The organism is Thalassotalea ganghwensis, assembly GCF_053485795.1.
In genome coordinates this window covers 57,672-110,251 of record NZ_JBQRUM010000016.1, presented here as the reverse complement: position 1 = coordinate 110,251, position 52,580 = coordinate 57,672, and the positions used below count along the sequence as shown (strand labels likewise).

General features: G+C 38.1%; 52 protein-coding genes and 4 tRNA genes (1 of these 56 only partly in view). 25 read left to right on the top strand and 31 right to left on the bottom strand.

The window, feature by feature from the left end:
- Positions 1-185 precede the first annotated feature (185 nt).
- Entirely contained in the window at positions 186-620 is a 435-nt protein-coding gene (locus ACSLUH_RS15415) for a hypothetical protein (protein ID WP_448568589.1), read from the bottom strand.
- Between the two features lie 173 nt (positions 621-793).
- Entirely contained in the window at positions 794-1,762 is a 969-nt protein-coding gene (gene cysK / locus ACSLUH_RS15410; RefSeq protein WP_448568587.1) for a cysteine synthase A, read from the bottom strand.
- Positions 1,763-1,969: 207 nt separating this feature from the next.
- Here cysK and ACSLUH_RS15405 point away from each other — a divergent pair, with 207 nt between their 5' ends.
- Positions 1,970-3,136 carry an RDD family protein gene (locus ACSLUH_RS15405; RefSeq protein ID WP_448568585.1) on the top strand — a complete coding sequence of 389 codons (1,167 nt, stop codon included), beginning with the start codon at positions 1,970-1,972 and terminating at the stop codon, positions 3,134-3,136.
- A gap of 305 nt (positions 3,137-3,441) precedes the next feature.
- Here the strand turns inward: ACSLUH_RS15405 and ACSLUH_RS15400 are convergent, their stop codons facing one another.
- Both ACSLUH_RS15400 and ACSLUH_RS15395 read right to left on the bottom strand, forming a co-directional pair.
- On the bottom strand, positions 3,442-5,691 hold the full coding sequence (locus ACSLUH_RS15400; protein WP_448568583.1) for a carbohydrate binding family 9 domain-containing protein: 2,250 nt from the start codon (positions 5,689-5,691) through the stop codon (positions 3,442-3,444).
- Between the two features lie 228 nt (positions 5,692-5,919).
- Positions 5,920-8,277 carry a carbohydrate binding family 9 domain-containing protein gene (locus tag ACSLUH_RS15395; RefSeq protein ID WP_448568581.1) on the bottom strand — a complete coding sequence of 786 codons (2,358 nt, stop codon included), beginning with the start codon at positions 8,275-8,277 and terminating at the stop codon, positions 5,920-5,922.
- A gap of 322 nt (positions 8,278-8,599) precedes the next feature.
- Here ACSLUH_RS15395 and ACSLUH_RS15390 point away from each other — a divergent pair, with 322 nt between their 5' ends.
- The 9 genes from ACSLUH_RS15390 (at position 8,600) to ACSLUH_RS15350 (ending at position 14,980) form a co-directional block, all read left to right on the top strand.
- Positions 8,600-9,322 carry a DUF599 domain-containing protein gene (locus ACSLUH_RS15390; RefSeq protein WP_448568579.1) on the top strand — a complete coding sequence of 241 codons (723 nt, stop codon included), beginning with the start codon at positions 8,600-8,602 and terminating at the stop codon, positions 9,320-9,322.
- Positions 9,323-9,330: 8 nt separating this feature from the next.
- Positions 9,331-9,825 carry a DUF2919 family protein gene (locus ACSLUH_RS15385; protein ID WP_448568577.1) on the top strand — a complete coding sequence of 165 codons (495 nt, stop codon included), beginning with the start codon at positions 9,331-9,333 and terminating at the stop codon, positions 9,823-9,825.
- Positions 9,826-9,876: 51 nt separating this feature from the next.
- Positions 9,877-10,620: a DNA polymerase III subunit epsilon gene (gene dnaQ, locus ACSLUH_RS15380; protein ID WP_448568575.1), complete on the top strand. Its 744-nt coding sequence runs from the start codon at positions 9,877-9,879 to the stop codon at positions 10,618-10,620.
- Complete coding sequence (locus ACSLUH_RS15375; RefSeq protein WP_448568573.1) at positions 10,608-11,951, top strand: TIGR03503 family protein; 1,344 nt, start codon at positions 10,608-10,610, stop codon at positions 11,949-11,951. Before dnaQ ends, ACSLUH_RS15375 begins: the two co-directional genes overlap by 13 nt.
- A gap of 260 nt (positions 11,952-12,211) precedes the next feature.
- Positions 12,212-12,288 (top strand) — tRNA-Asp (locus tag ACSLUH_RS15370).
- A gap of 26 nt (positions 12,289-12,314) precedes the next feature.
- Positions 12,315-12,391 (top strand) — tRNA-Asp (locus tag ACSLUH_RS15365).
- Between the two features lie 32 nt (positions 12,392-12,423).
- A tRNA-Asp gene (locus ACSLUH_RS15360) sits at positions 12,424-12,500 on the top strand.
- Between the two features lie 55 nt (positions 12,501-12,555).
- Positions 12,556-12,632, top strand: a tRNA-Asp gene (locus ACSLUH_RS15355).
- A gap of 536 nt (positions 12,633-13,168) precedes the next feature.
- Positions 13,169-14,980: an acyl-CoA dehydrogenase C-terminal domain-containing protein gene (locus ACSLUH_RS15350; protein ID WP_448568571.1), complete on the top strand. Its 1,812-nt coding sequence runs from the start codon at positions 13,169-13,171 to the stop codon at positions 14,978-14,980.
- Between the two features lie 87 nt (positions 14,981-15,067).
- Here the strand turns inward: ACSLUH_RS15350 and ACSLUH_RS15345 are convergent, their stop codons facing one another.
- From ACSLUH_RS15345 to fadE, 3 genes are all read right to left on the bottom strand, one after another.
- Complete coding sequence (locus ACSLUH_RS15345; RefSeq protein ID WP_448568569.1) at positions 15,068-15,733, bottom strand: TetR/AcrR family transcriptional regulator; 666 nt, start codon at positions 15,731-15,733, stop codon at positions 15,068-15,070.
- Between the two features lie 94 nt (positions 15,734-15,827).
- Positions 15,828-16,715 (bottom strand): 1-acylglycerol-3-phosphate O-acyltransferase, YihG family, encoded by an 888-nt coding sequence (gene yihG, locus ACSLUH_RS15340; protein WP_448568567.1) that lies wholly within the window; start codon positions 16,713-16,715, stop codon positions 15,828-15,830.
- A 165-nt stretch (positions 16,716-16,880) separates the two neighbouring features.
- Complete coding sequence (fadE, locus tag ACSLUH_RS15335; protein WP_448568565.1) at positions 16,881-19,307, bottom strand: acyl-CoA dehydrogenase FadE; 2,427 nt, start codon at positions 19,305-19,307, stop codon at positions 16,881-16,883.
- Between the two features lie 137 nt (positions 19,308-19,444).
- On the opposite strand from fadE, the gene ACSLUH_RS15330 reads away from it, so the two are divergent.
- Positions 19,445-20,236 (top strand): class II glutamine amidotransferase, encoded by a 792-nt coding sequence (locus tag ACSLUH_RS15330; RefSeq protein WP_448568563.1) that lies wholly within the window; start codon positions 19,445-19,447, stop codon positions 20,234-20,236.
- Between the two features lie 241 nt (positions 20,237-20,477).
- Here ACSLUH_RS15330 and ACSLUH_RS15325 read toward each other — a convergent pair whose 3' ends face one another.
- From ACSLUH_RS15325 to purM, 3 genes are read right to left on the bottom strand one after another with little or no spacing between them, the layout of a single operon-like run.
- On the bottom strand, positions 20,478-21,212 hold the full coding sequence (locus tag ACSLUH_RS15325) for a DUF3108 domain-containing protein (protein ID WP_448568562.1): 735 nt from the start codon (positions 21,210-21,212) through the stop codon (positions 20,478-20,480).
- 18 nt (positions 21,213-21,230) lie between these two features.
- A complete protein-coding gene (purN, locus tag ACSLUH_RS15320; RefSeq protein WP_448568561.1) occupies positions 21,231-21,875 on the bottom strand; it encodes a phosphoribosylglycinamide formyltransferase in 645 nt (214 codons plus the stop codon).
- A gap of 5 nt (positions 21,876-21,880) precedes the next feature.
- Entirely contained in the window at positions 21,881-22,927 is a 1,047-nt protein-coding gene (gene purM, locus ACSLUH_RS15315) for a phosphoribosylformylglycinamidine cyclo-ligase (RefSeq protein WP_448568559.1), read from the bottom strand.
- 191 nt (positions 22,928-23,118) lie between these two features.
- On the opposite strand from purM, the gene ACSLUH_RS15310 reads away from it, so the two are divergent.
- Together ACSLUH_RS15310 and hda are read left to right on the top strand one after the other, a co-directional pair.
- Entirely contained in the window at positions 23,119-24,180 is a 1,062-nt protein-coding gene (locus tag ACSLUH_RS15310; RefSeq protein ID WP_448568557.1) for a DUF2066 domain-containing protein, read from the top strand.
- On the top strand, positions 24,177-24,899 hold the full coding sequence (gene hda, locus ACSLUH_RS15305; protein WP_448568555.1) for a DnaA regulatory inactivator Hda: 723 nt from the start codon (positions 24,177-24,179) through the stop codon (positions 24,897-24,899). The genes ACSLUH_RS15310 and hda overlap by 4 nt, the downstream gene beginning before the upstream one ends.
- Here hda and ACSLUH_RS15300 read toward each other — a convergent pair.
- The 5 genes from ACSLUH_RS15300 to ACSLUH_RS15280 form a co-directional block, all read right to left on the bottom strand.
- The gene (locus tag ACSLUH_RS15300; RefSeq protein ID WP_448568553.1) at positions 24,896-26,893 is read right to left on the bottom strand and encodes a hypothetical protein; all 1,998 of its coding nucleotides are present in this window, start codon (positions 26,891-26,893) and stop codon (positions 24,896-24,898) included. The genes hda and ACSLUH_RS15300 overlap by 4 nt on opposite strands.
- Before the next feature lie 67 nt (positions 26,894-26,960).
- Complete coding sequence (locus ACSLUH_RS15295; protein WP_448568551.1) at positions 26,961-27,347, bottom strand: DUF2069 domain-containing protein; 387 nt, start codon at positions 27,345-27,347, stop codon at positions 26,961-26,963.
- A 6-nt stretch (positions 27,348-27,353) separates the two neighbouring features.
- The gene (gene arsC, locus ACSLUH_RS15290) at positions 27,354-27,707 is read right to left on the bottom strand and encodes an arsenate reductase (glutaredoxin) (protein WP_448568549.1); all 354 of its coding nucleotides are present in this window, start codon (positions 27,705-27,707) and stop codon (positions 27,354-27,356) included.
- Between the two features lie 34 nt (positions 27,708-27,741).
- Positions 27,742-29,199, bottom strand: a complete 1,458-nt coding sequence (gene bepA / locus ACSLUH_RS15285) for a beta-barrel assembly-enhancing protease (RefSeq protein ID WP_448568547.1) — start codon at positions 29,197-29,199, stop codon at positions 27,742-27,744.
- A gap of 2 nt (positions 29,200-29,201) precedes the next feature.
- On the bottom strand, positions 29,202-29,840 hold the full coding sequence (locus ACSLUH_RS15280) for a hypothetical protein (protein WP_448568545.1): 639 nt from the start codon (positions 29,838-29,840) through the stop codon (positions 29,202-29,204).
- Positions 29,841-30,029: 189 nt separating this feature from the next.
- Between ACSLUH_RS15280 and ACSLUH_RS15275 the strand changes: the two genes are divergently transcribed.
- Both ACSLUH_RS15275 and ACSLUH_RS15270 read left to right on the top strand, forming a co-directional pair.
- On the top strand, positions 30,030-30,254 hold the full coding sequence (locus ACSLUH_RS15275; RefSeq protein WP_448568543.1) for a sulfurtransferase TusA family protein: 225 nt from the start codon (positions 30,030-30,032) through the stop codon (positions 30,252-30,254).
- 3 nt (positions 30,255-30,257) lie between these two features.
- Positions 30,258-31,328 carry an AI-2E family transporter gene (locus ACSLUH_RS15270; RefSeq protein ID WP_448568541.1) on the top strand — a complete coding sequence of 357 codons (1,071 nt, stop codon included), beginning with the start codon at positions 30,258-30,260 and terminating at the stop codon, positions 31,326-31,328.
- A 91-nt stretch (positions 31,329-31,419) separates the two neighbouring features.
- On the opposite strand, the gene bcp is transcribed toward ACSLUH_RS15270, so the two are convergent.
- Entirely contained in the window at positions 31,420-31,893 is a 474-nt protein-coding gene (gene bcp / locus ACSLUH_RS15265; RefSeq protein ID WP_448568539.1) for a thioredoxin-dependent thiol peroxidase, read from the bottom strand.
- 20 nt (positions 31,894-31,913) lie between these two features.
- Positions 31,914-32,453 carry a glycine cleavage system transcriptional repressor gene (locus tag ACSLUH_RS15260; RefSeq protein WP_448568537.1) on the bottom strand — a complete coding sequence of 180 codons (540 nt, stop codon included), beginning with the start codon at positions 32,451-32,453 and terminating at the stop codon, positions 31,914-31,916.
- A 438-nt stretch (positions 32,454-32,891) separates the two neighbouring features.
- Here ACSLUH_RS15260 and ACSLUH_RS15255 point away from each other — a divergent pair, with 438 nt between their 5' ends.
- Positions 32,892-33,983, top strand: coding sequence for an NlpB/DapX family lipoprotein (locus tag ACSLUH_RS15255; RefSeq protein ID WP_448568535.1), 1,092 nt, complete (start codon positions 32,892-32,894; stop codon positions 33,981-33,983).
- A gap of 45 nt (positions 33,984-34,028) precedes the next feature.
- Here the strand turns inward: ACSLUH_RS15255 and ACSLUH_RS15250 are convergent, their stop codons facing one another.
- Genes ACSLUH_RS15250 through ACSLUH_RS15230 form a run of 5 tightly spaced genes read right to left on the bottom strand, consistent with a single transcriptional unit; the run spans position 34,029 to position 36,774 of the window.
- Positions 34,029-34,217 carry a DUF2897 family protein gene (locus ACSLUH_RS15250; RefSeq protein WP_448568533.1) on the bottom strand — a complete coding sequence of 63 codons (189 nt, stop codon included), beginning with the start codon at positions 34,215-34,217 and terminating at the stop codon, positions 34,029-34,031.
- 1 nt (position 34,218) lies between these two features.
- On the bottom strand, positions 34,219-34,890 hold the full coding sequence (locus tag ACSLUH_RS15245) for a M15 family metallopeptidase (protein WP_448568531.1): 672 nt from the start codon (positions 34,888-34,890) through the stop codon (positions 34,219-34,221).
- A gap of 10 nt (positions 34,891-34,900) precedes the next feature.
- Positions 34,901-36,040, bottom strand: a complete 1,140-nt coding sequence (gene dapE / locus ACSLUH_RS15240) for a succinyl-diaminopimelate desuccinylase (protein ID WP_448568529.1) — start codon at positions 36,038-36,040, stop codon at positions 34,901-34,903.
- Positions 36,030-36,383, bottom strand: a complete 354-nt coding sequence (locus ACSLUH_RS15235; protein WP_448568527.1) for an ArsC family reductase — start codon at positions 36,381-36,383, stop codon at positions 36,030-36,032. Before ACSLUH_RS15235 ends, dapE begins: the two co-directional genes overlap by 11 nt.
- A 7-nt stretch (positions 36,384-36,390) precedes the next feature.
- Positions 36,391-36,774, bottom strand: a complete 384-nt coding sequence (locus tag ACSLUH_RS15230) for an ACT domain-containing protein (RefSeq protein ID WP_448568525.1) — start codon at positions 36,772-36,774, stop codon at positions 36,391-36,393.
- Between the two features lie 785 nt (positions 36,775-37,559).
- On the opposite strand from ACSLUH_RS15230, the gene yfbV reads away from it, so the two are divergent.
- Entirely contained in the window at positions 37,560-37,991 is a 432-nt protein-coding gene (gene yfbV / locus ACSLUH_RS15225; protein ID WP_448568523.1) for a terminus macrodomain insulation protein YfbV, read from the top strand.
- 49 nt (positions 37,992-38,040) lie between these two features.
- On the opposite strand, the gene rlmA is transcribed toward yfbV, so the two are convergent.
- Both rlmA and xthA read right to left on the bottom strand, forming a co-directional pair.
- Positions 38,041-38,853 carry a 23S rRNA (guanine(745)-N(1))-methyltransferase gene (gene rlmA, locus ACSLUH_RS15220; RefSeq protein ID WP_448568521.1) on the bottom strand — a complete coding sequence of 271 codons (813 nt, stop codon included), beginning with the start codon at positions 38,851-38,853 and terminating at the stop codon, positions 38,041-38,043.
- 30 nt (positions 38,854-38,883) lie between these two features.
- Positions 38,884-39,690: an exodeoxyribonuclease III gene (gene xthA, locus ACSLUH_RS15215; RefSeq protein WP_448568519.1), complete on the bottom strand. Its 807-nt coding sequence runs from the start codon at positions 39,688-39,690 to the stop codon at positions 38,884-38,886.
- A gap of 196 nt (positions 39,691-39,886) precedes the next feature.
- On the opposite strand from xthA, the gene ACSLUH_RS15210 reads away from it, so the two are divergent.
- Positions 39,887-40,402, top strand: a complete 516-nt coding sequence (locus ACSLUH_RS15210) for a VC2046/SO_2500 family protein (RefSeq protein WP_448568517.1) — start codon at positions 39,887-39,889, stop codon at positions 40,400-40,402.
- A gap of 249 nt (positions 40,403-40,651) precedes the next feature.
- On the opposite strand, the gene ACSLUH_RS15205 is transcribed toward ACSLUH_RS15210, so the two are convergent.
- From ACSLUH_RS15205 to ACSLUH_RS15175, 7 genes are all read right to left on the bottom strand, one after another.
- Positions 40,652-41,146, bottom strand: coding sequence for a YchJ family protein (locus ACSLUH_RS15205; protein ID WP_448568515.1), 495 nt, complete (start codon positions 41,144-41,146; stop codon positions 40,652-40,654).
- Positions 41,147-41,214: 68 nt separating this feature from the next.
- Positions 41,215-41,658, bottom strand: a complete 444-nt coding sequence (locus ACSLUH_RS15200; RefSeq protein WP_448568513.1) for a hypothetical protein — start codon at positions 41,656-41,658, stop codon at positions 41,215-41,217.
- A gap of 626 nt (positions 41,659-42,284) precedes the next feature.
- A complete protein-coding gene (locus tag ACSLUH_RS15195) occupies positions 42,285-42,695 on the bottom strand; it encodes a lysozyme inhibitor LprI family protein (RefSeq protein WP_448568511.1) in 411 nt (136 codons plus the stop codon).
- Complete coding sequence (locus tag ACSLUH_RS15190; protein WP_448568509.1) at positions 42,696-42,995, bottom strand: YciI family protein; 300 nt, start codon at positions 42,993-42,995, stop codon at positions 42,696-42,698. It abuts the gene before it with no gap.
- Between the two features lie 12 nt (positions 42,996-43,007).
- Positions 43,008-43,583, bottom strand: a complete 576-nt coding sequence (locus ACSLUH_RS15185) for a septation protein A (RefSeq protein WP_448568507.1) — start codon at positions 43,581-43,583, stop codon at positions 43,008-43,010.
- Positions 43,584-43,751: 168 nt separating this feature from the next.
- Positions 43,752-44,972 carry a M24 family metallopeptidase gene (locus ACSLUH_RS15180; protein WP_448568506.1) on the bottom strand — a complete coding sequence of 407 codons (1,221 nt, stop codon included), beginning with the start codon at positions 44,970-44,972 and terminating at the stop codon, positions 43,752-43,754.
- Positions 44,973-45,130: 158 nt separating this feature from the next.
- The gene (locus ACSLUH_RS15175) at positions 45,131-45,838 is read right to left on the bottom strand and encodes an SEL1-like repeat protein (RefSeq protein WP_448568504.1); all 708 of its coding nucleotides are present in this window, start codon (positions 45,836-45,838) and stop codon (positions 45,131-45,133) included.
- Between the two features lie 268 nt (positions 45,839-46,106).
- Between ACSLUH_RS15175 and ACSLUH_RS15170 the strand changes: the two genes are divergently transcribed.
- The 7 genes in view from ACSLUH_RS15170 to ACSLUH_RS15140 are tightly spaced (at most 47 nt apart) and all read left to right on the top strand, a layout consistent with a single transcriptional unit that may run on beyond the window.
- Entirely contained in the window at positions 46,107-46,379 is a 273-nt protein-coding gene (locus tag ACSLUH_RS15170; RefSeq protein WP_448568502.1) for an STAS domain-containing protein, read from the top strand.
- A 47-nt stretch (positions 46,380-46,426) separates the two neighbouring features.
- Complete coding sequence (locus tag ACSLUH_RS15165) at positions 46,427-46,789, top strand: response regulator (RefSeq protein WP_448568500.1); 363 nt, start codon at positions 46,427-46,429, stop codon at positions 46,787-46,789.
- A gap of 5 nt (positions 46,790-46,794) precedes the next feature.
- Positions 46,795-48,912, top strand: coding sequence for a chemotaxis protein CheA (locus tag ACSLUH_RS15160; protein ID WP_448568498.1), 2,118 nt, complete (start codon positions 46,795-46,797; stop codon positions 48,910-48,912).
- Complete coding sequence (locus ACSLUH_RS15155) at positions 48,912-49,436, top strand: chemotaxis protein CheW (protein ID WP_448568496.1); 525 nt, start codon at positions 48,912-48,914, stop codon at positions 49,434-49,436. Before ACSLUH_RS15160 ends, ACSLUH_RS15155 begins: the two co-directional genes overlap by 1 nt.
- Positions 49,437-49,444: 8 nt before the next feature.
- Positions 49,445-49,954 (top strand): chemotaxis protein CheW, encoded by a 510-nt coding sequence (locus ACSLUH_RS15150; RefSeq protein ID WP_448568494.1) that lies wholly within the window; start codon positions 49,445-49,447, stop codon positions 49,952-49,954.
- 34 nt (positions 49,955-49,988) lie between these two features.
- Positions 49,989-52,370 carry a methyl-accepting chemotaxis protein gene (locus tag ACSLUH_RS15145; RefSeq protein ID WP_448568492.1) on the top strand — a complete coding sequence of 794 codons (2,382 nt, stop codon included), beginning with the start codon at positions 49,989-49,991 and terminating at the stop codon, positions 52,368-52,370.
- Positions 52,371-52,379: 9 nt separating this feature from the next.
- A protein-coding gene (locus ACSLUH_RS15140) for a CheR family methyltransferase (RefSeq protein ID WP_448568490.1) crosses the window boundary here: on the top strand, positions 52,380-52,580 show its 5' portion. Its footprint extends 687 nt past the window's final position; 201 of the gene's 888 nt are visible here — the first part of the coding sequence; it begins with the start codon at positions 52,380-52,382; its stop codon lies off the right edge, out of view.

The window sequence follows — 52,580 nt, the reverse complement described above, 5'->3', positions numbered from 1 at the left end:
GGCAAGAGAAAGTGCTGTTGTTAATTGCAAAAGAAAAGGCTCCTGAATAAATTCAGAAGCCTTTATAAACTAACCAGTTGATCGGTCAATGGATCATTAAATATTTCTTAACTGATCGGCATTAAGCTTTAGCTCGCTTTTTTAGTTTTTATCTTTTGTATGATGTATCGGTATGTAAGTAAGTCTTAGAACGGATCTTTTAGTATTTCATCGATGACCCAGTGATCGTCTATTTGGATAAGTGATAACCGTTTTACGTCTCGAATTCTATCATCTTGATAAGTACCATCAAAATATACGGTAATAATCGCTGAATCTTTAAACTGCTCCCGAACTTTGACACCCGAGTCATCAGGCTTTATTTCTACTTGATCGTAGGACAAGTTAAACAAATGTCTGCCTACTGCACTGGGTGAGCGATAATGTCGAACTATACGAGCAAGCTTTGGGGAACATACCGAAGCGGCTTTTTCAATATTCTTTTCGTTATATATTGCGTGAAAGAAAGCGACAGCGACTTTTTCAGGGTTTTCTATTTCTGATATATCTTCTTCTTTATTACCACACGCATTTAATAAAAATAACAAAGGGAGTATTAATAACAGGGATAGTTTTCGCATAAGCTGTTCATCTTTACCGTTAGAATATGTTCATCATAACGCAAAGATAAATTAAATTTCTATCAAAATGAACTATTTTTCATCTACGTTGTTAATTTTTCAAGTAATTAGTGATTTTTGATGTATTAAAAAAGGGCACATAGTGCCCTTTATTTAGTGCGGTTTAGCTTAGCTTATTGCACTAATTCTTTATCTGAAAAACTTTCACTAAATAATGGACTAGACAAGTAACGTTCAGCAGAACTTGGTAATACAACGACAATGTTTTTGTCTTTGTTTTCTGGGCGTTCAGCAATGCGTTTAGCAGCAACCACCGCGGCTCCAGATGAAATGCCAGCTAAAATACCTTCTTCTTTCATTAAGCGATGTGCCATAGCCATTGCTTCTTCATTGGTGACTTTTTCTACAGCATCAATAACTTCAAGATCTAAGTTACCTGGAATAAAACCTGCACCAATACCCTGAATTTTGTGAGGCCCAGGTTTTAACTCTTCGCCGGCCATTTTTTGAGATATCACTGGAGAATCAGCAGGTTCTACTGCCACAGAAATAATTGGTTTATCTGCGGTGCGCTTAAGGTAGCGGCTAACACCCGTTATAGTTCCGCCTGTTCCTACACCAGCAACGAAAATATCAACCGCGCCTTCGGTATCGTTCCAAATTTCAGGACCTGTTGTTTTCTCATGTATCTCTGGATTTGCTGGATTATCAAATTGTCCCAGTAATACATATTTATCAGGATCTGAATCTTTGATTTCTTGTGCTTTGGCAATAGCTCCACCCATGCCTTTAGCACCATCAGTAAGCTCTAGTTTTGCACCTAAGGCAGCAAGTAACTTTCTTCTTTCTAAACTCATGGTATTTGGCATGGTTAACGTAATAGCATAGCCACGGGCTGCGGCAACAAAAGCTAAAGCGATACCAGTATTACCACTGGTTGGTTCGATAATTTCTTTACCTGCTGTTAAAACGCCACGTTTTTCAGCGTCCCAAATCATATTGGCACCAATTCGGCACTTTACACTAAAGCTTGGGTTTCTTGCTTCTACTTTGGCGAATACATTACCTGAGGTAACGCGGTTGAGTTTTACAATTGGCGTATTACCAATAGACGTTGAGTTGTCTTCGAAAATGTTTGGCATGTTAACATCCTTTCGGTAAAGTTGTGCTGGCTAACTAGGAGTTGTCTCTTTTTATCAGCCAAGCAAAAAATCGGTGCTATTAATGAGAATTTAATCTCGATTGCTATAGAGTAGCGCTTATTTTTGGAAAAAGAAGTGATATTTGGTTATATCTTATATGCAATTTTGGAATAAAAAGTTTGTTTTAACTACCTGTAGGAAGTAGAAATGACGACGCATTTACCCGATAACCCAACTAGCGCTGACCGAACACAGCAAATGGTCGTAAAGCAAGATACTATAAATGATAGTGAATTGCTGTCGAGTGAAGAAACCAGACAAATTCTTACTCCTTTTGCGTTTAAAATTGATAAGAGCTTATTTGGGTTAGCGTTAGCATCTCCTGTCAAAAGAGCTTTCGCTTTACTTGTCGATCTCATGATTATTGCTGTTCTTGCTGAAGCTCCAGGAGAGTTGCTTGCCTTAATTGCCGCTTACGCTTTATTTCGGCTTGTAAGAAAAAGGCGTAATAATGGTAAGCGTGCTACCTTTGGTGTCGTTCGCTTCTTGTTGCGCATGATAGCACTACTTATTATGTTTATTGTCGCTCTTTCTTATCTAGCACCATTGATTAATGAGATGTTTGAAACAACTTCGTCACAAAGCCAAGTAGATAAAAAAATAATCTTGGAAAAAGAAATTATGACTAGCGAAGAACTTAGTTTAATTGATTCCGTGCCGTTAGCAGCGCTAGTTACTAAAACACATATCAATATTTCAAATAGTCAATGCAGCGATAAAAATTGCTGGTTACTATTATTATCTGAATCGGTGGCTGAACTTAATCAACTATCAACGTCAAGTAAAAATAAACAAGTCGTGTTGCAGTCATGGGTTGAACAAATTAATTTAGCGCCGAGTGAACGAACTAAGGTGTTTAATTCTTTAAGCGAAGGCTTAAAAGGACTGGTGATAGGGAAAGAAAAAAGTCAACTAATGCAAACAGCTAATGACAAAGCTGTTGATAATAAGCTCGAACAACCAGCGTTAACACAGTCTAAATCCGAGCGAAGCATGCATTATCGTGGGCTAGAGTGGCTTAAAGGGGTGATTGATGATCTAGGATTAAGTTTTGGTTGGGCCGCTTTGTATTTTTCGGTATTAACGGCAAGATGGCAAGGACAAACCATAGGAAAAAAACTGATGAAAATTAGAGTGATTCAATTAGATGGTACACCTTTGTCAGTATGGGACAGTTTTGGCCGATATGGTGGCTATGGTGCAGGTCTAGCGACAGGCTTGTTGGGGTTTTTACAGATCTTTTGGGATGCTAATCGGCAATGCATTCACGATAAAATTTCTGCGACGGTGGTGATAGATTTAACCAAAAAATAAATTATCAATATACAAAGAGTTATCAATTAATCGCTCCATAGCACCTATTTTTACGCGGACTCACCTTTAATTATTGAGCACGCCTTCTATACTCAATGTAGGTGCTCGTGCCTATAACGTCATAGACACGTTAGCGGAATTATCCGTTTGAGCGTACAATCTATGCTCCATGTTTTAGGACTATCATGTGAGTACGTAAGTACTTTTAACATGTGAACGGCCGTCGAAACACTCCCATATCTGTCAACTGACGGCACGGGCATCTAACTCACCAACTTTTTATTTTGAACAAAGAGCAATTGGCGTTACGGAAGCCAAGCGTAGCTTATTTTCGTAAAAAACGTTCTGTCTGAGCGCTGCAGAGACATTAAATTATCGTCTTGATAGCTAAAGTCTGAATACCCTAAGTAAAAAACGGTTTGTGGATTTATCTTGTAGGCGTATACAAGCTGAGAAGATAAATCTACATTCTTTTTAGAGACATCAGTTAACGGGTTATTAAGAGGATTCTGTTCAATGTCACTATGCACCAAGCTTAGTTTAAGGTAACTATTAATGTTGAATTGGTAATTTAAACGCAGTTCAATCAACGAGGCGTTGTAAACTTGTGCATTATCGGCTTCTAACTCACTATAGGTAAAAAATACATCTGCTTCTAAATGCTGAGTAGCATTATATGTGACGTTTGCCATGACTTCTTTAAAGTCACCAAGACGGTTATTATCGTAGTCAATTTTCTTACCAAAAGCAAAATCAACAGCAGTATACAGCTTGTTACTTGGCTGAATATCAAAATGTATATTTGCTTGATTTTCGGTAAAGATATGCGTATTACCATCAATATTTTGCTTGGTTGGATCGATTCTCAGACCCACTTTATCAGCGTGTGTCAATGTTACATCAAATAGCGCCAATGATGGGCCATCAATACTGAAACTTAAGGCACTGCTGCGTTCGAGTAACTCACCTTGCTCACTTTGTTTTAGTTGTTGATTTGCTGATAATTTGGCCTCTTGCCAAAAACTGTCAGATTCACCGTAGAAGTTTCGAGTGATGTTTAGTGAGTTTTCTTTAATATCCGCATAGGGCATATAGCCCAAATCGGCGCGGAAGTTGCTGCCAATGCGTTGGTGAGCTAGATCAAATGTCCAGTATTCGGAGTCGTGTAAATAATTAAGCGTGATGGCATTATCGTTAAAAGTGCTTTCGTGCTCCGTATCAGAATTAAGCACTTGCACCAATAGGCTATTAGATTCATCAAATTTATACTTGCTGTCTAGGCCAAATACATAGTTGTGATAACTGTCAGACTCTCTAAACGTACCTATGGCACCAATCGACCAATCTTCATTGGCGTCAAAGCGGTACTTTAAAGCACTTGAATGACTCTCTTCTTGCAATGAAGCGATACTAGATTGGGTATTGCCTGGAATAATAAAATTTGTTTGGGTGTCGTTAGTAACAAAAAAACCATAACTGTGTTTATCCTGGGTACCAGTAAGTTTTGCACCGTAATCAGGGTCAGCAATATTTCTACTGTAAACCAGATCAAAATTTGAAGAAAAGTAATCGGCGTTTTCAGTAAAAAAAGGGCGCTTTTCCTCATAAAATAAGGCAAAGGTTTTATTGATACTGAGTTGGCCAGCATCTGCTTCAACTGTTGAAAAGTCAGGGTTTAGCGTCACGTTAAGCAGCGTGTTAGAGTTTATTCCCCAACGAACATCTAAACCAGCTTCTGTTTCATTGTTACTTTGCCATTCTGGGTTCTCTTGGTAGACGTCACGGATTTGATCTTTTTGTGCAACAACTGTTGGCGTTAACATCAATTTTTTACCAGGTTTAGCCTGTTTAAATCCTTTGATTTCAGGCGCCTGACATAACCAACAATTATTATCTCTATCAAGTGGCATATGAGAAATTCTAAGACGACTGTCACGAGGATACAGTCTTAATAACTCTATCGCCCATGTCTTGATTTCGTCTTGTCCATTAAAATTTAATATTCGGTAAGGGACGGCGATTTCTACTTGAAAACCTTGCTCGGTTATTTTGCCATTGGATTGCCACATTCCATCCCAAGAGGTGTTAGTTTCTAGCGTAATTTCATTGCCAATAGCATCCATCTGAACGCCAAGCGGGTTGACCATAAACTGATAACTCAAGCGGCGAGTATTAGAAGTATCAAGTTTTATAATAACGAGATCGTCACCCCACTTAGTATCTCTATCACCTAGTGATGCTTGGATTTTTTCTGGCTTAGGATCTTCTGCGATAAACGAAACAAATAAATACTCGCCATTTTCAACTATTTTTGCTGTGGTTTTTACAGGACTTGCAGTATTGTTCCACGGTGAATTAACAATATTAAGGTCAATTGTCTTTGCTTTTTCCCAGATAGCGTCATTTAAGTCACCATCAATGACAGCAACATCATTAATATACGGTATATTAATCGCGTCTAGTTGATTCGTCGTTTGCTGCGCAGAGAGGTTAGCACTAGTTAAACAGAATACTGCGACCATTGAGCGCCAATAGTCTTTCCCTTTGATTATCATGATATTTTCAGCTTTTTAATTTTTATTTTAGTTTTGTAATTTTGGACTTAGGCTCCGTGCCTAAATAAATTGTGTCAAACTAAACATCTGATTACAAGATAATACCAACACATAATGTCGATTTAATAAACGATAAGTTGGTGCGCTAGGGGCTGTTGACCTTTGTGTAAAGGTCAACACTCTCTCAACAATATCAGTTTAAGCAGGTCAGTCGTGATTGGTAGTGCTTTATGGCATCCAAGCGTAACTAAACTTAGTGAAAATATTTCGTTGATCTAAGGCTAACGATCCAAAACCTTCAGTTGTATATTGGTTGTTCGTTAGGCCAAGATAAAATACCGTTTGCGCATTTATTTTATAAGCGTAGAGTAATTCGGTAGATAGATTACGACGCTTTTCCGTTATGTCTTCAGGGGCAGTATAGAGATAATTTTCTGCATTTTTATCGGTATTGTTGTAAATAAAGCTCATTCGTAAAAAGCTTTTGACATTAAACTGATAAATAGCCCGGAAATCAGTCAATCTAGCGATGAAAACATTCGCATTATTAGCATCTAAACGACTATAAGTCTGTTTAAGTTTTAATTCGAGATGCTTATTTAAATTCCAATTTACATTGGTATGAAAATAGCTTTTGTCTCCAAGTCGGTTGTTACTGTAATCAATGGCATCGCCGATAGTTATATTCGTGTGTAGACTTAAACCTAGAACGGGTTTAATGCCAGCATGGATGAAGTAATCTTTTTCGTTAAACAACGTTGTATTGTCGGTGAGGGCTAGGCGACTTTTATCAATTCGGCTACCCACCTTATCTCGTGTACTAAACCCTAGTCTAAGATAACTGTCATAACTGGCGTTCAGTTGTGCGTTGATATCAAATTCACGCTCGATCATTTCATTGTTGTCGTTGTAGGTTGTATCCCAATCAGAGTAAATTTTAAACTTGTTCCACCATTGCCCTGGCTTTCCATACCATTTCCGATCACCACCAAAGGAGAACTTTTGATAATCAACATGGGAAATAAAGCCTAAATCTCCTCTAAAACCACTGTTTTGTCTATCATAAGTTACTCTGTAGAACCAATCACTGTCATTATGATAGTAGCCAGCGCGAAAGGCGTTACCAGAAAAGCTATCGTCGTTTAGCGTTCTTAAAACCGTCTCATTCACCTGACATTCAGATAAATTGCAAGCGCTTGGTTGTTGACATGCTTGCATGTCATCACTTTGGCAAAACTGTCTAAAGAGATCACTTGGGTATTGAGTCGTTGAATACAAATTTTGAAACTTAACTACGTCATAAGTTGATAGCTTTACACGGGCATCAAAGCCATGAACTTGGTTATTATAATCGTCGGCAGTGCGTAATGTAGATATCCAGCCAAGGGTCGTATCCTGATTGTAATTGTATCGATATCTTAAGGCGGCGGCATTGGAGGAAGAGTCAAGTTGTGCAAGCGCTGAAGCTCTATTACCTGGAATTAATATATTAGTAGAATCATCATCGGTTACAAATAAACCTAGAGTATGATCACCTTTACGAGCACTCAGTTTTGCTCCGTAATTTGGTGCGTTAATATTTCTTGTGTATACCAAGTTGTAATTTGAATCAAAATAATCGGCGTTATCTAGAAAGAACGGCCTTTTTTCCTGATTATAGAGCGCAAAATTATTATTAATGTTAAGTTGGGCGTTGTCTGATTCAATCGTAGAAAAATCAGGGTTTAGCGTGGTATTCAATAAGATATCTGGCGTGATGCCCCAACGCAAATCAAGACTCGCTTCTTTATTACTGGCGCTAGTCCAAGAATTATCTGCAATGTAATCACTCTGACTGGTGACAACGGAGGGCGTTAAGGTGAAATTGTTACCTTGTTTTACTCCTTCAAATCCTTTAGCCGTAGCCAGCTGACAAAGTTCACAACTATTATCGCGATCCAAATAAATATTGGAAAGGCGCATGAACTCTTCCCTTGGATAAAAACGAACAAGCTCGATTCCCCAATCCTGCATTGTGCTTTTTTCGTTGAAGTTGAGAATTCTTAACGGTAGTGCAATCTCAACACGATAGCCGTCACAAGTAATTTGACCTGCGGCATCCCATATACCATCCCATGCATCGCTCTCTTTTTTAGTTACTTCACTTTCTATTCCATCAATTTTTACACCCAAAGGGTTGACTAAAAATCGATAGGCACTGCGTTGATCATTGTAGGTGTCGATTTTTATACCAACAATATCATCCCCCCAAACCTTGTCTCGATTTTTTAAAAAGGCTCTTATTTTCTCTGGTTCAGGGTCTTGAGCGGTAAAAGCGATAAATAAGGTTTCACCATTTTCCATCAGCAAGGCTTCGGTGTGAACTTGACTCGGAATATTATCAAAAGGACGAGTGATGTTGTTGATCAAGACTCGCTTGGCGTTTTTCCATTGTGGTTCATCAAAATTTGCATCAATCGTGATTTCCCCGCTGATTCTAGGGATATCGATAGCGGCTGGTGCTTTGTTACCACTTGCTTTTGAAATGGGTATCAATAGAGCATTTAGGAAAATAATAGCGATAAATAAGTTTCGGCAATAGTTCATTAACAGCCCTTACAATGACGTATGCGATAGATGACAGGTACTTTACAAATTGAGGCGATGATATTAGGGAGTTGTCCTATTTTGTCAAAAGCTTTGCGATGACAAGGCTAGTTGATACGTTTAACGTCATTTTAGTGAGAGGAGATGTAAAAATAATGTGATTAATCAGTATCTTTGGTGTAAATTTAATGGCGATGCCAACGAACGTAAATAAAGAGTAGGGGAGCGATCTAATGTTTAGTTAAAAAGCCTTGAAAAGCCTCGAAAAGTGTAGCTGTCTGCGGCATAATGTTTATTTAATCAAAATGGTTAGAGTATCTCTATGACATTTACATTGCTTGACTATCTTGCATTAATTACGTTTATCGTTATGTGGGCTGGCTACACGATGTTTGCCAAAAAAAGAGCAAAAACTGATAACTGTATTGCTCGATGCCTGCATCAACATAGAATTCATTGGATGTATGAATTAATGACGCGAGATTTTAGAGTCAGTGATGCCGCTTTATTAGCTAATTTAGAACGCAATATCGCTTTTTTTGCGTCGACAACACTGCTTGTTCTTGCTGGCGTGTTAACCTTGTTTGCTCAAGTTGAAAAGCTAGAAAATGTTATTTCTTCGATACCATTTGCGCAGTATCCTAATCATGCACTTATTCAGGTTAAACTCGGTTTATTGGTATTAATATTTGTGATGGCATTCTTTCACTTCACGTGGTCAATGCGCCAGTATGGCTTTTTAAATGTAATGGTTGGCGCTGCACCTATTGATTTAAGTGGTGAAAGCCAGCAGCTAAGAAAATATGCAAAACAAATGGCTGTCGTTCAGGATCAAGCCGCACATTCTTATAATTATGGGTTAAGGGCGTATTATTTTTCGATGGGGGCTATCGCCTGGTTTTTCCATCCCGTACTGTTCATACTCGGAACATTGTTTGTTGTTTATACACTTTTTAGTCGCGAGTTTAATTCTAAATCTGTGAGTGCAATCACGGTTGGACAAGAGTTGCTCAATGAACATTTTTCTCAGAAAAAACAACCATAAAACAGCATATGAACGTTAAACAGCGATACGCAAATTTCCAACCAAAAGATTTTGACAGGTTTGATTGTATTAAGATTTCACCAATAATCTACCTTGCGTTAATGATTATACTGAGAGCTTATATTGTCTGGTTGGTATCGGTAACCAATTTTAATGATCGTACTGCTATAATTTCGTGGCTGTATCCAGAACCCAATACCTTTTATAGTAATTTACTTTCTGGTTCAATAGGGCTTTTTATATTACTGGTTTTGAGCCTACGTCGACCATCTGCTAGCCATTGGGTAGTCATTAGTTGGCGAAAAATTAGGGAGTTGCTGGTTTTTGCAATGTGCATTGATTGGCTGATTTTAGTATCGTTTTATTTACTGTATGAGCAGGGTCAATTCAGCCTATTAGTTGGTCACGTTTTTGTAGTAGGGTTGGTAGTAATACGGTTATATCAAAGTCAACGAGTAGCGATTAATATTGATGAGTTTCCACAGCCTATTCCTGAAAAATGAATAGATCTAAAGCTGGGCGACGATTAATGACAAACGATAAAAGGTAATCCATTGAACAACACTGATAAAAAAGAGCAGCGATTAATTATTCTCGATACAGAAACTACAGGTATCAACCCCAAGGAAGGCCATCGTATCGTTGAGATAGGTTGCGTCGAAATGATTAATCGTCAATTAACAGGACGAAATTACCACGTCTACATCAAACCTATGCAGCACGGCGTCCAAATGGTGATGGAGCAAGAAGTTATTGATGTTCATGGTTTAACGGATGAGTTTTTAAGTGACAAGCCAGAGTTTCATCAAATAGCGCAAGAATTCATAGAATTTATAAGCGGTGCAGAATTAGTTATTCACAATGCTAAGTTCGATGTCGGCTTTATGGACCATGAGTTTGCCTCAGTTGGTAAACATTTACCCAAAACAGCGGACATTTGTACTATCACTGATACGCTCATGGTATCGAAAGATGAGTTTGGCTCCCCCAAAACTCTCGATTACTTAGCAAAATTTTATCGGGTTGATAAATTAGTTGATCGTACTTATCACGGTGCATTAATTGATGCGCAATTGCTTGCATTTGTCTATGTTGAAATGACACGTAAGCAATCTGCATTGAATTTATCAATGGCAGATAGTGGTAGTGAAGGAGAAGATGCTAATGCCATTAGGCGTTTGTCAAATGACCGACCAAAATTAAAGATAATAAAGGCATCTGCCGATGAAGAGGAACAGCATAAAAAACGTCTCGCCATCATCGCGGAAAAAGGGAGTGAGCCAATATGGCAAAATTAGTATCGAGTTTCTACGTGGTAGCATTGCTATTAAGTGCGATTGTGCAAAGCAATGCTAACGCGCAAGAAGTTAAAACAGAAATCGAATACTACAAAAATGATGATGTCACCAATCAAATCCCTCTTCTTGAAAACCGATTTAGAATCGATGCCTTATTAGATGAAGTCACCTTGTTGTTTTACCGTAAAAGCGGTACACCACCCATTATTCTTATTCGACCTGATGGTAGTAAATTAAAGGTCAATAATTATCCAAAAGGTGAAGTTGAATGGTATGACGATAGAACCTTTGACATGATCAAAATGAAAAAGCCAATGCCAGGTCCTTGGCAGGCAATTGGTGAAATCGCGCCGGGCAGCAAAATTATGGTGGTAACCGATGTGCGCTTGGAGGTAAAACCACTCCCTGATATTATTTTAGCCGGTGAAACGTTAAAGGTATTAGCAAAACTTTACAATCGAGAAAAAGCCATTGATGATCCTCGTTTTGATGATGTCATCGAGCTCGATGTTGATTTCTATAGTACCAATAACTCGTCTTATGATAACTTCGGCGCTACGCCGGTTGAGATGGGCTCATTTAGAGATGATGGTTATGAGCTTGACGAATATGCTAAAGATGGCATTTTCACTGCTGAGTTTGAACTTACATTTGCTCCAGGAGAGTGGGTACCTATCTATCGGGTAAAAATGCCGATGGCGAATAGAGAGTTAAGACAAGAGCCGATAGTTTTGCACCCAGTGCCGGTAAAGATTTCGGTCGATAAGACCGTGGACGAAGGTAAATTTCATAAGATTCATTTTACTATCGATGATACTTACGTTGATCCAGACAGTATGATATTTCAAGGAAAGATCACCTTTCCTGACAAACAATCAGATCCTTTTTCTATCACAGAAGGTAATGGAAAAACTCGTATGAAGAAGGTTCAATATACTGAACCAGGTATTCATCGTTTATCCGTAAATGCCTTTGGAAAAACCACTAATGGACGAGAGTTTCGATTGGAAGTACCAGAGTTTACTTTTAACGTCGAGCGCAAAGGTGGAGTGTTAGTCAATGACTTATCAGAAGACGCGACAAATAGTGAAATGTCTTCAGAAGAGGCAGCATTACAGGAAGCAGCATTGCGAAAACAAGCAGCAGTAGAAAAATTGCAAGCAGAGTTAGAACAGGCAAGATTAGAAATGTTAAAAGCTGCCGAAGAGAAAAAACGAAACAATATTATTATTGCGCTTGTCGTCAATGTCTTCATTATAATGATCATTGCAATCGGTTTTATTGCGCTTAAAAAACCTCATTTGTTAAGGTTTATTAAAAAGAAATCTTAAGTAAACCTCTTTTAAGGCGTATGTTTTTTTGTAATAGCATCGATATTGGTGGAATTTTTGGCAAAATTTTTCTCACGCAGAGCATTAGAACCGTATCGTCTGAAAGAAAAAGAGCAATTATTGCTGCGTTTTTATTCGTATTGCTCAGCATTTGCTCATACAGTAAAAAGAATAGAAAAAAGTGGTTGACGCACTCGCTTGATAACCGTATTATTCCCGCCGCATTCAACGACTTGTTGTTGAAAGGCAAAATAAAATGCGGAGTGGTAGTTCAGTTGGTTAGAATACCGGCCTGTCACGCCGGGGGTCGCGGGTTCGAGTCCCGTCCACTCCGCCAATTATTTTGCTGTTTAGTATCCTAGTGGAGTGGTAGTTCAGTTGGTTAGAATACCGGCCTGTCACGCCGGGGGTCGCGGGTTCGAGTCCCGTCCACTCCGCCAATGATATTAACAAGTCTTGAAGAAATTACTGCGGAGTGGTAGTTCAGTTGGTTAGAATACCGGCCTGTCACGCCGGGGGTCGCGGGTTCGAGTCCCGTCCACTCCGCCAATAATTTCAAAAGGGGAGCCTTTACATACTCACATTGCTTTCAAGCACCTTGTGCGGAGTGGTAGTTCAGTTGGTTAGAATACCGGCCTGTCACGCCGGGGGTCGCGGGTTCGAGTCCCGTCCACTCCGCCAATACTTTTCTTATTTTATCAAATAATCAAAGCTAAACATGCTGAACGGTAGATTTCGCGCTAATCACCAAGTTATATCACCCGATACCAAGCTGCAGCTTGAACTAATCTGTGTAACTTCTACTTTATTTTTTATCACTACCTTAGCGTAAAACATTTAACTTCACTCCTTTTTTATACACTTCTTTTTAAGTTAAACGAATCCAAAGGACAGCATTTCTGATGCTTTCTGATACTTTATCGGTAATTCATCTATAATAACCACGCTATTTCCACTCTGCCTTTTTCAAAAGCATCATCAATTATTGTCAAAGTAGCCTCTAACGTTCAAAGTGGCCTAGTTTATTGCTTTTGCTCGCCTTATTTTTAATACCAATGACATTAAATATTTAATCATTCAACAAGACTTAAAAAGCTTAGAGGCAAGGTATTGGTTGTAGGTAATTAAAAATAGTGGTATGACCAGTTGCCTTTTGTTTAGTTCTCACATAGTATTAGTTCAATTGAAATATATTAGAAACCGGTTGGAGCATTGCCATGCTAAGTTACAAAGCCCCGTTACAAGACATCAAGTTTTTGTTTGAGGATGTTTTAAACTATTACCCTCATTATGAAAATTACCCAGAGTTTGAAGAAGCGACACCTGATATGGTTGATGCCATTTTGCAAGAGTGTGCCAAGTTTTGTGAAAATGAATTACTACCACTAAATCAAAGTGGTGATAAAGAGGGGTGTAAATTTGATAATGGTTCGGTAACTACACCTAAAGGATTTAAAGAAGCTTATCAGCAATATGTTGAAGGTGGCTGGCAAAGTTTATCTCATCCTATTGAACACGGTGGACAAGGCTTACCTCCCTCTCTAGGTATGGCAAAATCAGAACTCATGGGTACTGCAAACTGGTCATGGGCGATGTATCCAGGCCTTAGCCACGGTGCGATGAATACCGTTCAGGCACATGGTACGGACAAACAAAAGGAAGTTTACTTAACCAAGCTTACTGAGGGCACTTGGACTGGTACTATGTGTTTAACCGAACCTCAATGTGGTACTGATCTTGGTCAAGTTAAAACTAAGGCTATACCTAATGACGATGGTACATACAATATTAGCGGCACTAAAATTTTCATTTCTGCAGGGGAGCATGATCTAACCGACAATATTGTTCATATCGTGTTGGCACGCCTGCCTGATGCGCCAGAAGGAACAAGAGGAATTTCTTTGTTTATCGTGCCTAAAATGAAAGTAGATGAGCAAGGAAATTGTGTTGAGCCTAATAATGTTAGCTGTGGATCTATTGAAGAAAAGATGGGAATTAAAGCTTCAGCGACGGCAGTACTGAATTTTGATAATGCTGTAGGTGAGTTAATTGGCCCAGAAAATAAAGGGTTGGAATGTATGTTCACCTTTATGAATACCGCGCGTGTTGGCACAGCATTGCAAGGTGTTTGTGCGTCAGAGCTTTCTTACCAAAATGCGCTAACGTATGCGAAAGAGCGATTATCAATGCGTTCATTAACGGGTAAGAAAAAACCTGAATTAGTCGCGGATCCAATTGTTGTTCATCCTGATGTTCGCCGTATGTTAATGACGCAAAAGGCCTTTACAGAAGGTGGTCGAGCGATGATTTATTATGCTGCAAAATTAGTGGATGTCATTGAAACGTCAAAAGATGAGAAAGAGAAAAAGCGCGCTGATTACCGTTTAGGCTTCATCACCCCAATTTTAAAGGCTTTCTTAACAGAAGCCGGCTTAGAAAGTGCCAACTATGGGGTGCAAGTATTCGGTGGTCATGGTTATATAAAAGAATGGGGTATGGAGCAGATTGTTCGAGATACAAGAATAGCTACGCTATATGAAGGAACAACTGGAATTCAAGCACTTGATTTACTGGGCAGAAAAATATTGCTCAGCCGAGGAAAATCATTAAAAAGCTTTACCATGGAAATTTTGGGCTTTTGTAAAGATAAGAGTATGATCTCTAGTAATCCTCACAAACGTCAGATGAACAAGTTTATTTGGCCGTTAAGTAAAGCGGTAGCTAACTGGCAGCAATACTCACTGCGTCTAGCATTAAAGGCGAAAAAGAATCGTGATTTTGTTGGTTCTGCATCTGTAGAGTACTTGATGTACTCGGGTTACATCACTATGGCATATTTTTGGGCGCAGATGGCTCAGGCGGCTTATGAAAAGTTGGCAGGTGAGGTAGAAGATAGAGATTTCTATCGAGCAAAAATTAAAACGGCGGAGTTTTACTTTGAGCGTATTTTACCGCGAACTCAGTCATTGGCGGCCACTATGATGGCTGATCCTAAAACATTAATGCAGCTTGATGAAGCATTGCTTTAATAAGACGGGTCTAAAAAAGCGACACAAATTTACTTTATGTCGCTTTTAAATTACTGAGAAACGGCGATGGACAGAGCAAAAAATGGATTATTTCAGTTTCATCATCCAACCAATAACTCGATTTACTTTGTTGTAAATTGCACTTCTATCTAGCTCTTCCACTGGTACAATAATACTGTTGTATTCTAATTGCGTGAAAACCGTTAGCATTATTTCAGCATCAAGTTCTGCATTATCTTTATCAAAGTAACGACATAACTTGATGAAAGGGGCGAGTAACGCATTACGATGCAATTTAGCTAATTCTCTTAATTCTGGCGTCGTTTGAATTTGTGTAAACAATAATTGTTCAACCGCAAGCATTTGAGGGCGCTCAGAGACTTTATTAATAATATATTCCGTTGCAAGCTGGGCTAATTGTTCGCGCACTTGCTGCTTTATCGATACTTTTTTGAGTTTGGTTTTTCCTAAAGCATCTATATAATCAAACGCTTGATGCCATGCAAAATTTGCCACCACCATTGTTTGTTCGGAGTTTAACTTAAAAGCTTGATGTACTAACTCTTGTATGTCTTTAAAATAGTAAGTGGTTAAAGACAATTGGATATCCGCATGGCTAGCAATAGCGCGATGGGTAGTACCCTTAATGCCATTTTGTGCTAATACTTCAATGGTTGCCATTAAAATATTATTACGAGTTTGTTCACCTTTAGTTCGACGTTTTACCTTAACTCTTTCCTTAGTATCTAGCATAACATTCCATCTTAGTTTATTGGACTCTATTAACAATAATTTAACCTAAAGGTAAGGTTATTTCAATGTAAATGTGGTTGGACTAGCTTATCTTTTAGTCAATGAGTTGTTTTATACATTGATCTTTTTGACACCAAAGCTTGTTCAGCCTCTGTTGAAATTGGTTTTTAAAAGTTGAATCATTAAAATAATCACCGAGCAATTTTTCATCGATATCATGCTGTTCTATGATGACAACTATTTTACGCATTTTGCCTTTTAACACATCTTTCATAATGTGATCTGATGCTTTGGGGTAAACGATTGTAACGTTTAATAATTTATCAAACTTTGAACCTAAAGTCGCCAATGTATAGGCAATTCCTCCGGCTTTAGGACGTAATAGGTGCTTTAATTCGGGATGTGTTTTCTGTTTGAGTGAGGTAAACCTTGTGCCTTCGACGAAATTAATGATGGTTGTCGGATATTTTTCGAATGCTTGGCATGATTTTCTCGTTGCAATGATGTCTTGTCCTTTTAGATGTGGATTTTTTTCGAGGAATTCTTTTGAATAACGCTTCATAAATGGCATATCCAATGCCCAGCAGCCCATACCTAAAAATGGCACCCGTTTTAATGATTCTTTTAAAAAATATTTGGGATCTGAAGTGTGCTCTCGACAAATATAGGAAAGTACCATGATATCTAGCCAGCTTTGATGATTGGCGATTAATAAATACCAGCTTTTTTTTGATAAATTTTCGGTACCTGTGATTTGCCAATCAACGTTATTGAATAAATTGATAATACGAAAATTATTCAATGCCCAGAGTCGATAGACTTGGTGCATTGGTTGATATAAGCCGTGATGAAATTTTTGATTAGGGATCAGGTGTTTTAGTATCCCAGCAATAAAAATAATAGACCCTATGATTGCTAGGTTAGTACAAAAAAGTATAAAAGCTAATGGCATGGAAATTATTGAAGGGAAAAACGATAGCATTACAATAAGAGGTCCACTTAGTTTAAAAAAGTGACTATTTTAACCAGCTTACTTGCTAAAAGGTACTGCTTTGTTTGTTACAAGTGTACACTAAAACTTGTTTCTTATTGCCAAATAAAAAAGGGCAAGCGTATTGCTTACCCTGTGTTTTAAAACGTTAATTGGCTAACTATACTTACTTGATGTTAACTCTTCATGTGCAAAGTCATCGACATTAATGGTTTGCAATCGGCCTTCTTCTGCACGAATTAAAATCTCAGCTTCGGCTTCAGAAATAATATTGGCATCGAGTCCTTTTTTCGCCGCATCACCTAAACGATAGAAAGGTAATTTTTCACCCAATTCTTGACAAATTTTATCAAAAATTGGTTCACTGGCTAAAATATCGTCCAATGCTTGTTCTAACTGTCCTAAGAGGTTTTCTTTATCTCGTGTTAAATATTGACCTTTTCCTAAGTTGTTTCTCGCAGCACCAGGAGTTTGCAATATCCTAGCGACTTGGTGGTCAAGTTTATCTGATGGCTTTTGAAGCCAAGTCCCTAATGGGAAAATAAGTGCCCGTAAAGCATATGCAACCACTTTATTTGGAAAGTTATTGATAAGTTCATCGATGGCTAGTTGAGTACGGTACAACGAATCTTCGACTGCCCACTTAAGCAGTGGAAGATCTGATGATTGCCGTCCTTCATCGTTAAAGCGTTTTAAGGTGGCACTGGTTAAGTATAAATAACTTAAAATATCACCTAAGCGAGCAGATATGCGCTCACGACGTTTTAAATCACCACCAAGTACCAGCATGGCTATATCTGATAACATCGCTAAGTTTGAGCTAAAACGCGTCATTAATTGATAATAACGACGAGTATCGTCGCTATAAGGGGCTTTAACTAAACGAGAGCCACTGATTGAAAACCACGCTGAGCGCACAATGTTACTTAAAGCAAATCCTATATGGCCAAATAAGGCATGATCAAAGTCTTTCAATGCCTGTGATTCGTTACTGTTATTCGCCGCAGCAAGTTCAGCAAGAACATAAGGATGACAACGAATCGCACCTTGACCATAGATAATCATACTTCTTGTTAGTATATTAGCCCCCTCAACCGTGATTGCTACTGGTGCACCTTGGTAACCTCTTGCTAGGTAGTTATTCGGTCCCATACAGATCCCTTTACCACCATGAACGTCCATCGAATCATTGATACAAGCACGTAGCTTTTCCGTGAGATGATATTTAGATATTGCAGAAATAACCGAAGGTTTTTCACCTAGATCGATTGCGCCAGTGGACAATGTCGTCACTGCATCCATTAGATATGCGTTACCACCAATACGTGCTAACGCTTCTTCAACACCTTCCATTTTACCAACTGGTAGCTTAAATTGGCGACGAATACGGCTATAGGCGCCAGTCGCTAATGCAATGGATTTTATTCCACCAGCGCTATTCGAAGGTAAGGTTATCGCTCGGCCAACAGATAGACATTCAACTAACATTCTCCATCCTTGGCCCGCCATTTCTGGCCCACCAATAATGAAATCTAAAGGTACAAATACGTCTGTACCTTGAGTTGGACCATTTTGAAATGGCACATTCAGTGGGAAATGGCGTCTACCAGTGATTACACCTTCGATATTGGTTGGTATCAAGGCACAAGTTATTCCAAGCTCTTCAACATCTCCTAGTAGCTTTTCAGGATCTTTAAGTTTAAATGCCAAACCAAGTACGGTAGCTACTGGCGCTAACGTGATATATCGCTTGTTCCATGTAAGCTTCATACCCAGCACTTCTTTGCCGTCAAACTCACCTTTGCAAACAATACCGACATCTGGAATCGCACCAGCATCAGAGCCAGCTTCAGGACTTGTCAACGCGAAACATGGGATTTCTTCACCTTTAGCTAGACGTGGTAGGTAATAATCTTGTTGATCTTTAGTACCGTAATGCTGTAACAGCTCTCCCGGACCTAAAGAATTTGGTACACCAACAGTACTTGCCAACACAGTGCTAGCACCCGATAATTTTTGTAACACTCGCGATTGAGCATAAGCGCTAAATTCAAGACCACCATATTGTTTTTTAATGATCATCGCAAAGAATTTATTATCTTTTAAATATTGCCAAACTTCTGGCGACATATCTGCTCTGTCATGTGTGGTATCCCAGTCGTCAATCATTTTACAGATTTCTTCTACTGGGCCATCGAGGAAAGCTTGTTCTTCAACACTCAGACGAGGTTGAGGGTAGTTATGAAGTTTGTTCCAATCAGGGGCTCCTCGAAATAGCTCGGCTTCAAACCATGTTGTCCCTGCATCTATTGCTTCTTGCTCAGTTCTAGACATTTCAGGCATGATGCCTTTGAACAAGTTTAATAATGGTAAGCTGATATATTTTTTACGTAAGTCACTTATATTCAGCGGTAAAAAGATGATCGCGAAAATTAGCCAAGAGAAAAACGAGACAATATCGTATATTGTGCCTATGGCCATTATGGCTGCAAAGCCCAGAGTGAATGTAGCAAGTGAAGCCCTTGTATAGGCAATAAAGCCTGTAAAAGCAACGGCAATTAGGATCCAAGTTAATGTGTCCAAAATAGCTCCTTAAAGTATTATCAGGTCAGACCACTTGTTAAATCTTAAAATGGCTATCAATAAATAGCAATGGGTTTTTTAGTTTTACCGTATAATAATAGCTGTTTTTAGAAGATATAGTATTTAGGTAGTAGTAAATGTGTGAATTGTTAGCGATGTCAGCTAATGTCCCAACAGATATTTGTTTCAGCTTCAGTGGCTTAATGCAAAGAGGTGGCAACACTGGACCTCATAAGGATGGCTGGGGAATTACCTTTTATGAAGGGAAGGGCTGCCGCAGTTTTAAAGATCCATTGCCGAGCGCACATTCACCGATTGCTGAATTAGTTAAAGAATATCCGATTAAAAGTAAAGCGGTGATTTGTCATATTCGCCAAGCCAATTCTGGTGAAGTTTGCTTAGAGAATACCCACCCATTCTCTCGGCCTATGTGGGGTAGACATTGGACATATGCGCATAATGGTCAGTTAGAAGGATACAAAGAAGCGTTGCCGATTAACTTGCATATACCGGTAGGCACTACAGACAGTGAGCATGCATTTTGTTGGATTTTAGATAAAATTCAACAAAGGTATGGTGCTAAGCAGCCGGACAGTCATACCCTGTTTCACTACATAGCAGAGTTATCAAAGCAAGTTGCAAAATTAGGTGTTTTCAATTTGATGTTAACTAATGGTGAGTATATTTTTGCTTTTTGCACAAATAACCTACATTGGATAACTCGCAGAGCACCATTTGGTAAAGCCAGTTTAATCGACGAAGAAATGACGGTTGACTTTCAGCAAGAAACAACAGAGAAAGATGTGGTAACCGTTATTGCAACTAAACCATTAACAGATGATGAAACTTGGCATCAAATGAAGCCCGGTCAGTGGCAATTGTTCCATTTAGGTGAGCAAGTAATTGGTGGCGTTGAAGCGTTAAGTTAAAAACGATAAAACGTTCTCTTTATTGTTTTGACTTGGGTGTGTGAATTAACCTCAGGTTTGTATAAGAAATCGCACGAAAGCAATAAAGCCAAGCGCTTAAGTTTACTTTGACTTTCTAGTGAGCTACTTTTGGCTTAATTCAAGGCCTATTGTTGTAGGAATAGCCAGCTATTTCACGACAATATAACGCAGAAATAAGTAAAATAGGCGTTAGAAATGCATTCCTAATGCAGAGCTGAGGTTAATTATTATTGAAATTGGTTACTGTGTTAAGTTGGGCTTCAAATTGCTCAACGCCCGATTTTGCTTGATAGAGTTTAACCAGTAAATAATTTAGCTCAGGCGCAAACCAAACGTAGGTGACACGTTTTTTTTCTACCACTTCTCGTTTTAATTTTATGGCTTTTACCAAGCCGTAGGGCAGCATAATCTCTTCTTCTTTCACAAATTCGTAAACATAGTTTTTTATACCACCAGAACTTTTGATAACAGGGTACACGAAAAGCTCTTGTTTAGGATTGTTGATCAAGTTTAATCGATTTTGCAGGTGATAACTAAGCGGGTCTTGCAAGTTTGCAGGAAATGCTTCACTAACTGTCTGATCCTCAATAACATTGTAAGCTTTATTATTGGCTAAATCATAGCGCCATTCGTAATTTTTATCTCGACCTGTGCCTTCTCGGTTGTATTGATAATGCAGAGGCGAAACCATACCGTTTTCAATTGTTAACTGTGATTTTTCAGTGCGAATATCAGAGAAAATGAGCCAATTAATTTCAGTGTGATAACTGTATTCAAATAGTCCGTTTTCTAATGGGACGAGTTTCCTAGTTGCTGTTCCTACAGGATCGGATTTGTGAATAATAGTGTAAGTTGCAGTAAAAGGTTGGACTTGAGGGTTAACTGACTCATTTTCAAAACTATGTGTAGCAAATACATTAAATGTTAAACAAAGTACAATGAGTCTTTTAAACATAATCAACCTTTTATTATTTTATTCGTCGTTTGCATAACCTGATGCAGGTAATGCATTATTATCTAGCACTGCCTGAGCATCTTTCATCACCAGACGTTTTTCACAAAACCATTTTACCACTAAAGGGTAAATACGATGCTCTTGTTCATGGACTCTAGCAGCTAGATCTTCAGCGGTATCCCCGTCAAATACTGGGACTTTCGCTTGTAAAATCACTGGGCCACCGTCTAGTTCTTCTGTGACAAAATGTACACTCACACCATGTTCTTTGTCACCAGCGTCTATTGCGCGTTGGTGAGTATTGAGTCCTTGATACTTTGGCAACAAAGAAGGGTGAATGTTCAATAATTTTCCAGAAAATTGTTGTACAAAGCCAGGGGTGAGTATTCTCATAAAGCCTGCTAATACAACAACATCGGGTTGAAAGCTTTCGATAACCTCGGCAAGCGCTTGGTCATAGTTCTCTCTCGTATCAAACGCTTTATGTGACAAGGTTTTCGACGGTATGTCGTGGTTTTTGGCTCTTTCGAGCCCATAAGCGTCATCCTTATTAGAAATAACGCCAACGACACTTCCAGGGTATTGGTCAGCTTCGCAAGCGTCTATTAACGCTTGCAAGTTGGTGCCGCTTCCGGAAATTAATACAACGATACGACCGGACATGTAAATTAACCTTTTTGGATGACAACTTGCTCAGCTTCAGCGTCGCGCTCTGCAATTTCACCTAGATGCCATGCATTTTCGCCATGGGCGGTTAATATTTCTATACTTTGCTCGACCTTATCTGCTGGTACAGCGATGATCATGCCTACGCCACAATTGAAGGTACGATACATTTCATGGGTAGTGATATTGCCTTGTTCTTGTAACCAGTTAAAAATTACAGGCCATTGCCAGCTTGATTCGTTAACTACCGCTTGAGCTGAATCGGGTAACACACGAGGAATATTTTCCCAGAAACCACCGCCAGTGATATGAGAAAGTGCGTGTACATCAACTTCTTTTAGTAATGCTAATACCGATTTAACATAAATTTTTGTAGGTTCGAGTAGTCGGTCAGCAATAGATTTTCCATCGAGTAATTCGTTCGTGTCAGTATTGTTTACTTCTAATACTTTACGGATAAGAGAGTAGCCATTGGAATGCGCGCCAGATGAACCTAGAGCAATTAACTGATCACCTGATTTGACTTTGCTGCCATCCAAAAGACGAGATTTTTCAGCAACACCAACACAAAAACCTGCAATATCATAATCACCTTGGTGATACATACCAGGCATTTCTGCCGTTTCACCACCAACCAACGCACAATTTGCTTGTACACAGCCTTCTGCAATACCCTCAACCACTGAAGAAGCAACGTCGACATCTAGTTTCGCCGTTGCGTAGTAGTCTAAGAAAAACAAGGGCTCAGCTCCTTGAACGATTAGGTCATTGACACACATTGCAACAAGGTCAATGCCAACGGTATCGTGCTTATTAAGATCAATGGCAAGTCTAAGTTTTGTTCCAACACCATCGGTACCCGCAACTAACACTGGCTCTTTATAACCTGTCGGTAATTGACAAACAGAGCCAAATCCACCAAGGCCACCCATCACTTCAGGACGCGTTGTGCGTTTTACCGCGCCTTTAATGTTTTCAACAAGTGCATTACCTGCATCAATATCTACACCTGCATCTTTGTAGCTTAAAGACTGTTTTTGTTCGCTCACGGGGAAACCTCTATAAATTTAGCGTTTACTGGTAAAGGCGCATATTCTAACAGCGCAAGGCGCTGGTGAAAATCTTTAATGATAAATTATTTTTAACTGAAATTTTTATAAGGCTTTGTGTTAAGATTTAGCTTATCAATGAATCCTAGCTTACTAATATGTTTAGATATTGTTTGTTTTTTTGCTGTTTAATGTTCGCGTGTCTTTTATCGGCAGTAGAAGTTGAAGACTTATATTCTGCAAAAATATTGGTGCAATCCCAACAAAGCGCAGATAGAACTATCGCGCTTAAACAAGCGTTAACCGAAGTTTTTATCAAAATAGGCGGGAATGAAAGTGTCATAGAAAGGCCTTTGTTAAAAAGTGCAATTCGCGACGTTAGTAAGTATGTTTTGCAATATCGTTATCAATTTGATGACCAAGAACTGTCTCTTGTCGCCACATTTAATGAAAGTAAGGTTAATCAATTATTTATTGAAGCCGACTTACCTATTTGGGGAAAGTTAAGACCACAAATAGTTTTTTGGGTGGTTAATGAAACCGACTTAAATCGATCGTTATTAACATCATCTACTGAAAGTGAGTTGAAAGACGCTATCTTATTGCAGGCCAAACGCTATGGATTGCCAGCACTTTTTCCTATCGGTGATATCGCCGATGTTGAGCAGGTTAGTGCTTCAGATGTGTGGGGGCGCTTTATTTCGCCAATTTCTAGAGCGTCTAAACGCTACCTTGCTGAAGCTATTGTTTTAATAAGAATTTCAGATCATAGTTTGCTCTCTGAGCAAGATCTTATTACCAAACAAACCTGTAAATTATGCAGTAAAATGCTTGTCGCAGATTGGGGGATTATTGACACCCAGAAAAATCAGTTGATAAAAAGCAACTCCTATCAACATACTAATGTTAATCAATTGATTTCAGATGTTGTAGCGAATTTATCTGAGCAACTGCATCAGCGTTACGCCTATAATATTAACGAAAATAATGAGTATTTAATCGATGTAGCTAATGTTAACTCCTTGGAGCGCTATGCCCAAATTACCGAATTTTTCAGGGAGCTATCTGTGATCAAGTCATTTAAATTGGTAAGCGCTCTTGGTGAAAATCGTCGATTTAAGCTAGAAATATTAGGTTCAAAGCAATCCTTGTTGCAGTCACTGCAATTGAATCAGTCTCTCAAACAAAATATTGATCCCCTGGCTCCGCAAGTTGAAGATGAGGTCCCTGTTTTTTATTGGAGTAAGCCGTGAAAAAACAAGCCCAATTAGCGCTTCAAGTTACGTTGCCAGATGATGAAACGTTTACCAGTTTTCGTGGGAATGCTAATGCTATTGTTGTAGCACATTTAAAGAGTTATTTGACTTCTGGGCGAATTACTCCTGAGCAAACCCATGTCGATGGTTGTTATCTATTTGGTCAAAAGGGCGTTGGAAAGTCCCATTTGATGCACTCATGTTGTAGTTTTGCTACCGAGCATAAGTTAACCTCAATTTGTTTATCTTTGAAAGATATTACCTCTTATGACGTTGATGTACTTGACGGTTTGGAGCATATGAATGTTGTTTGCTTAGATGACATCGATGTTATTGCTCAACAAGATAACTGGCAGCAAGGCGTTTTTGATCTATATAATCGTGTTGGCGAGCAGGGAAATAAAATTATTATTTCAGGCAATAAAGCCATTAATGAGCTCAATTTAACCCTTCCGGACCTAGTGTCGCGGCTTTCTTGGGGCTATGTTGAGCAACTAAAAGCGTTAGAAGATGATGAAAAACTTGAAGCATTGCAGTTTAGAGCGAGCCAACGTGGCTTGGTCTTAAACTATGAAGTGGCTAACTTTTTAATAACTAGGTTGTCTAGAGAAATGAAAAGTTTACTCGAAGCTCTGGATGAACTTGATAAGGCCTCAATAAGGGAACAGCGAAAAATAACTATTCCCTTTATTAAGCAAGTGCTCATGTCCGATTAATTCTGCTCTATCGGTAAGGCGATTTGCTTGGTTTTGTGAGCTCTGCCAATAACCGGTTGATAAATACCGTCGCCGCGTCTATTTTGTTTTAAAAGCTCATTCGCGATTGACGTTTTATTTGGAGCGTTTAAGTTCAGAGATTCTCTAAAGGTACTTCCTTCTGGTATTTCAATAGGTTCAGATAAGCTAGCAACAGCACTTTCAGGGTTTTCAAAGGTAGGTAAGGCGGTCTTAACCACTTGTAAAATTCGCGGCTTAATAGTGTCTTCACCTTCACGACCACGTTGACCCCATGCAACATTGAGATAGTCATTAGCCTCAGGATCGTATGGCTCTGAAACCATTACATCACGATCTACGTTATAGCGGGTTTTCATCATAAACCCATCAAACAAAATGGCGTAATCTTCATATTGACTGGAGTAGCTGTAAAATTGTGGTGCTGACTCTACTTTAAAAAAGTTGGCAATATCACCTGGTGTATAAGCTTTTTGAACTTCGGTAGACTGTGCTTGTCCACTAAAGCGCACTTGTGCAATATCCCACATTTCCTGGCCATTTAATGGTAAAACTTGTTGTAATACTGAAGATTCATTTTGGCCATTTATACTTCTATTGTAAGCAATACTTTCAATTTTTTGAGTTCGATTGACACTTTGCCAAATCGTACTTGGAAAAGAGTCGTTTGCATGTGCTAATTCGTGATACAACAGCGAAGCAAAGTCGTAAAGGATATCATCCATCTCTCGAGATAAACGAGCACTTATATGGGGAGAGTAGCTTGCATAATCGTTATTTTTAACATAGCGCCATGGCATTTCAAATTTTAATTCATTTTCACTACCTAAATCGGCTCTAAAGTCAGGCGCCTGATTAATGGTATCACGCTCTTCAGGTGTTAACCAAAGATCGTTAGGATCTAGATACATTGCGCCAGTGAAAGATTGATAAAAAGAGGGACGGATATCGTAAGAAATCACGATAGCTGTTGTTGCTCTTAATAAACTTTTAAAGTCATTGTGTTCACTATCGTATTGCTCAAGGAATTCCTTAAAGCGATCTCCCATCCATTGGTGTGAGACTAAAACGTGATTCATGATGTCATCGACTGTTGGTGATTGAGTTACCTGACCTATCAATGGTGTTTCCGTAAAATTACAGGCATTTGAGTTAACTCGTAAATTATTTGCATAAACACAACGAGCTAAATTATCGGCAACCGGTGAACCAGAATTGTAAGGAAATACTTTCGCTAATCTATTGTTAGCGAAGTAGGCGTCTGACGATGAAAGTACTGCAGTTGAAGCATTTTCTATCAGTATTGAAACGATATCAGTATACGCTGAACCATCAATTTCGATTGTTGCTTGAAATTCGACAATGGTATCTTTATCTACAGAAGGTGCATCGAAAAATAGCGACGCGTTACCAGTTAATTCATCAGTAGTCAGCGTAATTGAAGGGCCTGATAGTTGCTCCCAACTAATAGTATCGGCAATTGCGATGTTCTCTGTTTGCTCTTCTCTTAAATCGAAATATGCGCGCAAAGATACGGCATTCTGTTCCAAAACAGCATGACTTGACCGTGCAGACATTGGGCTGTTGTCTTCGGTGACGGTAATCGTTTGTTCCAATGTTTTGCTTGTGCCGTCTTCCTGCGTAAAGCTCACCTCAAAGCTGTAATCACCTGCTTTATCGGTTGAGAAGGAGGTAACTTTTGAAGTTTTTGCCAAAAACGTTACTGGGTCTCCAGCGGTTTGAACCCATTGAATATTATCAACGCCAATATCTGGTGAGATTAATACTAAATCTGCGCTTTGGTTTCTAGCCACAGATGCTTCTGGTACATAGATGCTCGCTTCAACAGCTGGCGTTGTTGGTGTCGTAGGCGTTGTTGGAGTTGTCGGTGTTTGTGTCGAATTGGAAGAACCACCACCACAGCTTGCGAGCAAGGCAATGCTCGTTAGAGCAAATATTTTTTGGGATATTTTCATTACAGGAACCCTAATTTTCGATGTTAAAAGTTAACATTAATTTAACATCGAAAAGGCGGTTTGGCTATTATTTGCTAGTTTTTTTTAATCCTAAACCAAGCTCTTGACCACGGTACTTGGCGTAATATGTGCCTGAAATAAACATCATGGTGGCGAACATCAATTCCAAACAAGCCCAAATAAAGTCGTTGTGTGAAACCCATAAGGTTGTTAAACCGTGCAAAAAATAAAGCATTACGATAAAGTTCGACCAAGCAAATGTATAGGGGTTACCTTGAATTAATCCTTTTAGTGGGAATAGCAACGGCACGGTAAACATTATTAGCGTTAATGCCGGTGATAAGCCATAAGAAGGGTTTAAGTAGAGCAACCAGATAGGTAAGTAAACTAAAAGAGAAAAGTAGCCAATCAAGGCTATTTTCCGGTGTGTTTGAGTTGATAAATATCTTTTCATCGTCATTTAGCTAAAAAGTGATAAGACATTTTCAGGAGGGCGTCCAATAATAGCTTTGTCGCCATTGACAACAATTGGTCTTTCGATCAGCTTTGGGGTTTTAACCATAGCATCAATTAACTCACTATCACTTGCATCAGCTAAATTTTGTTCTTTAAACTCAGCTTCTTTTGTTCGCATCATCTCTAGTGGGCGAACCTTTAATTTTTTAGTAAGCGCACTAATTTCATCAAAAGATAACGGCGTTTTAAGGTACTCTACAATGGTAAAATCATTTGTTTTACTTTCTAATAATGCTAATGTTTCTCTGCTCTTAGAACAACGGGGATTATGATAAATAGTGAACATATTTTTACTCATGATTGTTTAGTAATGATAATTTGTATAACTAAGTTTAATTAAGTCGCTTTATTTTATCTTGCTGCTCTTGCAATTGTAAGATTCGTCCCTTAATTCTTTTCGAAATAATGGGGCGTTCTTCTGCAAAATTTAAAGCGGTATGTAACTCATCGATTGCTTGTGGATAAGCACCTACTAAAACCAATAGTTCAGCTTTACTACTATGCATTAGTGCTTTTTTATTGAGTTTTTTATAAACCGTAGATAGTAAATCATAGGCTAGATAATTCTCGGGGTTTACCAACAGGAAATCTTGTAAGAGGGTGGCAGCTTGCTCTAAATTGTCTGACTCGAGCAAAACATTCGCATAATTAAGCGCTGCAACTTGATTGTTGGGCATCAATAAATTGACATCTTTTAACATTTTTACTGCTTTATCAAATTGCTGTTGACCTATGTAAACATCTGACAACGCATCAATATAAAATAAGTTATTGCCATCACGGTATAATAATGAGGTCAATATCTTTTCCGCGTTGTCATACTGTTTATCTTCTAAATAAGAAAGGGCGAGTCCGTATTGTGCTGCTTCACTAAATGCTGTCTGCTTACTAAGAGATAGTTGTTTAAATTGTTGGATATTGTATTGAGGATCATTTTCATATCTTGCAGTAATTCTCGCTTTAGCTAATTCGAATGAAAGCGAAGGTGGAACAATTTTAGGGGCATAGTTTTGAGCTCTAGTTCTGACATCTGACACACGTGCCTCAGGTAAAGGGTGAGTTAATAACATTGCCGGTGGTTTACTGGTATAACGATATTTTTCTAACATTTTAGAAAAAAAGTTAGGAGCGCCATAAGGATCAAAGCCACTGTTGGCTAATAGCGTCATGCCAACTCGATCAGCTTCGCGCTCATTACCGCGCGTATAGTTAATGCCCATTTGTTGACTAGCAGCCATGCTAGTGCTCAGAGCAGCCATACCGACAGTAGGATTAATCATCGCGAGCAAAACACCGGAAACGATACCAGCCATGGTCAATGGTTGATTACGGCTTTGCGCTTCTATTCTTCTGGCTAAATGTCGTTGAGTAACATGAGATATTTCATGGGCAATAACAGAAGCGAGCTCACTTTCGGTATCTGCGGTGGTGATTAAACCACTATGAATCCCTATATAGCCACCAAAAAAAGCGAATGCATTGAGTTCTTTATTATTCACGATAAAAAAGTTAAAGCCGTAATTTACATCATGGGCATTCTTTACCAATTTATTACCCAAATGATTTATGTATTCACTTAAAATTGGATCGTGAATAATACCACCACGAGCACGAAGTTGCTGCATCATGGCATCACCAATTTGCTTTTCTTTGTCGACGGATAACACGCTAAAACCAGATGTACCAATTTGAGGTAGTTTGTTTTTATTAGCTGATTGTGCAGCTAAACCTGCACTAAAAGAAAGTGAGCAGCATAATAAAGTAAGACAATATTTTTTCAATGTTGGCAAAACTAGGTTTCCATCTGTTGGTTTGGATCTTCTAATAATTGATTTATCTCTAGCGCTGATTTCTTTTGAGAAATTGCTTTGTAAAAATTGGCTATATTAAATCCTATGACATCAATTACTTCAAAGGATTCCATTAATGTTGTAATAATTTGTTCAACGCGTTTGTGTGCGTATTTGATCAAGGCCATATCAGCTTCATCACCATTTTCAAATGCATAGACGATAAAAGCGACGAGATTACTTAACCTAAACATGACCTTCATGGTTTCAGGTCGCCAATGTTTAAAAGAACAATAAGGATGTTCATGTAAACTTCTATTAATACGCTCACCTTGAACAATAGGATAACAATGAAGTTCGTAGTGTTGTTCATTATAGATGTGTCGCAAGCTAATTTTGGGTTTACGATTTAAATGAATAGTTCCCGTTAAATCAATATGTCCTTTTAAATACTCTAGATTTAGGTTGTTTGGATCAAATATTTGTTTATAACCACTATCGAATCCGTGAGAAAGAATGCTATCGAGATCACCTATCGATGTTGAAGCTAAATGATAAATGGTTGGAACATCACTCCAGCTTAGTTTCTTTTTGTAGCTATTGATATCTTTTAACGTTGGATTTTTAGGTAAAGCATTCATGAATAAGTGCCATTAACTCCATTTGAATATTGAACTGTAGATGCCTATCATCATGATTTTAGCACGTAAGTTTCTTAGTAAGGTGTCTCAGGTTTGTTTTGTTAACTATTAACCTGCTGCTCGCTATTGTAATCGATTGTCGCAAATTAGATAATTAAACGAAAGAGCCGCAACGAATTATTCAAATAAATGATATATAAATATGACGCGATTGGTGAAAAGTGTCCATTACCATTAGTAAAAATGCGTCAAATTCTAAATAAAATGACGACGGATGACAGTTGTATTATCACCTTATCGGATAAAGGCTCTTTAACAGATATCCCTAAATATTTAAATGAAAAAGGCTATCTATATTCAGTTAGGCATCTAAGTAATTCAGTTACAGAATTGCATATTAAACAGGTACGTTAATTTATGGTTTCTTTGATTAAAAATTGGTATAAGCGAAAGTTTTCTGACCCTCATGCTGTCACTTTATTACTAATTTTATTGTCTACTTTTCTGGTTATTTATTTTTTTAGTGGTTTATTAATGCCTGTTTTTGTGGCCATTGCGTTAGCATTTTTACTTGATTTACCGGTAAATAGACTAAGTAGTATTGGTATTTCAAGAGGTGTTGCAACAACCATTATTGTCAGCGTATTTGTCGGGGTTGTACTGGTTGCTCTTCTAGGCTTATTGCCCGTTATCTGGCATCAAAGTAGTAATTTAATTCAAGAAGTTCCGCAAATGGTTTCTAAAGGTCAAAGTTATTTAATGACATTGCCGGAAAAATATCCAGATCTCGTTAGAGCTGATCAGATCGAAACCGTGATTGCTCTTGCGAAACAAAACGTTATTGAGTGGGGGCGATTAGCGCTTAAAGCTTCTTTAAATTCAATTTCTGATATTGTTGCCTTGCTTATATACTTAATCTTAGTGCCGCTAATGGTATTCTTTTTCCTTAAAGACAAGTCTCAATTTCTAATCACGTTTAAAACGTTTTTACCTAAAGATCGTGCAATGGCAACGCAAGTCGGTAATGAGATGCATCAACAAATTATGAACTACATACGAGGAAAACTTGTTGAAATCATCATTATTGGTACTGCCTCTACGCTTGCTTTTGCGTTACTTGGATTGAATTATGCGTTGTTGCTAGGGGTATTAGTGGGGTTGTCTGTATTAGTCCCGTATGTTGGCGCCACTATAGTGACTTTGCCAGTAATGCTGGTAGCCTTGTTTCAGTGGGGAGCCGGCCCAGAGTTTGGCTATGTGATGTTGGCATATGGAATAATTCAAGTACTTGACGGTAATTTGTTAGTTCCGCTTCTGTTCTCAGAGGCGGTTAATCTTCATCCAGTAACAATCATTATTGCTGTTATTCTATTTGGAGGGATGTGGGGATTTTGGGGAGTATTTTTTGCTATTCCACTCGCTACTTTGGTTAAAGCGGTCTTTAACGCTTGGTCTACCACTCAAATTGACGAAGAGGTTAGTGCTTGAGCTAAAAACGATAGCGAATAAAAAAGCCGTCTCAAAATTTTATAATGAAACGGCTTGATATTAATCATAGGTTAACGCAAAAAGGCATAGGTTACGCTGTTGCTGAAATTGCTTCCAAGATAACTTCGTGATGATTTTTTGTTTTAAATTTATTGAAAACGTGTGAAATATCACCATCTAAGTCAACGAGAAAGCTGATTCGGTGTATACCGTCATACTCTCGACCCATGAACTTTTTCAAGCCCCAAACGCCAAACTGTTCAGCTACTTGATGGTCAACATCAGATAGTAAGGTAAAGTTGAGTAGATCACGTTTACAAAATTTTGATAATCGCTTAGGCTCATCCGGGCTAATGCCGAAAACGACGACATTTTGCTCGTCCAGCTGAGGTTTAATATCCCTTAAGCCTTGTGCTTGCACTGTGCACCCAGGTGTCATTGCTTTAGGATAAAAATAGACAAGCACTTTCTTTTTGCCGAGGTAGTCGTTCAGCGATACTTGCTGTTCATTTTGATCTATAAGTGTAAATCGTGGTGCTTTATCACCAACTTGGAGTGTTTGCATAGGATCCTCGTCTACATTGATTAGGTTAAATCTTCAATTTGATTTGAATTCACTTCTTTAATACACCCATGAACATCAATTTGTTCACATAATTCGATAAATTCTGATTCGAGTTTATCGGTGCTTGTATCTTCGGTTAGTGCGATTAATATCGTTGCTTTAGTTTGGTTGGTTTTTTCATCAAATTCTGATTTTAGCGACGAAATATCAATACTACGGGTGGCAAAAAATGCGGTTACCGCTTTAAGTACGCCAGGTTGATCAATTCCAGCGTAGTCGACTTGGTAATGCTTAGTAAAATCGCGCTGCTTGTAGCCGGTCGTGCGCTTCATCATGGTAATGAGTTCTTGCTCATGAGCCACTTGAGGAAGTTTTACTTCTAATTGATTAATTGCTCTTAATGTCCCTTTGAGTAGCATGATCATGGTAAATTCATGTCCAAAAATGGCCATGCGGCTATCGACAATATTACATTCACATTCACATGCGAGCTTAGTTAATTCACTTACACTTCCTGTGCGATCGGCCCCCATAGCTGTCAATACGAGATATTCTGGCATTTATTAGCTTCACTTAGGTCATTCAAAAATGGCGACATTGTATCCTAAATTACTTATTAACGCATGGTTAATTAGAAACTTAGTTAAATAGGGGATTTTAGCTAACTTAACGCTTGAGTTTATCCTTATGGGAAAGTACCATTGAACGCTTAAAATTGAAGACTTTATTGGTGTTGGTTTAACTCCCATAACTAATGTTTTCACTTTGTTAATTGCCTTTTTACCTTAATATTATTGCTACATTTAATGGTAAATTTACTGGTCTATCAGCCAATTTTTTGCAGGGTTTTATTGTTTTGATGTCGGTTAATCTAAGCAATAAAATAAGTACTCTGAAGGTTAATGTGATGAAGTGTGGGAACTTATTACTATATACATGCTCAAATGCGGGTAGATAAAAATTCATAACATAAAGGTATTATTTCGTCAGGAGTTTTGATGAATCGAAGCATAATTTCACTGTCTTTGATGCTAGTCGCTATCAATGGCTGTACAACTGTTAATAAAAAAAGTGCCCTTGGCGATTTTGACTATGCAAATAATAAAGAGCAATCTGAGCTCGTTATTCCCGATAACCTCGATAAACCGAGTTATAAGCAAGATTTTGCTATTTCAAATAAAATCAATCACGGAGGTCCGATTGGAACGGCGGTTGATGTCAGAGCCCCGTCACTCGCATTGCCAATCGCTGCAGCAACTCGGATAGAAAATAACAATGGCAAAACTCAAATTTGGTTTGATAAAGTCATTGAAGACAAAGACTTGAAAGATTTGGTTGTCGAGGCTATTGAAAATTTTCTTCAAAGTAAGAACTCTAAATTAGACGCGAGTGCAAATGAAGATTTACGTTATCAATCTGATTGGTTGAAAAATACCAAAGAGCAAGGGTGGCTTTTAACATCTGAGGTTATCACAGACCAAAAGAAGTTTGGCTATCAATTAGAAACTAAGCCACATGGTCGAAGCGTTGCTTTAATGGTTGAGTTAATTGACTACCAGCAATTTGATGAAGAAGGGCAATTAGTAGATAGCCCTGAGCTTGATTTAATTGATAAAGAACGTTTTGAAATGGCGATGCTAAACGAGGTGATTGGGCAAGTTGATTATCAATATCGACAACAACGTCAGGAAAATGCATTATTAGAAGCTAATCAAATAATTGTTTCAGTTGGTGAAAACTCAACAGGGCAACCTGCTTATCTTGTTGACATGAACAGTGATCTTGTCTGGTCGAATATGCCCATTCTTTTTTCAAAGTATGGATTTGAAGTAGATGACTTGAATGAATCAGATAAAGTCTATTTCGTTACGTATACTAAACCAGAGCAAAGTATATGGGATAGTATTTGGGGAGAAGAGATTGCTGAGCTTGCGATGGAAGATGGACGATATCAGTTTACCGTAGCTCCTTTTGATGAGCAGACAAGTGTTACAATATCAGATGCTCAACGACAAGTGCTTAGTAAAGAATCTTTAGAAGCGATGTTTGAGGTTATGCAAGTCGCGCTCTCTTTTAAAGATAAACTTTAGGCAAAGAAACAGGTAGTTAAAGCCACCACATCATTGGTGGCTTTTTTACTTCTTAACCCCAGAGTTTGGCGGCATTTTATGCTTACTTTTGTTCGTTCTTGGCAATGTTTCATTTAATTCATTGAGTGACTTTTTCCGCATTGGACGTTTAGCGCTTTTTTGAAAAGTACTGAAATTTCCAATAATCACGGCAAGCGCGATAATGACAAACAGCCAAGCGACCCAGTTATTCATATTATTCCTTGGTTATATTTTTTATAAATCGTTTATAGATCGAAGCGATATTATCCAATATTACCTTTTTACCTGCAATTTCAGTGTCACTAATAGTATCTGCGATCAGCTCTAGTGTTATTAGATTATCATATTGCTCAGCGATAGGGTGGTAAGACATATGCCAAGGTTCTATCGCGATACCGCCATTATCCTTTCGATAAGGGAAAAAGCACTGATAACTTTTTACGTGTTTTGCTAACCATGTTGTTAGTGGGTAGAAATAACCTTGTTGCTGATACTCCCATGCTTCTAGCTTTAAGCTTTCACCGCTAGGGAGCATGTTGGCCGCGTAGATATCAACATCGCTTCCCCAATGGTGGCGGCTTGCACCTGGAAGTGCAGAGTAAGTTAAAATAGCGCAAACCTTTTCATAATTAGTGAGTAGTGAAAAATCAATAGCTTCATTATCTTTATTCTTCACTGGAAGCTCACCCGTAAATTTTCTATTCCAAATAGAAAGTTGACGGTTAAAGTCTCTAAAACCACTTGCTATCGCTATATCGATACCGTCATTTTTTGCGTGACTTTTAATCGCTGTCCAGACTGGTACTAAATCATTGTGTATTGCAACATGCTGACTTAAACGTGTTACGTGATGATCATCTTTACCTAAAGCTTGTTGTTCATTCATCGACATATCTTTAACTAAGCACGTTAACAAGAGCTTGGTAATATATTTGCTCCAATTGAATTAAATCGTCACAACTTACACATTCATTCACTTGATGTATGGTTTTATTGCAAGGGCCAAGTTCGATTACTTGCGCTCCTGTTGGCGCGATAAAACGACCATCGGAAGTGCCTCCAGAGGTGGAGAGTTGTGCTGGCTCTCCCTTCACCAGAGTAATCGCATCATTTACAGCATTTACAAAGGTTCCCGGTTCAGTCACAAAAGGCTTTCCATTGTATGTCCACTCTATTTCATAATCGATATTATGTTTGGTCAATATTGCATTGACTTTATCTACGATAGCTTGATCAGACAACTCAGTACTGTAACGCAAGTTAAACCAAGCGGTTAGATGGCCGGGAACCACATTGGTAGCCCCAGTACCTGACTGAATATTTGATAGTTGGAAACTGGTTTCAGGGAAGAATTCATTACCGTGATCCCAATGCAGTTGACTGAGTTCAGCAAGAGCAGGCATGGCAAGATGAATTGGATTAACCACGTGCTCTGGATAAGCAACGTGTCCTTGTTTTCCGTGTATATTTATTTCACCTGAAATAGAACCTCTTCGGCCGTTCTTTATAATATCTCCGACATGTTTGCTACTTGAAGGTTCACCGACGATACAATAATCAATCTTCTCATTTCTTTCTTCTAGGGTATCGATAACGCGAGTTGTGCCATTGATAAATGGGCCTTCTTCATCGCTAGTGATTAAAAAGGCGATAGAGCCTTTATGATCAGGATAATCACTAACAAATCGTTTAGTCGCAATAAGCATTGCAGCTAGACTGCCTTTCATATCAGCAGCACCTCTACCATATAGCATTCCATCGATAATTGTTGCTTCAAATGGCGGGGTATTCCATAACTCCAAATTACCAGCAGGGACTACATCTGTGTGGCCAGCAAAACAAAAGACCGGTTTATTATTTCCTCGACGTGACCATAAATTGGTCGTATCTTCAAATATCATGGTTTCATTATTAAAGCCTAATGGCTTTAACATATCTTTGAATAGCGCTTGGCAACCGGCATCTTCTGGCGTTACGGAAGGCTTATTGATGAGCGTTTTGGTGAGCTCGATAACTTCAACAGTATCAACTTTCATGTTGGAAAATTTCTTGATAGCGATCAGCCTTAAACCCTACTTCAAGTAGGTTTTTGCAAACCAGAATAGGGCGTTTTATAAGCGTGGGGTGAGCAATGATAATATCTAAAAAACTTTGCTCATTGAGGCTTTCTTTAACGGCATCATCTAATTGACGATATGTTGTACTGCGTTTGTTTAATAAGCTTTGCCAATCTGCTTTCGCTAAAAATGATTGAATTAGCTTATTATCGATTCCATCGCTTCGATAGTCATGAAAAACGTATGAGATGTTATGCTCTGTTAGCCATTTTGTCGCTTTTTTGACAGAGTCACAATTTTTTATGCCGTAAATAATGGTCATAATCTTCCTACTTTATTACCTGATATTGATTGCTTCTTAATGCATCAATCGCTAAGTTAACTTTGTTTGATTTTACTAATATATGATCGGTATCGAAAGTCGATATCGCAAAGATACTGATTTTTTCGTTTGCTAAAACCGTTGAAATGTTGGACAAAATTCCCGTCAGTGTAAAATCCAGTGGGCCAACCACCTCAAAACATTGCCAGTCAGGTTCAACATCTTCACTGGCAATAGTAACAGTTTCTGGCAGGACTAATGATACTTCGTCATGTGTTTTACCAATAAAGTATATTTCTGCATTGAACACTTCAGGAGGAATTTGACTGTGAGCTGGTAAACTGTGGATGGCAAAGGTCTGTGATAACAGTCTAAGTGTCAGTGTTGACATTTATTAATCTCCTTAATGGCTTATCATTTTTACTATACAGCTTAAATTGTTGTATCACTAGATATAATCGTTTGAATCCATAGTTGTTAAATATTCGATTATGATAGTAAATGTTAACAAATAACCACTATGGTCGATTTTTAAACCCAAAACGTGTTTAAAATAGGTAATTACCATAAATTTAATGGGTTAATGACTGTTTACGGTTTGGAACTGATATCCACAAAAGCTGTGGATAATATTGTTAACAACCTATAGCTAACATTGTAAGTCCCTGTTATATATTGTTTTGTGCTGTTGGTTAATAATTGAATACCTCTCCACCTTTATGTTGGCTAATTGCTAGTATGAAGGAATTTTAATATTCAGTTGATAATGATTAATAGTTGTTGATAAGTATGTGTTTTCTTGCTGTTTACTTAGGGGGTATTGAGATTTGTTTATAGTTTATACTGAGTGATAAGATGACGGTAATCAAGGTGAAAACGTTGAAGTTTAGTAAGCTCAACGAAGAGTTTTTTCCGAGTTTTTTTACGTTGTTTTAGTTTGATTTTTCAATGTTAAGTTGTCATTAAATTAAATGAGTGCCGACAAGAATATTTTAATCAATAATCTTTCTGGTATCTTATGCTATCGTTATCGATCGACGTTGTTTAATTTGTACGATGTGATTAGTGTTTATAAAAGCAATGTGATCCGTAGATGTTTTAAAAACGTTTTTTTTGAACCGAGCAATAGTGTGCTATGATGAAAGTAACTATTGCATTGTTTTGTAGCTTTTGATTATGAGTGTTGTAGAAATTTTCAAACTGGGCCTCAAATACATGGAATTATGGCCAGAGAAACAAGAATTAAGTCGCTACTTCAACGAGTATCGCTCGATTCAGGTTGCACGTTTGGTATATCGATATCTGCCGGCCATTGCTGTTTTCGTATTTGTCATGCAGCTATATTTAGGTGGCCTGCAGTTGCTACCTCAAGCTATTGTCTATTTGTTCTTTCTTTTGACTATTCCTGTACAAGCTATTGTGATGTTAGGTGTAAAAGCGGACAAGTTTCTGCCGCCTGCTTTAGCAAGTTGGTACAAGCAGGGGGTGGCGAGAATAAATGAAAAGGGTGGTTCAATTAAGCTTTCTGTAAACAAACCTCGTTACCTAGATTTAGCAACGCTACTCAACATTAGTTATGCAAGCGCACGCTACCAAAGAGATGATTGAGCAGCTTTAGCCTCGGTATATTACTTACTCAAGCTATTATGAGTCGACACTACTGAGGCTTTTTGTATAGACGAATTGAAAAGTCAGCTTGACATGTTAATTGATCAAGCTTTTCTATTTTGTTTCTTGCCTCCTTAGTTACGCTATGGGCAAAAGGTGTCATTGATAGCAGGTTGAAGATATCCTCATTACTTTGCAATTTCATTCGATATGTTAGTTTCTGATCTTGTATTAACGTTAAATGCTCAATCTTATCTTTAACTTCATCATGCTCTTGCGCCTCTTTATAAATATATTCCTTTAACTCAAATAAGTGACGCTTGCCAGGAGTAACCGTTAACAATAATCCTTCTGATGACATTGCTCTCGTAAACTCTTGTTCTAGAACTGGCGCATAAATTGAAATAATCCAATCAAAATATTCATTTTTAAAAGGGAGTTTAGATAGCGTTGCAACGCTAAAATGAATGTCAGTGTATTTTTTAGCCGCTTTCTTGATAGCTTCTTTGGCTATATCAACACCATAAACTATGTTTTTAACGTTTTTGAACTGATGGGTGTAATAACCTTCACCACAACCAGCATCAAGAACTTTAGTCGTTGATGAAAATTGATATTGCTCAAAAAGCGAAAGAATATGTTCAACGAGCGGTTGATAATAGCCTTTAGATAGAAAAGCCCTTCTTGCATTGACCATTGTCTTATTATCGCCAGGCTGTTTAGAGTGCTTAAGTTGCACAGGAAGTAAATTAACATAACCTTCTTTGGCAATGTCAAAACAATGCCTATTTATACACAGATAACTCGTATTGTGTTGTTGCAGAGACTCATTACACAAAGGGCAAATATAATAGTTTGTCATGATGTTTTTAAAGGGCCTAAAGCACTGATATTAATTAAAAGTAGACCATATTGGCGCATGATCTGAGGGTTTTTCTATTCCTCGCAATTCATAGTCAATATCAGATTCAACACACTGCTTAGCGAAATGGTGAGTGGCTAGTACAACATCTATTCGTAAGCCTCTATTGTCGTCGAATCCTCTAGAGCGATAATCAAACCATGAGTATTTATCCGTCACTTGGGGGTGTAATAAACGAAAAGTATCGGTAAAGCCCCATTCTAATAGGTTTGATAACCATGACCTTTCTTCAGGCTGAAAGCTACATTTACCTGTTTTTAACCATCTTTTACGATTTACTTCGCCAATACCTATATCTAAATCTATCGGTGAAATATTGATATCACCCATGATAATGATGTTGTCGGTCGGTGAATGATGAAGCTCTAGATAAGACATGAGATCTTGATAAAACTGTCGTTTATAAGGAAACTTTGTTTCATGATCAATATTTTCTCCTTGCGGAAAGTAGCCATTGAGCACGGTGAGCTTTTCACCCTTGCCATCAGTGGTTTCTACCATAATCATTCTGCGTTGAGATTCATCAGTATCCGTGGGAAATCCCTTAATTACTCTGTGCGCTTCTTTTTTACATAACATTGCAACACCGTAATGAGCTTTTTGACCATGATGGTAGACGTGGTAACCCATAGCTTCAACTTCCTTAATTGGAAATGCCTCATCGTGTACTTTTATCTCTTGTAAACCAATGATATCTGGTTGATGCTTATCAATTACCGCTTGTAGCTGGTGTAATCGGGCTCTTAACCCATTTATATTAAAAGAAATGACTTTCATATCAGGAGATTTATGTATAGAAAAATTAGTGAATATGTTAACACTTGAGCATTTAAAAAAAAGAATTTGTTCACTAATTATCGTTATTTTTTATCGCATTTGATGGATATTTAACCCGATTAAAAAAACAATATTTTTCTAATGTTTTTCGCACTTTGGTCGATAAGAGTTATGAAAAAGGTTATCGGATCATTTAATGCAGGTAGTAAACAAGGAAACACAACTATTAGTTGAAGAAAAGCAGCTTGGAACAACGCTTAACGAATGTGTGCACACTCAGCGACGTTCAGACTTTTCTTTATTATTGGCGATGCTAATTGATGATGTTTGTCAACACAGTCAATTTACGTTGCCAAAATCTGAATTAGTAAATTCAACCAGCGATGAAGCTCAATTAAGAAAGTATTTTTCCGTCCCCTCGGCACAACCGCTATCGATTTCATCTTTGGATGATTTAGCAACTTTTGGGCAAAGTGAGTTGGTTGAAAATAAGCAGTTGGCATCAATGAGACTTGAAAATGCTTTATTCCCTAAGGCGTTGTGTTTTAGAAACGATGCCAGCCATATATCGTCAGAGGTCATGAGTAATACCTCAATCCATTGTCAAAATGATTGCAAGCCTAAACAAAGACAGAGTTTTAATGCCAATGGGTGGTTAAAATCTTTGCAAGAAACTATTGTCAGAGCTCCTTTGATGGCAGTAAATGGCTAATAAACCTTAGCTCTGCATAATTAATGCATTTCTAACGCCTATTTTTACTTACTTCTGCGTTATATTGTCGTGAAATGACTGGCTATTCCTACAATAATACGCCTTGAGTTAAGTAAAAAGTAGCGCGTGAGAAAGTCACTGTAAGCTTAATATTTTGACTTTATTGTTTTCGTGCTATTTCTTATACAAAACTGAGGTTAATAACCTACTGTGCGATATACCAATAATTATTTTTTATCGCTGATTTGATTATTGAAGCATTGATGCGCAGCACTTTTTATACTTTTTACCGCTTTGACAAAAGCATCTATCGTTGCGATTGGGGGGAGTGATTGCTTCATGCTTTTCTATAATACCATCTAAATATCGCCACTTGTTATGCTCGACGATAAATCGTGAACATTCTTGCATTAAGTAACATTGTTTATCGTGAATATAATAAGCTTGGAACGTCACCGTTGGTGGAAATTTATTATCAAACTCAATAATTTTTTGTCGAGTCGCTTGAATAATATTTAATTGAATCCAAACTGTTTGGCTCGCCCACTCATGCAACTCTTCAATTTTATGTTCTCTTTGTTTGCAGCTAGCATAAGTATCAAATAGATATTGTCCATTTTGACTTGCATAAGCACTATAACGTGATCGCATAAGCTCTTCGGGTGTTTCAGGGCTATGAGCACCATTTAAAAACAAAGCACAGCAATCAACAAAATTTTTATTCTTGCCACAAAAACACAGCATTAGTAGAGAGCTTACCTATATATAAAAATAATCATTATGATAACACTTTGATATTCGTTATAGAATGATTAGTGCATGGCAGCGAACGTGTTTAAAATGACACACTTGCTACGCCCTGAACAAGCGCTTTCCTCAAGCTTTTTAATATCGCTATTTGATAATGTAGGGTCACATAAGATAATGGCCTGACAATGTCCTTGCCTTAACGCTTTAATGATATGCTCTAAAGTAATTGTCGCTTTTTGCGTATTGATGTTCAAAACATTGATACGTTGATTTTTCTGATCTTTTGCAATTTGTATCAGTACGTCTTGATGAGCATTAATAAATAACACCCACTTGCTTTCGTTATGAAATTGCTGACAAATTGAACGGTACTGTTGAACTAAATCTGATTCACATGTCAATGTAATGATATTCGCTGCTTGCGCTAACGACGCTTTCTTCATAGTGATGGAATTAAGCGGCTGTATTGGTAATAAGTTTTTTCTAACGATTGAAATCTTGTTCATATTTAACCTTAAATAGGAGTACTGTATAAATAAACAGTAATTCTATTTTGTTGTTACGTCAAGTATTGTTTTATCCATTGGTAAAAAGTTTTTTATTCAAGTGGCACATTAAGTTCCCTGTACAACGATAAAAAAGATGCAGTTATCATTTTTGCGCTATTAACCTTCAAACCTCAACTATAAAGCTTAGTTTTGCTAGCGGCTAGTTGACGTGTTTTTATGCTGGATAACTTTAATATTGTATTGGATTTTTAAGTGACGTTTTTGACAAATGCGACTTTGTTAATGGAGGCAGCAAACGGTGGTGGGCTTTTAGTTAACCTCAGGTTTGTATAAGAAATAGCTCGAAAACAATAAAGTCAAAATCTTAAGCTTACAGTAACTTTCTCACGCGCTATTTTTTACTTAACTCAAGGCGTATTGTTGTAGGAATAGCCAGTTATTTCACGGCAATATAACGCAGAAGTAAGTAAAAATAGGTGTTAGAAATGCATTCCTTATGCAGAACTGAGGTTAGTTAAAGTAGCTTTTAAGTATTAAAAGCAGGGGACACGATGATTGATTTGTTTACCATGACGTTACGTGCGATAAAGTCACTGAGTATCAACGGTTTGCCGTTAACACAATTATTGGTTGATATCGCTTAATTCGTTAATTCGGTTTTGCGTGACATTTATATAACACTTTTTATAGGCAGCGGCAGCGTTAATATCGGGAGAAATATGTAGATATTGCCAACGGCAATTATTTTCTCTGTAAGTGATGAAGTTTCTCTGCGAGCGTTTAAACATTTCTAATGAAGCCTTTCTACCTGTTTTTAACGCAAATTCCTCTAACACAAAGATTTGATTATTTATCCAAGTTTGAAGAATACGATCTACTGATTCTTTTACTTGATCTAAACAACGGGAAAGCGCTTTGACATCAGAGAATTTTCGCTCACAATTAGTGACAGACTTAACGGTAGCCGGCTCAGCTAATACTTGACTGGTATGTATCAGTAAAAATAATCCAACAAGTTTTATAACACTTTTCATTTATGGTAAAACCTTTTTGAATGGTTTTACGATGACATTCTCATAAACGCCTGCGGCAATATAAGGGTCATTGCTAGCCCATTGTTTTGCATCTTCCAACGATGGAAACTCAGCTATAATTACTGACCCCGTAAAACCAGCATCATCGGGTTCATTTGAATCGATGGCAGGGCAAGGGCCTGCGACTAAAAGTCGACCTTGCAGCTTTAATTCGTTTAACCGAGCAATGTGTGCTTCTCTTGCTGACATTCGCTTATTTAAGCTATTTGGAACATCTTGACTAAATATTACGTAGAACATCCTATTTCACTTTTATTCGTTTTTACTGTTGACATCACTCAAGACATTCTCATCGTCTTCATCTTTTGGTAAGTATTTTGATAATGCCATAATAGAAATAATAGCAAATATAAATGTCATGGCCATTAACCCAAATACTTTGAAATTTACCCACGTTTCTAAATCGAAATTATAGGCAATATAAATATTTAAGCCACCACAAAACGCGAAAAATAATGCCCATGCATTGTTAAGTTTTTGCCAGATTTTTTCCGGCAAGACTAAAGCTTCACTGAGCATCTCTTTAATAAGATTTTTTTTAAAAAAACTGTTACTAATGATAAGTGTAATGGCAAAAAGGGCATTTATTATTGTTACTTTCCATTTCAAGAAGGCATCATCTTGAAAAGCGATGGTCAAGGTACCAAAAACGAGCATTAGTACAAAAAACACTAAATTTCTTTTAGGAATTGGTTTCTTTTTTATTAGGAAGTAGAGGATTTGTAACGCTGAAGTAACGATTAATGCGCCAGTAGCCCAGTAAATATCAGCAAATTTATAAAAGACAAAGAAAATGATAATTGGGATATATTCTAAAAAGGCGTGCATAATATACTTCATTTTGACTTAGTGTATGTTCGATTCTATCTAATGCTGGTGAGATAGCCAATAGTGAATCTATTTTAAATACTATGTTGAATGATTTACTACGATTATTTTGCTACAAAAAAAGCTCATAGGTAACCCTATGAGCTTTTAACATGTTTAATCGATGTTTTAGTTTTGATTGTACCCGAAAGGGTCTTCAATAGAGTAAGCTGGTTCAGTAAACCATTTAGGCCCATCGTCAGTCATATAAAAGTGATCTTCTAAACGGATACCAAACTCATTGGGGATGACGAGCATCGGTTCGTTAGAAAAACACATGCCTTTTGCTAAAGGCGTCTTATCACTTTGCACTAAGTATGGCCACTCATGAATATCTAAGCCAATACCATGTCCCGTTCTATGCGGACAGCCAGGTGTATTGTATCCAGGGCCTAATCCTTGAGATGCTATGTAATCAAGAGCAGCACTATCGACGCTTCCACATGGCTCGCCAATTTTTGCCGCATTAAAAGCAGCAAACTGAGCGTTTTTCTCTATATTCCACATTTTAGTTTGTCTTTCTGTGGCTTGACCAAACACATAAGTGCGGGTGATATCTGAATTGTATCCTTCAACTTGACAACCGGTGTCTATAAGTACGATATCATTCTCTTCCAGTGTTTTAGGCGTTTTTACGCCATGAGGAAATGAAGAGTCTTTTCCAAAAAGGACAATACAAAAATAAGAACCAGCCGGAGCGCCCACTTTGATGTGAGCTTGGTTTATAAAATCAACTACCTCTTTAGTACTGATACCCGGTCTTAAAATTCTTGCCGCTGCTTTTTGAACTTCTAACGTCATATTTTTTGCAGTCTGCATTAAAGCGATTTCATGATCTGATTTTTGTCCGCGGCAAGCTGCTGTTACGATTTTTGCATCAATAAGTTCAAAACTTGGCGCTGCTTGTTGAATACCGTTGGCGATAAAAAAAGCGGCAGATTCATCAATCGCTAATTTTCCAGAGGTAATACCTAAACTATTTAGTACGTTAGCCGTCAATTCATATGGGCTTTCATGCTCGTGCCAACCGTGAATTTTACCTTCTACTTGCATGTATTGACTAACGGTATCAATTTCAAAGTTTGGCGAAATATACTGTAGATCGCCATTTGCGGGTAAAATAGCGCCAACCATTCGTTCACTGGCATACCAACGAGTTCCGGTAAAATAATATAAATTAGTACCAGCATCTAAGTACATTGCTTCTATACTATTTTCTTTCATGAGGCGCTGTGCTTTATCAATACGCTGCTGAAATTCTTCTTGACTGATCGCTACGACCTCGCTGGTCATATTTTGAAGTTTATCTAACTCAACAGCTGCAGTTGAACCGCCAATACCAATTGCCATAATTAATCCTTCTGGTGAAATATTTAACAATGAATGCTCATTGTAGAATAAGTTATTTATATTGTATACAAAAGCAACATCGAATTATTGCATCAATTAGAGCGTTTTATTGTGAGATATCACTAGAGCGATTTCCTAATTAAGAGTACTGCCTCTTGTTATTCGCTTTTGCTTGTTAGGGCTTGGTTTATCGCTAATGCATTGTGATACAACTGTGCATCACTTTCTTTAAAGTAATTAACGCGTTCAATAGCTGGTTCGAGATTGTGTTTGGCCGCTTCTATTAACCACGCTAGGCCAAAAGTGTGGTCCTCTTGGCAACCTTCAGATAAAAAATAAGCTCTGCCCATTGCGCCCATTGCTTTTGCGTGACCTAGCTGAGCTGCTTGTTCGAATAGTGACAATGCGGCATCAAAGTCTTGTTGATTTCTTAACGTTATTCCTTGCTCAAACATTTGTTGAGCAGATTGTTGTGCTGCGCTTTCGATATCCTGTTGAGGGTTAGTATCGGGTTGTACATTATTCTCACTGTCTATTTCGAATAATAAATTTTCGTCTGAAAATATATCTTTAATATTAATGTCTTTTTGTTTTTCATGTAAAAGGCAGCTCATCACTGCATCATACCGGGCATTTAATTGTTCTAGAGAATGTTCTTTTTGCGCTAGTTGTTTTTTAAAATAATTGATTTCATCGGTTAACTGTTCGATATGAGCTTGCTTGTCTGCCAATTGGCTTTGATGTTGTTGTTTCAAGTTGGCAATATGTTGCTGATGAGAGCTGTCCAATCGATTTTGTTGAATTTGATTTTGCTTTTCAAACTTAGCTAAAACACTTTGTACAGTATGCTCATAGTTTCCTTTCATTTTCTCAAACCATCTAAATATCTGGCTGGGTACTTTCAGGTTTTGATCAGGCATAACTAACCTACAATTGTGTGTTTGTTTTAACCTTATAGTAGTCCTGCTGATTAAATCAACAGCTAAAGGCAATTTTTGAAATTATTTTTCGCATTTCCTCATCTGAAACTATGCATTAGAGATCAGCTTTAATTTTTTTTTAGCATTTACTTGCACATACGAAGATCTGGCATATATTTTAAAGTATCAATTGCATAAATTTAAGGCACGTATTTTGTTTACGTTACCAAAGGAACTAACCATTGCCCAAATGGAGACATGTAAAACAGAACTTCTCCAGTTTATCGAAAATAACAATGAAATATCGGTTGATGACAGTCAGGTTGTGCGTATTGACACGTTAGGAGTTCAACTGATTCTTGCAATGGTATTTTTTGTTAAAGCGCAAAATAAAAAGCTTAATTTGATTATCGAAAACGAAACCATTTTACAAGGTTTTGCGCAGCTTGGCATACAAGATAATGTGATGAGCCAATACCTTAAATAGAGCAAAGTACTGAATAAAAATAATTACATCTGTAAGAGGATAATTACATGACCAAAGTACTCGTAGTTGACGATTCCAATTCAATAAGAGACATGGTGAGCTTTACGTTAAAAAGCGCTGGTTACGATGTTGTTGAAGCTAAAGATGGTGTCGAAGGCTTATCTAAAGCACAAGGTGGCGGAATTGATTTGGTCATTTCTGATGTCAATATGCCTAATATGGATGGCATAAGTCTGTGTCAGGAGCTTAGAAAGTTAGCGGCGTTTAAGTTTACTCCTATCTTAATGTTAACAACTGAAAGTAGCGGCGATATGAAAATGAGAGGCAAGGAAGCTGGTGCCACAGGGTGGCTAGTTAAACCTTTTAATCCAGAGAAGTTGTTATCAACCATCAAACGCGTTATTAGGTAGCTACTATGAGTGTCGACCTATCTCAATTTATTCCAAGTTTCTTAGAAGAAAGCTTTGAAGGTATAGAATTAATGGAGTCAAGCCTGCTAAACCTAGAGCAAGGTGATGAAGAAGCTATTAATTCGATATTTAGAGCTGCACATTCTATAAAGGGCGGTGCCGGTACCTTTGGTTTCGGGCACGTAACAGAGTTTACCCATCTTGTTGAGACATTACTTGACGAAATGAGAGATGGTCGTCGGGATATTACTCCTGAGGATATCGAAATTTTACTTAAGTCTGTTGATTGTATGCGCTTGTTAATTGAAGCCGTGCGTGATGATGATGATTACGATAAGGAAAAAATTGACGAAGCAGCGAAACTTCTTGAGGCGACACTTGCTAAGACGGGAAATCAACAAGCTAACCCGTCAAATGAATCGCCATATAGCGATGAGGGTGCAACTGAAAAAGTTTGGTTGATTGACTTTATTCCACAGCACCATCTCGTACAAACGGGAAATGATCCAATTTTGCTTTTTAATGTCTTGGCTGATTTAGGGGACTTAACTGTCAATGCTAACCACCAAGACTTGCCTTCTCTGCTTGATATGGATGCAGAGGAACTTTATTTGAACTGGAAGTTAAGATTAGTTTCTGATTGCAGTGAAGAAGATATTCGTGAGGTATTTGAATGGGTTGAAGATGAATGCCAACTTAATATTACCTTAGAAGTGCCCATTGCTAACGACACAATTGTTACGGCGAAATCTTCCGATGAAGCATCAAGAGAGCTCAATACTGTTGAAGAACCTGTGTTAAGTGAGCAAAGTAGCAACGTTGCACAGCATACTCAGACAGAGCATAAATCAGAATCTTCAGCGGTTAAAAAATCAACTGAAAAAGCCAATAAAGGCAAATCTGAGACCAGCTCAATAAGAGTTGGTGTAGATAAAGTTGATAATCTAATAAATCTTGTCGGTGAGTTGGTGATAACACAATCAATGCTTTCTGAATTAGGGCAAGATTTCGATTTAAGTAAAATAGAACGTTTAACATCAGGGCTAGAACAGTTACTACATAATACTAAAGAACTGCAAGAAAGTGTTATGCGTATTCGCATGTTGCCGATTAGCTTTGCTTTTAATCGATTTCCTCGTTTAATTCATGATTTATCAATGAAGACTGGCAAGGAAATTGAGCTTATTTTAAAAGGGGAGCAAACGGAGCTCGACAAGACTGTCATGGAGCAAATTGGCGACCCGTTGGTCCATTTGGTAAGGAATGCCGTTGATCACGGTATTGAATCGAGAGAGCAGCGTTTAGCCAATAATAAACCTGAAAAAGGTACAATTATCCTTAATGCCTATCACCAAGGTGGCAACATTGTTATTGAAATTAGTGATGACGGCGGTGGAATAGATCGTCAAGCGGTCTTTAACAAAGCCTTGGAAAAAGGGTTAGTAGAGTCAACAAGTACTTTAACTGATGCTCAGGTGTTTGATTTGATTTTTGAACCCGGTTTTTCTACGGCTAAAACACTAAGTGATATTTCTGGCCGTGGTGTTGGTATGGATGTTGTTAAGAAGAACATACAAGCGCTTGGAGGAAGAATTCAGGTTGAATCAGAACCAGGAGTGGGTAGTACATTTAAAGTAAATTTGCCTTTGACGCTCGCTATTCTCGATGGGCAGTTAGTCAAAGTTGGGCAAGAAACCTATATTATTCCGTTAATCACTATCGTTGAATCACTGCAAGCTAAAGCTCAACACATCAATAGAGTAGGTGGTGATGTCGTCCTTTATCGTTTAAGGGAAGATAACGTCCCAGTTATCCCCATCTATCAGTTATTTAATCTTTCAGCGGAAATACAGCATGTTGAAAATTCATTATTGGTGGTGGTTGAGGCAGATGGGCAAAAAGTTGGCCTAATGGTTGATGATCTGCTTGCTCAACAGCAAGTGGTGATAAAAAGCTTACAGGACAATTACCAACAAGTTGATGGTATATCTGGAGCGACGATTCTTGGAGATGGTTCGGTTGCGATGATATTAGACGTGCCAGGTTTGATACAAATGGCAATGAATCGATCATTAAAATCAGAAAAGAATAATCATAATGAAGCGATTATGGAGAGTCATTAATGGATATTCAACAGCTTGCAAGTGAGATCCCTGTTGAAGGTGAATATTCACTCGAAGGGGTCGACTTTATTACCAATGGCGATCAATACCTGACATTTTCTTTAGATGATGAGCAATATGCAGTCGATATTTTGAGTGTCGAAGAAATCAGGAGTTGGGAATTGCCAACAATTATTCCTAATGCTCCAAGTTATGTGAAAGGCGTTATTAATATGCGGGGTGTCATCGTGCCGATTATTGATTTACGTCTCAAGTTTGGCATAGGTGATGCGGTTTATTCAGAGCTGACCGTTGTAATCGTTTTAAAGGTAGAACATAGCCAAGGCGTAAGAACCATTGGGTTTGTTGTCGATTCTGTTTCTGATGTGCTTGATGCTGATGAAAGTGACATCAAGGCAGCACCTTCTATTGGAGGTAGAGTACCCAAGGTTTATGTGGAAGGGCTTGTTAATGTTGGAGACAAAGTGGTGACATTACTTAATGTCAGTGCTTTACAGCAAATAGAACCGCATCAAGGCGAGTAGAGGGGCTCATGGAACAAGAATTTTTAACGTTTATTCTCAATGGCGAAGAATTTGGTGTTGATATCCTCTGTGTGCAAGAAATAAGAGTGATGACTACCGTAACGCAATTACCGAATAAACCCAATTATCTCAAAGGGGTTATAAATTTAAGAGGTGTAATTATTCCAATCATTGATCTAAGGCAGCGTTTTGGCCAACAACCGCTAGAGTATGACGAGCAAACAGTGACCATTATTTTAAAAAGTATTGATCAAGAAAACCCTATGGTCGTTGGAATTATTGTTGATGCTGTCTCTGAGGTATACAAATTTAGTACAGAAAAAATAAGAAAGGCACCTTCGTTTGGTAAACGTATCGATGATTGCTTTATCAAAGGCCTTGCGACTGTAGAGGACAGACTCATTATCTTACTGGATACAAATGCGTTACTTGATCAAGACGAATTGTATAGTGTCGAAGCCTCAGTAAATTGCAGTTCGTCAGGAGAAAGTAACAAAGAAGTATTAGAAGAGCTGTAAATGGATAACTAGTTCAATTTTATTGGGAATTATTATGACGCCAAAACAGGTTAGTTTAGTGCAGGAAAGCTGGGCAAAAGTAAAGCCTATAGCTCCGCAAGCCGCAGAAATGTTTTATGAAAAATTATTCAGTTTAGACCCCGCTTTAAAGCCTTTATTTAAAGGGAATATGGAAGAGCAGGGGCAAAAGCTAATGTCGATGCTAGATACCGCCATAAAGCTACTTAATAATCCCGATAAATTAATTCCAGCAGTGCAAAAACTGGGGGAACGACATCTCGATTATGGTGTTGAAGCATCCCATTACGATACGGTCGGTCAGGCATTGCTTGAAACATTAGCCGAAGGTTTGGGTAAGGAATTTAATGCGCCAGTAAAACGGGCATGGACAGCAGTATACCAAACATTAGCAACAACGATGATCGACGCCGCGGAACACAAAGCAAAACCATCAAAGCATTCATTAACAGGAAATGATAAGTCTATGAGTAACAATAAAAATGATTTAGGAGCATTTGTTCAAGCCGCCCTTGAGCAGTCACAAACCGCTTTTATGATGATTGATAGGGATTTTGTTGTTACCTATGTCAACAAAGCGACAATGAATTTGTTGAAAAAACATGAGCAAACCTTTCGTAAACGTTGGCCAAATTTTGCCGCCGAAGAAGATAAAATTATTGGCACATGTATTGATGCGTTTCATGCCAATCCAGATCACCAAAGAAAATTACTTAGTGATCCTAGTAATTTACCTTGGAATACCGATATTCAAATTGAGCACCTAACTATCGAGTTAAATGTCACCGCGATCGTCGATGAAAAAGGTAATTATATCGGCAATTCTCTAGAGTGGTTCGATGTCACTGAAGTCCGTGCAAAATCAACTGAAGTTGGTCGCCTTTATTCTGCCGTTGAGGGGATGACAACCAACTTAATGATGGCTGATACTAAAGGGAATATTGTTTATGCAAACCCTGCAGTTAAAGAAATGCTGCGGGTTAGGGAAGCTAAATTAAGAACCGTTTTACCTTCATTTAGTGTTGATACAATGGTTGGAACCAATTTTGATAGTTTCCATAAAAATCCAGCTCATCAACAAAGCTTGCTCGGCAATCCTGATAATTTACCTTACCGGACTGAAATTAGTGTTGTCGGCTTAACCTTTCAGCTTATCGCCATCGCTTTAAGAGATGATAAAGGTAAACATGTCGGCAGTGCTGTGCAATGGTTGGATTTAACCGAAGAGCGAGATGCTCAAAAGCAAGTAGAAAAATTAATTGGTGATGCAATTTCTGGACACTTAGACAGCCGTATTGACACCTCTGAGTACAATGGTTTTATGAAAGGCTTAGGTGACAATATTAATAGCTTAATGAACACAATTGTCACCCCGATAAATGAAGCAATTAATATTGCGCAGGCGCTATCTAAAGGGGATTTAACTCAAACAATGGATGGAGACTATGCTGGCGAATTTTTAGCATTGGCCAATGCAATGAATAGCTCCATTGACAATTTAAGTAACATGGTTGAAGAAATTCGCAGTGCTTCCACCAATGTCTTTGATTCGGCAAGAGAAATTGCCGAAGGGAATAATGAATTGAGTCATCGCACGGAATCACAGGCATCAAGCTTGGAAGAAACCGCTTCAGCGATGGAAGAACTAACCAGTACCGTCCAGCAGAATGCTGAGAATGCAACAGAAGCAAGTAAATTGTCAGCCACGGTTATGGAAAAAGCCAGTAATGGTGGTTCGGTTGTTCGCAACGCGATTACGGCAATGAGTGATATTAACAAGTCGAGCAAAAAAATCGCCGATATTATTAGTGTGATCGATGAAATAGCGTTCCAAACCAACTTGTTGGCACTAAATGCTGCCGTAGAGGCAGCAAGAGCAGGGGAACAAGGCCGCGGTTTTGCTGTAGTTGCAGCAGAGGTTCGCAATTTAGCACAACGCTCTGCAGGTGCGGCGAAAGAAATTAAGGGTTTAATAAATGACAGTGTAGAAGCCGTAGGTCAAGGTACCAAACTTGTTGATGAAACCGGTCAAACATTTACTGAACTGGTTAGCGCTATTGAAGAAGTCAGTAAAATGATTGGTGACATTGACAGTGCAGGTAAAGAGCAAGCCGCTGGTATTGGTGAAGTGAGTGCCGCGGTAAGTCAAATGGATGAGATGACTCAACAAAATGCAGCATTGGTTGAAGAAGCCGCTGCTTCAAGTAAATCAATGGAAGAGCAATCTCAAGCGTTATTAGAGCAGGTTGCATTTTTTAATAATGATCGAGATGAAGAACAAGTCGTGCGTTCGACGACACACAGAAAAGCGCCAAGAGTTAAGGCAACACCTCCTAAACCAAGAGAAAGAGCGTCTCGCCCCAAGATAGATATTGATCAAGAATGGGAAGAGTTTTAAGGGCTGAATATGGAGCTGGATGGTGCATCGATACGAGGTGAACAAAGTCAGCTAAGTCAAGAGGATTTTAAATTCTTATGTGACTTTGTTTACCAAGTTGCAGGTATCGTTTTAAATGACAGTAAACGAGAAATGGTGTACCGCAGACTTACTCGTATACTCAGAGAAAGGAAATTCAATTCATTTAGTGAATACTGTCAATTATTAAGG

Coding starts and splice junctions, on each gene's coding strand:
- ACSLUH_RS15345 (WP_448568569.1), bottom strand. CDS start 15,733: ATGCTAGATACTAAGGAAAGAGTTAAGGTAAAACGTCGAACTAAAGGT.
- ACSLUH_RS15160 (WP_448568498.1), top strand. CDS start 46,795: ATGAGTGTCGACCTATCTCAATTTATTCCAAGTTTCTTAGAAGAAAGC.
- ACSLUH_RS15205 (WP_448568515.1), bottom strand. CDS start 41,146: ATGCTGTGTTTTTGTGGCAAGAATAAAAATTTTGTTGATTGCTGTGCT.
- ACSLUH_RS15245 (WP_448568531.1), bottom strand. CDS start 34,890: ATGAATGAACAACAAGCTTTAGGTAAAGATGATCATCACGTAACACGT.
- rlmA (WP_448568521.1), bottom strand. CDS start 38,853: ATGACAAACTATTATATTTGCCCTTTGTGTAATGAGTCTCTGCAACAA.
- ACSLUH_RS15180 (WP_448568506.1), bottom strand. CDS start 44,972: ATGGCAATTGGTATTGGCGGTTCAACTGCAGCTGTTGAGTTAGATAAA.
- ACSLUH_RS15310 (WP_448568557.1), top strand. CDS start 23,119: ATGTTCGCGTGTCTTTTATCGGCAGTAGAAGTTGAAGACTTATATTCT.
- ACSLUH_RS15275 (WP_448568543.1), top strand. CDS start 30,030: ATGATATATAAATATGACGCGATTGGTGAAAAGTGTCCATTACCATTA.
- ACSLUH_RS15280 (WP_448568545.1), bottom strand. CDS start 29,840: ATGAATGCTTTACCTAAAAATCCAACGTTAAAAGATATCAATAGCTAC.
- ACSLUH_RS15145 (WP_448568492.1), top strand. CDS start 49,989: ATGACGCCAAAACAGGTTAGTTTAGTGCAGGAAAGCTGGGCAAAAGTA.
- ACSLUH_RS15270 (WP_448568541.1), top strand. CDS start 30,258: ATGGTTTCTTTGATTAAAAATTGGTATAAGCGAAAGTTTTCTGACCCT.
- xthA (WP_448568519.1), bottom strand. CDS start 39,690: ATGAAAGTCATTTCTTTTAATATAAATGGGTTAAGAGCCCGATTACAC.
- ACSLUH_RS15175 (WP_448568504.1), bottom strand. CDS start 45,838: ATGAAAGGAAACTATGAGCATACTGTACAAAGTGTTTTAGCTAAGTTT.
- ACSLUH_RS15185 (WP_448568507.1), bottom strand. CDS start 43,583: ATGCACGCCTTTTTAGAATATATCCCAATTATCATTTTCTTTGTCTTT.
- ACSLUH_RS15200 (WP_448568513.1), bottom strand. CDS start 41,658: ATGAACAAGATTTCAATCGTTAGAAAAAACTTATTACCAATACAGCCG.
- ACSLUH_RS15150 (WP_448568494.1), top strand. CDS start 49,445: ATGGAACAAGAATTTTTAACGTTTATTCTCAATGGCGAAGAATTTGGT.
- ACSLUH_RS15155 (WP_448568496.1), top strand. CDS start 48,912: ATGGATATTCAACAGCTTGCAAGTGAGATCCCTGTTGAAGGTGAATAT.
- ACSLUH_RS15255 (WP_448568535.1), top strand. CDS start 32,892: ATGAATCGAAGCATAATTTCACTGTCTTTGATGCTAGTCGCTATCAAT.
- ACSLUH_RS15260 (WP_448568537.1), bottom strand. CDS start 32,453: ATGCCAGAATATCTCGTATTGACAGCTATGGGGGCCGATCGCACAGGA.
- arsC (WP_448568549.1), bottom strand. CDS start 27,707: ATGAGTAAAAATATGTTCACTATTTATCATAATCCCCGTTGTTCTAAG.
- ACSLUH_RS15195 (WP_448568511.1), bottom strand. CDS start 42,695: ATGAAAAGTGTTATAAAACTTGTTGGATTATTTTTACTGATACATACC.
- ACSLUH_RS15415 (WP_448568589.1), bottom strand. CDS start 620: ATGCGAAAACTATCCCTGTTATTAATACTCCCTTTGTTATTTTTATTA.
- ACSLUH_RS15350 (WP_448568571.1), top strand. CDS start 13,169: ATGCTAAGTTACAAAGCCCCGTTACAAGACATCAAGTTTTTGTTTGAG.
- ACSLUH_RS15235 (WP_448568527.1), bottom strand. CDS start 36,383: ATGACCATTATTTACGGCATAAAAAATTGTGACTCTGTCAAAAAAGCG.
- ACSLUH_RS15400 (WP_448568583.1), bottom strand. CDS start 5,691: ATGATAATCAAAGGGAAAGACTATTGGCGCTCAATGGTCGCAGTATTC.
- ACSLUH_RS15230 (WP_448568525.1), bottom strand. CDS start 36,774: ATGTCAACACTGACACTTAGACTGTTATCACAGACCTTTGCCATCCAC.
- ACSLUH_RS15295 (WP_448568551.1), bottom strand. CDS start 27,347: ATGAAAAGATATTTATCAACTCAAACACACCGGAAAATAGCCTTGATT.
- ACSLUH_RS15390 (WP_448568579.1), top strand. CDS start 8,600: ATGACATTTACATTGCTTGACTATCTTGCATTAATTACGTTTATCGTT.
- yfbV (WP_448568523.1), top strand. CDS start 37,560: ATGAGTGTTGTAGAAATTTTCAAACTGGGCCTCAAATACATGGAATTA.
- ACSLUH_RS15375 (WP_448568573.1), top strand. CDS start 10,608: ATGGCAAAATTAGTATCGAGTTTCTACGTGGTAGCATTGCTATTAAGT.
- ACSLUH_RS15325 (WP_448568562.1), bottom strand. CDS start 21,212: ATGTTTAAAAGACTCATTGTACTTTGTTTAACATTTAATGTATTTGCT.
- ACSLUH_RS15250 (WP_448568533.1), bottom strand. CDS start 34,217: ATGAATAACTGGGTCGCTTGGCTGTTTGTCATTATCGCGCTTGCCGTG.
- ACSLUH_RS15190 (WP_448568509.1), bottom strand. CDS start 42,995: ATGTTCTACGTAATATTTAGTCAAGATGTTCCAAATAGCTTAAATAAG.
- ACSLUH_RS15385 (WP_448568577.1), top strand. CDS start 9,331: ATGAACGTTAAACAGCGATACGCAAATTTCCAACCAAAAGATTTTGAC.
- dapE (WP_448568529.1), bottom strand. CDS start 36,040: ATGAAAGTTGATACTGTTGAAGTTATCGAGCTCACCAAAACGCTCATC.
- yihG (WP_448568567.1), bottom strand. CDS start 16,715: ATGCTATCGTTTTTCCCTTCAATAATTTCCATGCCATTAGCTTTTATA.
- bcp (WP_448568539.1), bottom strand. CDS start 31,893: ATGCAAACACTCCAAGTTGGTGATAAAGCACCACGATTTACACTTATA.
- purN (WP_448568561.1), bottom strand. CDS start 21,875: ATGTCCGGTCGTATCGTTGTATTAATTTCCGGAAGCGGCACCAACTTG.
- ACSLUH_RS15330 (WP_448568563.1), top strand. CDS start 19,445: ATGTGTGAATTGTTAGCGATGTCAGCTAATGTCCCAACAGATATTTGT.
- ACSLUH_RS15395 (WP_448568581.1), bottom strand. CDS start 8,277: ATGAACTATTGCCGAAACTTATTTATCGCTATTATTTTCCTAAATGCT.
- cysK (WP_448568587.1), bottom strand. CDS start 1,762: ATGCCAAACATTTTCGAAGACAACTCAACGTCTATTGGTAATACGCCA.
- ACSLUH_RS15405 (WP_448568585.1), top strand. CDS start 1,970: ATGACGACGCATTTACCCGATAACCCAACTAGCGCTGACCGAACACAG.
- ACSLUH_RS15300 (WP_448568553.1), bottom strand. CDS start 26,893: ATGAAAATATCCCAAAAAATATTTGCTCTAACGAGCATTGCCTTGCTC.
- ACSLUH_RS15165 (WP_448568500.1), top strand. CDS start 46,427: ATGACCAAAGTACTCGTAGTTGACGATTCCAATTCAATAAGAGACATG.
- ACSLUH_RS15210 (WP_448568517.1), top strand. CDS start 39,887: ATGCAGGTAGTAAACAAGGAAACACAACTATTAGTTGAAGAAAAGCAG.